Annotated in this window: 43 protein-coding genes, 1 tRNA gene, 1 rRNA gene and 1 riboswitch; of the genes, 33 read left to right on the top strand and 12 right to left on the bottom strand. The window is 36.4% G+C overall.

Features of this window, described 5'->3' with window-relative positions:
• From rrf to tsaD, 6 genes are all read left to right on the top strand, one after another.
• Nucleotides 1-87, top strand: a 5S ribosomal RNA gene (gene rrf, locus AC1RNS_RS22970); the annotation flags it as partial.
• 747 nt (nucleotides 88-834) lie between these two features.
• Nucleotides 835-910, top strand: a tRNA-Asp gene (locus AC1RNS_RS22965).
• 724 nt (nucleotides 911-1634) lie between these two features.
• A complete protein-coding gene (tsaE, locus tag AC1RNS_RS22960) occupies nucleotides 1635-2084 on the top strand; it encodes a tRNA (adenosine(37)-N6)-threonylcarbamoyltransferase complex ATPase subunit type 1 TsaE (RefSeq protein ID WP_492996034.1) in 450 nt (149 codons plus the stop codon).
• A complete protein-coding gene (tsaB, locus tag AC1RNS_RS22955; RefSeq protein WP_492996032.1) occupies nucleotides 2081-2788 on the top strand; it encodes a tRNA (adenosine(37)-N6)-threonylcarbamoyltransferase complex dimerization subunit type 1 TsaB in 708 nt (235 codons plus the stop codon). The genes tsaE and tsaB overlap by 4 nt, the downstream gene beginning before the upstream one ends.
• Nucleotides 2781-3233: a ribosomal protein S18-alanine N-acetyltransferase gene (gene rimI, locus AC1RNS_RS22950; protein ID WP_492996031.1), complete on the top strand. Its 453-nt coding sequence runs from the start codon at nucleotides 2781-2783 to the stop codon at nucleotides 3231-3233. The genes tsaB and rimI overlap by 8 nt, the downstream gene beginning before the upstream one ends.
• Nucleotides 3233-4252 (top strand): tRNA (adenosine(37)-N6)-threonylcarbamoyltransferase complex transferase subunit TsaD, encoded by a 1020-nt coding sequence (tsaD, locus tag AC1RNS_RS22945; protein WP_492996030.1) that lies wholly within the window; start codon nucleotides 3233-3235, stop codon nucleotides 4250-4252. Before rimI ends, tsaD begins: the two co-directional genes overlap by 1 nt.
• A gap of 419 nt (nucleotides 4253-4671) precedes the next feature.
• On the opposite strand, the gene AC1RNS_RS22940 is transcribed toward tsaD, so the two are convergent.
• Nucleotides 4672-6615, bottom strand: coding sequence for an ABC-F family ATP-binding cassette domain-containing protein (locus AC1RNS_RS22940; RefSeq protein WP_492996037.1), 1944 nt, complete (start codon nucleotides 6613-6615; stop codon nucleotides 4672-4674).
• A 245-nt stretch (nucleotides 6616-6860) separates the two neighbouring features.
• Here AC1RNS_RS22940 and AC1RNS_RS22935 point away from each other — a divergent pair, with 245 nt between their 5' ends.
• From AC1RNS_RS22935 to tatC, 3 genes are all read left to right on the top strand, one after another.
• Nucleotides 6861-7496 (top strand): redox-sensing transcriptional repressor Rex, encoded by a 636-nt coding sequence (locus AC1RNS_RS22935; RefSeq protein WP_283869784.1) that lies wholly within the window; start codon nucleotides 6861-6863, stop codon nucleotides 7494-7496.
• A gap of 165 nt (nucleotides 7497-7661) precedes the next feature.
• Nucleotides 7662-7847 (top strand): twin-arginine translocase TatA/TatE family subunit, encoded by a 186-nt coding sequence (locus tag AC1RNS_RS22930; RefSeq protein WP_283869783.1) that lies wholly within the window; start codon nucleotides 7662-7664, stop codon nucleotides 7845-7847.
• Nucleotides 7848-7863: 16 nt separating this feature from the next.
• Entirely contained in the window at nucleotides 7864-8685 is an 822-nt protein-coding gene (gene tatC, locus AC1RNS_RS22925; RefSeq protein WP_492996028.1) for a twin-arginine translocase subunit TatC, read from the top strand.
• Between the two features lie 86 nt (nucleotides 8686-8771).
• Here the strand turns inward: tatC and AC1RNS_RS22920 are convergent, their stop codons facing one another.
• A complete protein-coding gene (locus AC1RNS_RS22920) occupies nucleotides 8772-9536 on the bottom strand; it encodes a CPBP family intramembrane glutamic endopeptidase (protein WP_492996027.1) in 765 nt (254 codons plus the stop codon).
• Between the two features lie 173 nt (nucleotides 9537-9709).
• Here AC1RNS_RS22920 and groES point away from each other — a divergent pair, with 173 nt between their 5' ends.
• From groES to AC1RNS_RS22880, 8 genes are all read left to right on the top strand, one after another.
• Nucleotides 9710-9994 carry a co-chaperone GroES gene (gene groES, locus AC1RNS_RS22915; protein ID WP_054771925.1) on the top strand — a complete coding sequence of 95 codons (285 nt, stop codon included), beginning with the start codon at nucleotides 9710-9712 and terminating at the stop codon, nucleotides 9992-9994.
• 124 nt (nucleotides 9995-10118) lie between these two features.
• The gene (gene groL / locus AC1RNS_RS22910; protein WP_492996025.1) at nucleotides 10119-11750 is read left to right on the top strand and encodes a chaperonin GroEL; all 1632 of its coding nucleotides are present in this window, start codon (nucleotides 10119-10121) and stop codon (nucleotides 11748-11750) included.
• Nucleotides 11751-12025: 275 nt separating this feature from the next.
• Nucleotides 12026-12502 (top strand): hypothetical protein, encoded by a 477-nt coding sequence (locus AC1RNS_RS22905; RefSeq protein ID WP_492996024.1) that lies wholly within the window; start codon nucleotides 12026-12028, stop codon nucleotides 12500-12502.
• Between the two features lie 44 nt (nucleotides 12503-12546).
• Nucleotides 12547-13035, top strand: a complete 489-nt coding sequence (locus AC1RNS_RS22900; RefSeq protein WP_492996022.1) for a PH domain-containing protein — start codon at nucleotides 12547-12549, stop codon at nucleotides 13033-13035.
• The gene (locus AC1RNS_RS22895) at nucleotides 13007-14422 is read left to right on the top strand and encodes a PH domain-containing protein (RefSeq protein WP_492996021.1); all 1416 of its coding nucleotides are present in this window, start codon (nucleotides 13007-13009) and stop codon (nucleotides 14420-14422) included. The genes AC1RNS_RS22900 and AC1RNS_RS22895 overlap by 29 nt, the downstream gene beginning before the upstream one ends.
• A gap of 194 nt (nucleotides 14423-14616) precedes the next feature.
• Nucleotides 14617-15696: a FecCD family ABC transporter permease gene (locus AC1RNS_RS22890; RefSeq protein WP_492996019.1), complete on the top strand. Its 1080-nt coding sequence runs from the start codon at nucleotides 14617-14619 to the stop codon at nucleotides 15694-15696.
• 4 nt (nucleotides 15697-15700) lie between these two features.
• Nucleotides 15701-16462, top strand: coding sequence for an ABC transporter ATP-binding protein (locus AC1RNS_RS22885; RefSeq protein WP_492996018.1), 762 nt, complete (start codon nucleotides 15701-15703; stop codon nucleotides 16460-16462).
• A gap of 11 nt (nucleotides 16463-16473) precedes the next feature.
• Nucleotides 16474-17484: an ABC transporter substrate-binding protein gene (locus tag AC1RNS_RS22880; protein ID WP_492996017.1), complete on the top strand. Its 1011-nt coding sequence runs from the start codon at nucleotides 16474-16476 to the stop codon at nucleotides 17482-17484.
• A 627-nt stretch (nucleotides 17485-18111) separates the two neighbouring features.
• Here AC1RNS_RS22880 and AC1RNS_RS22875 read toward each other — a convergent pair.
• Complete coding sequence (locus tag AC1RNS_RS22875) at nucleotides 18112-21276, bottom strand: non-ribosomal peptide synthetase family protein (RefSeq protein WP_492996016.1); 3165 nt, start codon at nucleotides 21274-21276, stop codon at nucleotides 18112-18114.
• A 135-nt stretch (nucleotides 21277-21411) separates the two neighbouring features.
• Nucleotides 21412-23160 (bottom strand): methyl-accepting chemotaxis protein, encoded by a 1749-nt coding sequence (locus tag AC1RNS_RS22870; protein WP_492996014.1) that lies wholly within the window; start codon nucleotides 23158-23160, stop codon nucleotides 21412-21414.
• 1029 nt (nucleotides 23161-24189) lie between these two features.
• Between AC1RNS_RS22870 and AC1RNS_RS22865 the strand changes: the two genes are divergently transcribed.
• The gene (locus AC1RNS_RS22865) at nucleotides 24190-25527 is read left to right on the top strand and encodes an AAA family ATPase (RefSeq protein WP_492996013.1); all 1338 of its coding nucleotides are present in this window, start codon (nucleotides 24190-24192) and stop codon (nucleotides 25525-25527) included.
• Complete coding sequence (locus AC1RNS_RS22860) at nucleotides 25520-26251, top strand: hypothetical protein (RefSeq protein WP_492996012.1); 732 nt, start codon at nucleotides 25520-25522, stop codon at nucleotides 26249-26251. Before AC1RNS_RS22865 ends, AC1RNS_RS22860 begins: the two co-directional genes overlap by 8 nt.
• A 63-nt stretch (nucleotides 26252-26314) precedes the next feature.
• On the opposite strand, the gene AC1RNS_RS22855 is transcribed toward AC1RNS_RS22860, so the two are convergent.
• On the bottom strand, nucleotides 26315-31405 hold the full coding sequence (locus AC1RNS_RS22855) for a DUF4132 domain-containing protein (RefSeq protein WP_492996011.1): 5091 nt from the start codon (nucleotides 31403-31405) through the stop codon (nucleotides 26315-26317).
• 11 nt (nucleotides 31406-31416) lie between these two features.
• Nucleotides 31417-31836 (bottom strand): hypothetical protein, encoded by a 420-nt coding sequence (locus tag AC1RNS_RS22850; protein ID WP_492996009.1) that lies wholly within the window; start codon nucleotides 31834-31836, stop codon nucleotides 31417-31419.
• A 154-nt stretch (nucleotides 31837-31990) separates the two neighbouring features.
• On the opposite strand from AC1RNS_RS22850, the gene AC1RNS_RS22845 reads away from it, so the two are divergent.
• The 12 genes from AC1RNS_RS22845 to AC1RNS_RS22790 all read left to right on the top strand — a co-directional run bounded on the left by AC1RNS_RS22845 (nucleotide 31991) and on the right by AC1RNS_RS22790 (nucleotide 43547).
• Entirely contained in the window at nucleotides 31991-32500 is a 510-nt protein-coding gene (locus AC1RNS_RS22845; protein ID WP_492996007.1) for an RNA polymerase sigma factor, read from the top strand.
• Nucleotides 32500-33051: a hypothetical protein gene (locus AC1RNS_RS22840; protein ID WP_492996006.1), complete on the top strand. Its 552-nt coding sequence runs from the start codon at nucleotides 32500-32502 to the stop codon at nucleotides 33049-33051. Before AC1RNS_RS22845 ends, AC1RNS_RS22840 begins: the two co-directional genes overlap by 1 nt.
• A complete protein-coding gene (locus AC1RNS_RS22835) occupies nucleotides 33051-33593 on the top strand; it encodes a hypothetical protein (protein ID WP_492996004.1) in 543 nt (180 codons plus the stop codon). Before AC1RNS_RS22840 ends, AC1RNS_RS22835 begins: the two co-directional genes overlap by 1 nt.
• 321 nt (nucleotides 33594-33914) lie before the next feature.
• Complete coding sequence (locus AC1RNS_RS22830; protein ID WP_492996035.1) at nucleotides 33915-35204, top strand: LysM peptidoglycan-binding domain-containing protein; 1290 nt, start codon at nucleotides 33915-33917, stop codon at nucleotides 35202-35204.
• 134 nt (nucleotides 35205-35338) lie between these two features.
• On the top strand, nucleotides 35339-37567 hold the full coding sequence (locus AC1RNS_RS22825) for a YcdB/YcdC domain-containing protein (protein WP_492996003.1): 2229 nt from the start codon (nucleotides 35339-35341) through the stop codon (nucleotides 37565-37567).
• A 99-nt stretch (nucleotides 37568-37666) separates the two neighbouring features.
• A complete protein-coding gene (locus AC1RNS_RS22820) occupies nucleotides 37667-38131 on the top strand; it encodes a YusW family protein (protein WP_492996002.1) in 465 nt (154 codons plus the stop codon).
• A gap of 239 nt (nucleotides 38132-38370) precedes the next feature.
• The gene (locus AC1RNS_RS22815) at nucleotides 38371-38805 is read left to right on the top strand and encodes a MarR family winged helix-turn-helix transcriptional regulator (RefSeq protein ID WP_492996001.1); all 435 of its coding nucleotides are present in this window, start codon (nucleotides 38371-38373) and stop codon (nucleotides 38803-38805) included.
• A gap of 47 nt (nucleotides 38806-38852) precedes the next feature.
• Nucleotides 38853-39836 (top strand): ring-cleaving dioxygenase, encoded by a 984-nt coding sequence (locus AC1RNS_RS22810; RefSeq protein ID WP_492996000.1) that lies wholly within the window; start codon nucleotides 38853-38855, stop codon nucleotides 39834-39836.
• A 72-nt stretch (nucleotides 39837-39908) separates the two neighbouring features.
• Nucleotides 39909-40526, top strand: coding sequence for a nitroreductase family protein (locus AC1RNS_RS22805; RefSeq protein WP_492995999.1), 618 nt, complete (start codon nucleotides 39909-39911; stop codon nucleotides 40524-40526).
• A gap of 67 nt (nucleotides 40527-40593) precedes the next feature.
• Nucleotides 40594-41136 carry an NADPH-dependent FMN reductase gene (locus AC1RNS_RS22800; protein ID WP_492995997.1) on the top strand — a complete coding sequence of 181 codons (543 nt, stop codon included), beginning with the start codon at nucleotides 40594-40596 and terminating at the stop codon, nucleotides 41134-41136.
• A gap of 337 nt (nucleotides 41137-41473) precedes the next feature.
• Entirely contained in the window at nucleotides 41474-42868 is a 1395-nt protein-coding gene (locus tag AC1RNS_RS22795) for a sensor histidine kinase (protein ID WP_492995996.1), read from the top strand.
• Complete coding sequence (locus tag AC1RNS_RS22790; protein ID WP_492995995.1) at nucleotides 42846-43547, top strand: response regulator transcription factor; 702 nt, start codon at nucleotides 42846-42848, stop codon at nucleotides 43545-43547. The genes AC1RNS_RS22795 and AC1RNS_RS22790 overlap by 23 nt, the downstream gene beginning before the upstream one ends.
• A 37-nt stretch (nucleotides 43548-43584) precedes the next feature.
• Here AC1RNS_RS22790 and AC1RNS_RS22785 read toward each other — a convergent pair whose 3' ends face one another.
• On the bottom strand, nucleotides 43585-44160 hold the full coding sequence (locus AC1RNS_RS22785; RefSeq protein WP_492995993.1) for a YdhK family protein: 576 nt from the start codon (nucleotides 44158-44160) through the stop codon (nucleotides 43585-43587).
• Nucleotides 44161-44272: 112 nt separating this feature from the next.
• Entirely contained in the window at nucleotides 44273-44869 is a 597-nt protein-coding gene (locus tag AC1RNS_RS22780) for a biotin transporter BioY (RefSeq protein WP_492995992.1), read from the bottom strand.
• Between the two features lie 170 nt (nucleotides 44870-45039).
• A riboswitch (cobalamin riboswitch) is annotated at nucleotides 45040-45230 on the top strand.
• A gap of 146 nt (nucleotides 45231-45376) precedes the next feature.
• Between AC1RNS_RS22780 and AC1RNS_RS22775 the strand changes: the two genes are divergently transcribed.
• Both AC1RNS_RS22775 and AC1RNS_RS22770 read left to right on the top strand, forming a co-directional pair.
• The gene (locus AC1RNS_RS22775) at nucleotides 45377-46423 is read left to right on the top strand and encodes a FecCD family ABC transporter permease (RefSeq protein WP_492995991.1); all 1047 of its coding nucleotides are present in this window, start codon (nucleotides 45377-45379) and stop codon (nucleotides 46421-46423) included.
• 4 nt (nucleotides 46424-46427) lie between these two features.
• Nucleotides 46428-47219, top strand: coding sequence for a heme ABC transporter ATP-binding protein (locus tag AC1RNS_RS22770; RefSeq protein WP_492995990.1), 792 nt, complete (start codon nucleotides 46428-46430; stop codon nucleotides 47217-47219).
• A gap of 44 nt (nucleotides 47220-47263) precedes the next feature.
• On the opposite strand, the gene AC1RNS_RS22765 is transcribed toward AC1RNS_RS22770, so the two are convergent.
• From AC1RNS_RS22765 to AC1RNS_RS22750, 4 genes are all read right to left on the bottom strand, one after another.
• Nucleotides 47264-47572: a monooxygenase gene (locus tag AC1RNS_RS22765; RefSeq protein WP_492995988.1), complete on the bottom strand. Its 309-nt coding sequence runs from the start codon at nucleotides 47570-47572 to the stop codon at nucleotides 47264-47266.
• 83 nt (nucleotides 47573-47655) lie between these two features.
• Nucleotides 47656-47970: a DMT family transporter gene (locus AC1RNS_RS22760; RefSeq protein WP_492995987.1), complete on the bottom strand. Its 315-nt coding sequence runs from the start codon at nucleotides 47968-47970 to the stop codon at nucleotides 47656-47658.
• Nucleotides 47970-48323, bottom strand: coding sequence for a DMT family transporter (locus AC1RNS_RS22755; RefSeq protein ID WP_492995986.1), 354 nt, complete (start codon nucleotides 48321-48323; stop codon nucleotides 47970-47972). Before AC1RNS_RS22755 ends, AC1RNS_RS22760 begins: the two co-directional genes overlap by 1 nt.
• A 73-nt stretch (nucleotides 48324-48396) precedes the next feature.
• Nucleotides 48397-48975: a TetR/AcrR family transcriptional regulator gene (locus AC1RNS_RS22750; RefSeq protein ID WP_492995985.1), complete on the bottom strand. Its 579-nt coding sequence runs from the start codon at nucleotides 48973-48975 to the stop codon at nucleotides 48397-48399.
• Between the last annotated feature and the right edge of the window lie 167 nt (nucleotides 48976-49142).

Below are 49142 nucleotides of genomic sequence, written 5' to 3'. Positions count from 1 at the left end.
CGTTCCCATACCGAACACGGAAGTTAAGCTCTTTAGCGCCAATGGTAGTTGGGGGCTTCCCCCTGTGAGAGTAGGACGTTGCTAGGCAATTAAAAGTCGAGGATTAATTCCTTGGCTTATTTTTGTTATAGCGGCGTTTTTTCAAAAATGCACAGTCAAGAAAATGTCTTTATTTATCTTGCTTTCAAATGAAAAGTGGATATTTATTTTATGTCAGGAATATTTTTGAGTGTAATTTGAAGAGGACATTTATATTTGAGAGAAGGTTTTCTTTTTACACGCATTCAAAATAAGGATATTAGCTCTTATAGAGATTTAAATGATTTATGGACGTACTTTCTAGTTTTAATTTATCTTGATTTAGCAAATGTTTTTGTACCGAAAGCGAAGCGTCAGGTACAGAGCATTTCTACTTCTATAGTTAACGAAACGAATGCAGTATTTTCTACTCATCGGCGAACAAACACCCGCTGAATTAAGATAAAGTCCTGGCGAATTTTGAAGAGGAGCTTCTCGAACGAACTCGAAAAAATCTAGATTCAATTATGCTAGACATAATTGATTGTCATCAACTAAGAGAATAGCCATTTTAACTGCTAAAGTTGTACTAGATGAAGTGAAATTCCACCAATTAATCGAGAAGTGTTTATTCAAGAACGAGAAAAACGTATAAAACAAAGTGAAAAATTGATTTAAGATATGATGATAAGTGTTGTTTTAAAAGAAATCTAACAAATAACCTGTTTATTATTTAGTAAAATCTATTACAATTAATGAGATAAAAAAGATTGCATGTGGAGGATCTCTATGATATATTTATTAATGTCTTAGAGAGGTCCCGTGGTGTAGCGGTTAACATGCCTGCCTGTCACGCAGGAGATCGCCGGTTCGATCCCGGTCGGGACCGCCATTATAAATAATAACCTATAGTTCTTATGATTTTTAGTAATCATAAGAACTTTTTTTATCTTCATTCAGCAGATGTTTTTTGTATCGAAAGCGAAGCGACAGATACAGAAGACTCCCACCTCTACAGGTAGTGAGATGAATGCGATTTTGATTCCTTTTCAGTGGGTGCTCAAACACCTACTGAAATAGCGGAACTCAGTCTAAGACCACTACATCCTGTGGAAATTTATCTGTGCGAAAGCGAAGCGACAGCAACACGTTTTTATCTGTGCGCAAGCAAAGCGGCAGCTACAATTACGGCAAGGCGAAAATGATTAGCTTTGTATAGCTTGTCTTATTCAAAAGCTATAAAGATGATAGTATGAATGTATGCTTCCATCCTGTGTACAGCATAGCTACAATAACAGAGTCTTCGTGACCAACATCGTGTTGCCTCACTGCCGTTTCTCTTTGTCACTGAAAATATTTGATGTTGCTACTTCATTTTAGTATAAATAATATATAATGCTTAGGCTTCGTTTTTACATAAGAAATATGTATAGAATAACTTGATTTCATTAACATAATAGTTTTTCAACAACATGAACACGACTTCTATAAAGGAGACGTGTTTTTATCTTACTGTGTGTACAAAATTAATTTTTTAAGAACCATTGGATGCTTTGAACATTTACGATTGTTTCGGTAAACTAGAGATAATGGAGCTTGGAAAGGAAAAAGACATGATGTATGAAAAAATAATGAACTCACTGGACGATACTGAGCACTTTGCATTGAAGCTTGCCAACTTACTAGAAGCCCGGGATACAATAACGTTGGAGGGTGATTTGGGTGCAGGAAAAACGACATTTACAAAGGCCTTAGCGAAGGGGTTTGGTATTAAAAAAACAGTAAATAGCCCAACATTTACAATTGTGAAGCAATATGAGGGGCGTTTACCATTTAATCATTTGGATGTTTATCGTTTAGCAGAAAGCGATGAAGATCTTGGATGGGACGAGTTATTTTACGGAGATGCTGTATCAGTTGTAGAGTGGGCACATCTAATTGAACAAGATTTACCGCAGGAGCGTTTAGGAATAGAGATTTACCGGATTGGGGAAAATCAACGACGATTTGTGTTAACACCTCGTGGAAAGCGATATGAGGCATTATGTGAGGAGCTAATGAAATGATTTGGTTAGGGATTGAAACGGCGAATGCACCGCTGTCTATTGCTGTTGTGAGGGATGGACAAGTGATTGCAGAGATTGTACAAAATATAAAATTAACACATTCAGCGGGAGCAATGCCTGCCATTGAGGATGTGCTTGCACGGGTCAATATAAAGCCAAGCGAGTTAGATGCAATTGCGGTATCTGAGGGGCCAGGCTCATATACAGGAGTCCGAATTGGGGTAACACTGGCCAAAACCCTAGCATGGACACTACAAAAGCCTCTAATTGGAATATCAAGCTTAAAAACATTAGCCGCAAATGCTGCATTATATGAGGGATTTATCTGCCCAATTTTTGATGCGCGAAGAAACAATGTGTATACGGCTGTTTATAAGGGTTCAAAGCTAGAGATCATTGTTGATGACTATCACGATCATATTGATGGCTTATTAGCACGTTTAAAAACCCTTGGGGCACCTGTTTTATTTGTTGGGGCTGATGTAGCTGTATTTTGGTCTAAAATTGTAGAAGTACTAGGTGCTGATGCACATCGTGCACCTTTTAGTTATGATTTGCCTCGAGCAAGTGAAACAATTCGATTAGCGTCAACCAAAGAGCTACCTAGTGTGGATGCAGTTCATCACTTTATCCCACAATACAAACGTATTGCAGAGGCAGAGGCGAACTGGCTAAAGGAACAAAAGGAGAAAACGGATGAGTAGTAAGATAACATATCGTAAAATGGTTTCTGATGATGTTCCAGCTGTATATGCAGTCGAGCTTGCTACATTCCCTGCACCGTGGACGCTAGATTCTTTTTATTATGAAGTGCATGAAAATCAATATGCACATTATGTGTTAGCTATAGACGAAGATAATAGCATAATTGGTTTTTGTGGCATGTGGATGGTGGTAGACGCAGCACAAATTACGAATGTAGCTGTTATAGAGTTAGCTCGTGGTCGTGGAATTGGTGAAGGATTAATGCGAGAGGCCATGCGAATTGCACAACAGAATGAGATGGAAATCATGAGCTTAGAGGTGAGAGTAACGAATACTGTTGCTCAAAATCTTTATCGAAAGTTAGATTTCCATGATGGTGGTTTACGAAAAGGTTATTATACAGACAATGGGGAGGATGCCCTTGTTATGTGGGTGAATTTATAATGGAAAATCGAATGATATTAGCAATAGAATCGAGCTGTGATGAAACAGCAGCAGCAATTATTCGAAATGGCTCTGAAATTGTTTCGAATGTTGTTGCCTCACAAATAGAAAGTCATAAGCGGTTTGGCGGGGTTGTACCTGAAATTGCGTCTCGCCATCATGTTGAACAAATTACGGTGGTCATTGAAGAAGCCTTAGCTCAGGCAAATATGCAACCAAGTGATTTAGATGCAGTTGCAGTTACAGAGGGACCAGGTTTAGTTGGCGCATTGCTAATAGGAATTAATGCTGCAAAGGCCTTTGCCTTCGCTAATAATTTACCGATTATAGGTGTTCATCATATAGCAGGACATATTTATGCAAATGCACTTGTCCAGCGAATGGAATTCCCTTTATTGGCATTGGTCGTATCTGGTGGGCATACGGAGCTTGTGTATATGAAGGAACATGGATCTTTTGATGTCATTGGAGAGACACGAGATGATGCGGCGGGTGAAGCTTATGATAAGGTTGCACGTGTTCTAAACTTGCCTTATCCTGGAGGACCACGTATTGATAAGCTTGCACAGGAGGGTGATGAGGCTGTATCCTTCCCAAGAGTGTGGCTAGAGGAAGATTCATATGATTTTAGCTTTAGTGGGTTGAAATCGGCAGTAATTAATTACAAACACAATATGGATCAACGTGGCGAAAAAATTTCTCCTACTGCTGTTGCTAAAGGCTTTCAGGCGAGTGTAGTTGAGGTATTAACAGCAAAAACACTACGTGCCGCACGTGAATATAAAGTGAAACAAGTAATTGCAGCAGGGGGTGTGGCAGCTAATAAGGGTTTGCGTACATCGCTTGAGAAGGTTTTTGCTGAAGAGGGTATTCCATTTTTTGTTCCTCCATTAAAGCTATGCACAGATAACGCTGCGATGATAGGTGCAGCAGCAACACCAATGTTTGAAGCTGGTATACGAGGAAATTTAACGATGAATGGGCGCCCTGGAATGGAGTTGAAATCCTGGGGGAAATAGAGAGAGAGGTGTCTTAGATTAAATTCTATGATACCTCTTTTTTGATATGTGAAATTAATGTAGAAATATTACATGATGAACTTTGACGAATTGACAAATTTTTCAGATAATTATCCACAGGTTAAATGTAAATAAAAACGACGAACATCCGTACTTATGCACAAAATGTTGATAACTTGTGTATAACTTGTGGTTATTCTATATATAGTAGTATGTTTTTCACATATAATTGTGAGTAAAATAAATTAAATCTGTGGATAGTGTGGAAAAGTCTGTTGATATGTTGGTATTACTAGATTTTCTATGTGCATAAAGCTGTGGGCAGTTTTTGTCGAAAAATAGCACTTGACCAATATATATGAAATATAAGCTCAGGTAAAGGAAAAAGCCATGTGTCAGGCACACGGCTTTACATCTAACTATACAATGATATTTTCAAGTTCTTCATTTAGTTCGAGCCATTCTAACTCAAATAGCTCATGGTGTTCCTTAGCAGTGGATAATTCGTCTTGCAGCTGTGAGATTCTCTCGTGGTTTGTGAAAATTTCTGGATCACAAAGTTCAGCCTCTAAATGGGTTATTTCAGCAGTTACCTTCTGCATTTTATCTTCCAGTTCTTCAATCGTACGTCTTATTTGGCGTTCTCGTTTTTTTGCCTCTTTATCAATTTTAGAAGTAGGGGCTTTTTCAGCTACATTTGTTTGACTCTGAGATTGAGTAGCAGCCTTCATTTGCGCCAATTCTAATAGTTCCTGTTTCTTTTCTAAATAGTAATCATAGTCACCTAAGTACTCGAAGGAACCATCACCAGATAGCTCAACTACTTTCGTAGCAATTCGATTAATAAAATATCTGTCATGTGATACAAATAGTAACGTACCAGGATAATCAATCAACGCATTCTCTAAGACCTCTTTACTATCTAAGTCTAGGTGGTTGGTAGGTTCATCTAGAATTAAGAAATTTGCCTTTTGCATCATTAATTTTGCAAGAGCAAGCCTTGCCTTTTCACCACCGGATAAAGAGGACACAGCTTTATCCACGTCTTCACCACTAAATAAGAAGCGGCCTAGAACAGTTCGAATATCCTTTTCATTCATTAACGGCCATTCGTCCCAAAGCTCTTTTAAAACGCTTTTATTGCTTGTGAGCTTTGCCTGCTCCTGATCATAGTAACCAATTTGAACATTTGTTCCATAGCGAATTTCTCCAGAGAGTGGTGATAAATCTTTTACAATGGTTTTTAATAGAGTGGACTTACCTACGCCATTTGGTCCAACAAGCGCAATTCGATCTTCTCTATAGGTGCGCAAATGAATACCACTTGATATTTTTTTAGCACTATAACCTATTGTTAATTCATCAACAGATAAAACATCATTACCACTTTGACGGTCGATTGTGAAACCAAAGCTAGCTGATTTTTCATCGCTATCAGGAGATTCCATCCAATCTGTTCGTTCTAACATTTTACGGCGACTTTGTGCCATCTTTGTGGTAGAAGCACGCGCGATATTTTTTTGAATAAAGTCCTCGAGCTTGGCTTTTTCATCTTGCTGGCGTTCAAACATTTTCATGTCACGCTCATAATTTTTCGCTTTTTCATCTAAATAAGCACTATAATTGCCAGTATATTTTGTTACACGATGACGTGAAACTTCATAGACAATCGATACAACCTGATCTAAGAAATAGCGATCGTGGGAAACAATAAGAATTGCGCCTTCATAGCCCTTTAAATAAGATTCTAACCAGGAGAGCGTTTCGATATCTAAATGGTTGGTAGGCTCGTCTAGTATTAAAAGATCTGGTTTACTTAAGAGAAGCTTAGCAAGTGCTAAACGAGTTCGTTGCCCTCCTGATAATGAACGAATGGATTTTTCGTAATCCTCAGGATAAAACTGCATGCCATGAAGCACTGAACGGATATCAGATTCATATTGATAGCCGCCTGCATCCTTAAAGTTATGCTGCAATTGATCGTACTCAGACATTATTTTTGCATACAAAATAGAGTCTTCATATATTGCTGGATCAGCCATTTGTTGTTCTAGTGAGCGAAGGGTCTTTTCTTGTACCATAAGTGGTTCAAAAATGGTTAACATTTCATCCCAAATCGACAAGGTTGAGTTTAATCCAGCGTGCTGCTCTAAATAGCCGATTTGTATGCCCTTAGGAATAATAATATCACCCGCATCATATGACATTTGACCGGCAATTATTTTTAGTAAAGTTGACTTACCTGCGCCATTTCGTCCTACTAATGCAACACGATCACGATGTTGAACTTCTAACTTAACGCCACTTAATATTTCATCTGCAAGGAAGGATTTATATAGTTGATTGACCTGTAAAACAATCATTCTTGACACCTCAATTCTTCCTTAGTGTAATGGATGAACGATGTGCTTGCAATGTCGATGCTTTACTTATTCCGAGCTGTCATGTAAGATTGAAACGATTTCTCTTTAGTTAGTGGCGTAAATGGCGCCATTAACTAAAGAGAAATCCTCCAATAGAAATAATAAACTTTGTAAGTAGTTCATTAAGCATGTATCATTTAAAATATGTTTAGGCGAATTTGGTACATAAACGAGGAGGAAAAAGTTTGAAACAAGAATTAAAAATTCCACAGGCCACTACTAAAAGACTTCCTCTTTACTATCGATTTATCCAAAACTTTGCGCACGAAGGCATGGAACGAATCTCATCGAAAGAACTAAGTGAAGCGATGAAAATAGATTCAGCAACCATTCGCCGTGACTTTTCTTATTTTGGTGCACTTGGGAAAAAAGGATATGGCTATGATGTTCAACATTTATTAAAATTCTTTAGTCAAACGCTAGATCAACATGAAACGACAAAAGTAGCGTTAATCGGTGTGGGGAATTTAGGTAGTGCTCTATTAAAATATAATTTCCAAAAGAATCATAATACACATATCGTTGTAGCATTCGATTCAAAAGCTCCAAAGGATGGCAAGATGATTAGTAATATTCCTGTTTTTCATCCTGACTTATTGGAGGAAAAATATGCAGAATATGGCGCAGAGCTAGCCATTTTAACTGTCTCACCACGCTCAGCGCAAAAGATGGCTGACCGTCTAGCAGCCATGAATGCAAAGGGTATCTTAAACTTTACCCCAGAGCGCATTACTGTGCCAGATAAAATGCAACTCTTAACAATAGATTTGTCTGTCGAATTACAGGCACTTATCTATTTAATTCGTAATCAGGAAGAGTGAAAATAATACATAATTCCAAGTATAGTTCACAGTTTCTGTCAAATAGAAATATGAATTAAAATAAGAAGTAATCTATAAGAGTGACGAAAAACTTTCACATATAATTAGTTAGCAAAATGGCGAATTATGCGTTAAAATGATGGATATAAAGAGGAGGTGGCTGAAATGGGTCCAATAGGTCCAATGAGCCTCATTATTATCGGAGTTGTCGCGTTACTAATTTTTGGCCCTAAGAAATTACCAGAGCTTGGTAAGGCATTCGGTTCAACACTACGTGAATTCAAAAATGCTACTAAAGGATTAGCTGACGATGAAGATGATGATAAGAAAAAGAAAGAACTAGATAAGTAAGTTAGGATGTTGAGGAATGAATCCAAAAGATCTAACTGTTATTGAACATATAGAAGAATTAAGAAAACGGCTTTTCATAGTTGCCGTTTTCTTTGTTCTTGCTATGATTGCTGGCTTTTTTGTTGCAAAGCCAATTGTTAAATTTCTTCAATCTACTGTGGAGACTTATGATATAGAGCTCCATGCATTTGATGTAGTAACACCGCTTTCAATTTACATTCAAGTCATTTTTATCATTGCATTTATCCTATCATCACCAATATTGATGTATCAATTGTGGGCATTTATAAGCCCTGGGTTAAGGGAAGTAGAACGTAAAGCAACATTAAGTTATATACCTTACTCGTTTTTATTGTTTTTGGCAGGCTTGTCTTTTTCGTACTATTTTTTATTCCCATATGTCATCAAGTTTATGATGAATTTATCCGATGAATTGCAAGTTGAACAAACTCTTGGCATACATGAGTATTTTTCTTTTTTATTTAAGCTTACAATCCCCTTTGGTTTCCTATTCCAATTGCCGATTGTAATCTTGTTCTTTTCACGTATTGGATTACTATCCCCTGAAATACTAGTTCGTTTTAGAAAGTATTCCTATTTTGGTTTGTTTGTGTGTGCTGCCATAATCGCTCCACCTGAGCTGGCTTCACATTTAATGGTTTCAGTACCTTTGTTTGTTCTTTATGAAATTAGTATTATGATTTCGCGTATTGGCTATAAAAAATACCTGAAATCAGAGGAAATGCGATTGAAAGAGGAGCAGGAAGCTGAGCAAAAACGGCAGATTGAAGAGGCACTTGAACAGCAACGACGACAAATAGAAGAATTAAATCAATAACATAAGAAAAGCTCGATGCATGCGTATCGAGCTTTTTATTGTGAAGGATAAAAGAAATCAGTGGGAAAAATGCTCCCACTGATTTTTTATTGCACTTTTTGTAGTTCTTCAAGCAACTTTTGCAATCGTTCTGCATACACTTGTACAAGTGTCACAAAACCATTCAGCATGACGTGGGCGATAATGGACGTCCAAATGCGTTTTGTCTTGTGGTATAAAAAGGCAAAAATCAATCCACAAATTGTATAAAGCAAGATATGTGAGAAGTCCCTATGAATAAGAGCAAAGAAAATAGCACTTACTATAGCCGCTATCCAGAAATTCGTAGTTTGGACAAGCGATCCAAAAATAACACGACGGAAAACAAATTCCTCTAGAATTGGTCCAAATACAACTATAGCCAGTATTGCTATTGGAGCACCTTTTGCAATGGCCACAATATCAGCCGTATTTTGTGAGCCACCTTTGATTCCAAACACAGCCATTTCTATAGCCGCACCAATCATTTGACCAAAAAATACTAGGAAGAAGCCGATAATACCCCACATAATTGTAAGTGGTATAGTCTCCTTTTTACCTTGATAGACATTCCAAAAAGCCTTATCACGAGAGGTAAGAATTAAACTTAAAATTAACGCAATGGCGAAGCTTAGTGCAATATACCAGCCTTGTGTAAGTGGAGCGGCTTGTTCACTAGCTAAACCAGTAGTACTCATAACAAGCTTGTGAAATGGTTCTATTAGCCATTTGCCTGATATTTGCATGAGGATATAAATCAATAAAACATATAGGGCTGTTTTTTTATGTTTATTTACTTTTTGAGAATTAGTCACAGTCAAAATCCTTTCCATTCATTATGCTACCTTTCTATTGTAGAGGAATCTGGAAAGAAAACAAAATTTTTCGAAGTTCTGACTTGCAAAAAAAAGTGTGATTGATTATCATAATAATTGTGTTAGCACTCAACTGGATAGAGTGCTAATAAACTCTCAACAAACATTTAATTAATAGGAGGTTGTTTCACTTGTTAAGACCACTAGGAGATCGTATTGTAATTGAACTAATCGAGGTAGAAGAAAAATCTGCATTCGGTATTGTACTGCCAGACTCTGCAAAAGAAAAGCCACAAGAAGGTAAAGTTGTAGCAGTTGGGACAGGTCGCGTGTTAGAAAACGGACAACGTGTAGAGCTTGACGTTAAAGTTGACGACCGCATTATTTTCTCAAAATACGCTGGTACAGAGGTTAAGTATGAGGGGAATGAATACTTAATCTTACGCGAAAGCGATATTCTTGCAATTATTGAATAATTCAATGCTTTAATAAAGCAATGCCTATAATAATTGTCACATATGACAATAACAGTATGGTGAAATTGATATAAATATATTGATGAAGCTTAACGAATATTCCATTTCAGGAGGGTAAATTCAAATGGCAAAAGATATTAAATTCTCAGAAGAAGCTCGTTCATTAATGTTACAAGGTGTAGATAAATTAGCAAACGCAGTTAAAATTACATTAGGGCCTAAAGGGCGCAATGTCGTTTTAGAAAAAAAATTCGGTTCACCACTTATTACTAATGACGGTGTGACTATTGCAAAAGAAATCGAACTTGAAAATCCATATGAAAACATGGGTGCAAAATTAGTAGCAGAAGTTGCTTCTAAAACAAATGAAATCGCAGGTGATGGTACAACTACAGCAACAGTACTAGCTCAAGCAATTATTCGTGAAGGCTTGAAAAATGTGACAGCTGGTGCAAACCCTGTTGGTATTCGTAAAGGGATTGATAAAGCAGTTGCTGCTGCACTGACAGAATTACACGCTATTTCTCGTCCAGTAAGCCATAAAGATGAAATTGCACAGGTTGCTGCTATCTCTGCGGCTGATGATGAAGTTGGACAACTTATTGCTGAAGCAATGGAGCGCGTTGGTAACGATGGTGTTATCACAATTGAAGAATCTAAAGGCTTCACAACAGAGCTTGATGTAGTAGAAGGAATGCAGTTTGACCGTGGCTATGCTTCACACTACATGGTGACTGATACAGATAAAATGGAAGCGGTTCTTGATAACCCATACATTTTAATTACAGACAAAAAAATTACAAATATTCAAGAAGTATTACCATTATTAGAACAAGTGGTACAACAAGGTCGTCCACTTTTAATCATTGCTGAAGATGTTGAAGGGGAAGCTCTTGCAACACTTGTGGTAAACAAACTTCGCGGTACATTCAATGCTGTAGCAGTTAAAGCACCAGGATTTGGTGACCGTCGTAAAGCGATGTTAGAAGATATCGCCATCCTAACAGGTGGTCAAGTGATTACAGAAGAATTAGGCTTAGACCTTAAATCTGCTGATATTACGTCTCTAGGTCGCGCTGCGAAAGTAGTTGTGACAAAAGACAATACAACAATCGTAGAAGGCGTTGGCGGTGCAGATGCAATTGAAGGTCGTATTGGTCAAATCCGTGCTCAGCTTGCTGAAACAACTTCAGAATTCGACAAAGAAAAATTACAAGAACGCCTTGCAAAATTAGCAGGTGGTGTAGCAGTCATCAAAGTCGGTGCTGCAACAGAAACTGAGTTAAAAGAACGTAAACTTCGTATTGAAGATGCACTTAACTCAACTCGTGCAGCTGTTGAAGAAGGTATCGTATCAGGTGGTGGTACTGCACTTCTTAACGTGTATGCAGCTGTTGAAAAAGTTGCAGATGCAGAAGAGGGCGATGTAGCAACAGGTGTGAAAATCGTTCTACGTGCGTTGGAAGAGCCAGTTCGCCAAATTGCAAACAACGCTGGCCTTGAAGGTTCAATCATCGTGGATCGCCTAAAACGTGAGGAAATCGGTGTAGGCTTCAACGCAGCAACAGGTGAATGGGTGAATATGATTGAAGCGGGCGTTGTAGACCCTGCCAAAGTAACTCGCTCTGCACTACAAAACGCAGCATCTGTAGCAGCTCTATTCTTAACAACAGAAGCAGTTGTAGCAGATATTCCAGAACCAGCAGCGCCAGGAATGCCTGATATGGGTGGCATGGGCATGCCGGGGATGATGTAATTAAATCTAGTAAGGCAACACTTCTTTTAGGAAGTAGTGTTACTCACAATTAATTTGAATACAATTACCACTTCTCATCATTTCTACTATCTGATGAGAGGTGGTTTTTTGCTTTTAAAGTTTACCTTACGAGAATATTCATTATACCAAACCACTTCCTATAATTATAAGAGGTGGTTTTATGTTTAAGATTCCTAAAATTGTAGTTCATTTGATACGGTTTTTACCGAATAATAAATTAAGAAGCTCTTTAAATACTGAAAGGAGGAAAATAGATGCGCATTGAATATAACCAAAATCATCAGTCAGTCATTGATCATAAACTAACGAAGTCGGCAACACAAGTAACAGAAGAGGAAAAACAATTGATGCAGAGACAAAAGAGGGAACAAGAGCTAGAAAGGCAAAAGAAGATGGCAGAGCAACTAAAGAGAGAAACCGAGGCTGCTAAGAAGCAAATGGAGGCAGAGGAAGACACATTAAAAATCTATATAACATGTTTAGAAATTGCGAGACGTATTTCCTCAGGAGATAAAGTTCCAACGAAGGATCATCAATTTTTAGTCAAGCATGACCCAGCTTTATATGGAAAAGCACTGACTATGCGTATACCAAAAGAAGATCCTAAGGAGTACAAGCAATTGTCTGAGGATGAGGAAAACCAAAATAAGCAACAGTCAGGTATATCTGAAGGAATAAGCGAGCTGTCGAGTCAGGATAATTCAAGCTCAATGGTAGATATAAAAATTTAAGTTATGTGTTATACCTTTCAAGAGGACAATGGAGATGAAAAGTTGTGCAAAAAGTAGAAAAAGCATCAATTGTTATATGGCTTTTAAGTGATTTACAATATTGTATAAAAAGATTATTGGTCATTTTAATAGCTTATTATTTATTCCAAGATTATGAGTTTGTACGGAAAATATGTATACTTGCCTCGATGTATTATACAGTGCAATTTCTTTATGAAGGGCTTATGAATATTTTTTATTATAAAAATTTCCGATATGTAGAAGATGAAGAAAGGATTCAAACATTCAAAGGAGGTATCACTATTCGTCATAGTACCATTCCCATTCGACGTATACAGCATGTAAGTATTACCCAAACATTTTATGCTCGTTTATTTAATTTATATAGTGTAGGTATATATACTGCTGGTGATTATCATAGTATCCAATTTGTGAAAAAGGATACGGCAGAGATATTAAAAGAAAATATCACTATGTTCTTGATTGAGAAGGGAATAGACCAAGATGAACAAGAAAAGAGACCATGTTCTTGAAATTATATATATCAATTATGACATCATTAAAGAGAGAATATATCCTATATTTGTGTTGATTCTTGGCTTGATTGGCGTTAATCAATTTTACGAAAAAATATTAAATATAGGATTTTTGTTGCTGTGTGGACTGATTATTATTTCTTCTATATTGCTTTGGCATTATAAAAACTTTTCTTTTGACAAGCAAAAAATTGTTATTGCCGAAGGTGTATTTGCTAAAAAACATCATGAAATTCCTATTAATCGTGTAAAATCTATTCGGATTTCAGATTCATTTCTAAAGCGAATTGTGGGTGTGTCGAATTTTAATATTGAATTAATCGGAGGAGATGAATTTATCTTTGTTTTAACAAATAAAGAAATTGTGAGAATAAAAAATGCTCTTTTTCCTTCATATGAATTAATGCAGCCTAAAAAGTCGGGGCAAGGTATATCATTTTTTCAAAGTTTGTTGCTAGCGACAGCCGACTGGAAACTATTCCTTGCCTCAATGTCCATCACAATGATTTTGCTTAATTTTACTTCCAAGCTAGTAGGTTTTTGGATAGAAGGATGGGATACTAATGCAAGCCGAATAGGGTTTAAAGAAGCATTTCAATTTGTTAAGGAGATATCCTGGCACGACATGCTCTCATTAGTATTGATGTTTTTTATACTTTTCATTGTATCGATTTTGGTGTCAGCAATTTATATAATGATAACATATTGGAGCTTTCATAGTGAGAATGTTGGAAAGTATATACATATATCCTATGGTTCGTTGAATAAAAAATCTGACCAAGTTCCTTTAAATGAAGTGCGGTCTGTGCAAATTTTACAACCTCTATTTTTTCACTTATTTGGCTATGTACAAATCAGAGTTAATGTGATTGGTAGTGATGGGAGTATACTTTTATTTCCTATATTGAAACAGGAGCGCGTGTCAGAATTTATACAACAGCAGTTGCCCATATTTAAAGTTGAACCAATGCAAGAAAAAGTGAAATCATCTGTATTACCTGATTATTTATTGAGCACAACTTGGTTTCCTACATTAGTATGTTGTGCTTTTTCGTATATTCATCCTTATTTTCTGTACGGTTTATTGTCTTTAATATTTTATTTATACATAGGGTATATGCGTTGGAAACATGCAAGCTTAATAGCTGATGAACACTATATTCGCCATTCGGGCTATAATTGGTTCCAGGCATTTCATATGGTTACTTTGTTGCCCTATATTCAGCACACAGCAGTAAGTCAATCCATTTTTACGAAGGGAAGAAATGTTGCGAGCTATGAGTATTCGTTATATGCAGAGGATGGAGATGAATCATATGGTTGTTATGGATTGGACGCACAATATCAAGAGTCCTTTTTAAATATTGCTCAAAATCATAAATAAGACGGTCACTACTATCGATAAATCAATGACCTGTTCTCAGACTTCCAATTTGAGAGCAGGTTTTTTTGTGCTTACTTGTTAAAAGCAATTAAATTAATTTTCTTGTTGTTTTTCAATAAATTATCACTTACAATACATATTGAAAATGATAATCGTTATCATTAAAGAGAAATGTTATAGATAGAGGTGAAATCTTGGATAAACAGGATGCTAAGAGAATAGGCATAGGTAACATGTATTATGTCATGATCTTACTTATCATTGGAGCAATTTTATTATCTGCTGTGTTATCCGTATCAATAGGGCAGGTTAGTATTCCGTTTAGGCAATCTATGGATATTCTTTTACATACGATTACAAATGGAAAGTTAGGGTCACTTGATCATATTCAAAATCAATCGTATTTAAATATTATTTTGCAGGTAAGAATGCCTCGTGTGGTTTTTGCCTTATTGATTGGTATTGGACTTGCCTTGTGTGGGGTGGTCATGCAGGCGATTGTTCAAAATCCGCTTGCTGATCCATATATTTTGGGCATTTCTTCAGGTGCAACATTGGGTGCAACCTTCGCCATTCTAATTGGCTTTGGCGGTAGTGCGTTCCTAGCTCAGTTTGGTGTAGCTTTTGGCGCTTTTGCAGGTGCAATGTTGACATCGATGGCTGTTCTTCTTTTATCAAGTATTGGTGGTAAAGCAACCTCCATTAAACTCGTGTTATCAGGGGTTGTGATAGGTGCGCTATGTAGTTCGTTCTCAAGTCTTATGATATTTTTTGCTAAAAATACGGATGCCATTAAAGCTGTTACATTTTGGTCAATGGGTAGTTTAGCTACTGCTAGCTGGGACAAGACACCAATCTTAGCAATCGTCGTTGTGTTAGGTGCAACATTATTTCTTTTCCAACATCGCATATTAAATACAATGCTATTAGGTGATGAATCTGCTATCACATTAGGAATCAATTTAAGCGTTTACCGAAAGCTATATATGATTCTTACATCATTAGTGGCAGGGACTATGGTTGCCTATGCAGGAATGATTGGCTTTGTTGGTTTAATTATTCCTCATATTACAAGAGGTATTTTTGGTGCAGATCATAAACGATTAATGTTGGGAACGTTACTGTTAGGAGGACTATTTATGATCTGGGCAGATATTTTGTCTAGAACATTAATCCAAAATGTTGAATTACCTATAGGAATCATTACCTCTGTCATTGGTTCACCATTATTTATCTACATGATTGTAAAAAAAGGTTACAACTTTGGAGGGTAGAACAATGGAATTAATCGCTAAGGAAATGGAAGTCAAAATAGGCAAAAAAGAAATTGTTAAAAATGTATCTATTCATGTGAAAAAGCAACAATTTGTGGGCTTAATCGGACCAAACGGATGCGGAAAGTCAACTTTGTTGAAAAGTATTTATAAAAGTATTTCGCCGCAAAAAGGCATGGTTTTTTTAGATGATTTAGATGTTTTAAAAAGTCCTGAGAAAAAAATTTCTCAGCATTTAGGTGTAGTTGGTCAATTTAATGAAATGCATTTTGATTTAACTGTGCATCAGATGGTGCTGTTAGGCAGAACACCTCATAAGAAAATGTTAGAGTCAGATACGAAGCATGATTATGGCATAGTTGAGGAAGCACTAAATCGTACAAATTTGCAAGATTATAAGGATCGTAGCTATTTATCGTTATCAGGTGGGGAAAAACAAAGGGTAATTTTAGCAAGAACTATTGCACAGCAACCTAAATTTATGATACTGGATGAACCTACTAATCATTTAGATATTCGCTATCAAATTGAAATTTTATCCTGTGTGAAAGAGCTAAATATAGGAGTCCTTGCAGCTCTTCATGATTTAGAGATGGCAGCACATTATTGTGATTATCTTTACGCAGTGAAGGGTGGCGAAATTTATGCGCATGGCACACCAGAGGAAGTATTAACACCAGATACTATAGAAGCTCTATATCAAATTAAGTGTCAAACATTTACTAATCCAGTGACGAATGGATTAAGTTTTGCATATGGATTTTAGGAGGAGAATAAATGAAGAAGAGAGTATTAGTAGGAATGGGCTTAGCAGCTATGTTACTGTTAACAGCTTGCGGTGGCACATCAAAAAATACATCTGAGGAATCAGAAACGAAAGAGCATTATCCATTAACAATAGAAAACTATACAAAGGCTGAAGGAGGCTCAACTTGGGAAAAGAAAGAGCAAAAATTCGATAAAGCACCAGAAAGAATTATGGCTAACACACGTCCAGCAGCAGAGCTATTATTACATTTAGGCTTAGGGGATAAAATTGTTGGAGTTGGTGCAAACTTTGGTGCACCTGATACATCTGTAGAGAAGGAATACGAAAAGTTAAATATTTTAAGCGATGAGTACGTTGGCAAAGAGGTTACATTAGGAACTGATCCAGATCTAGTTTTTGGACGAGGTGGATTATTTGATAACGCTGAATGGGGAGTAGGTACTGTAGATTCTCTTAATGATATGGGCGTTAAAACGTATGTTTTAGAATCTTCTATAACAGGTGGAACATATGAATCCATTTATAAGGATATAGAGAATGTTGGGCAAATTTTTAATGTACAAGACAAAGCAGAGAGCTTTATAAAGGAATTAAAAGATAGACAAAAGAATATTTCTACTAAATTAGAGAGCATTAAAGAGCACAAAACATTTGCATACTTGCATACAAATGATCCAAAAGATCTTTTCGTATGGTCAGCACATGGTGAGTCATTCTTTAATAATTCATTTAATATGATTAAACTGGATAATATCTTTAAAGATGAAACAGGTGATATTAGCATGGAAACTTTAATTGCGACAGATCCAGATGTTCTAATTCTACCAAACTGGGATGGATCAGATCTTACAAAAGTACGCGAAGAAATTTATGCCAATCCTAAACTATCAAGTATGAAAGCTATTAAAAATAAACAAATTTATATTGTAGATTATAATTACATGTTCGGCTATAGCTATAATACTATAGATGGTATGGAAGCTTTAGCAAAAGAAATGTACCCAGATTTATTTAAATAAGTGAAGAGATGGGGAGGTTAATCTCTGAACATAAAGGGATAGCAAACTAGGATTGATTCTAGTTTGCTATTGTTATTTTCAATGAGTAAGTAGTTGGTTTCTATTCAATATTATTACAGTTAAATGCGCATACATACTATCCCAACAAATAGAAATGGGATGTTGCTTATCAAGATAGTTTAGTACTTGTATCTATCTAAAGCTTGTAATCAATTGGGATTGACTTTTGAGTAAAATATATCTAAATCAGCCTGTGTCATTGCAGATAATATGACCTCTTCACTCAATGGTATTATTTCTTCCACATCAACTCTGATGTACCCTTTGTAGTTAGTGCCACAACTATCCACTTTCCTGAATGTGACAGATTCACATCGCCTTCCCATTTATTATTTATAATATATGAATGTCCGTTAGCATCTCTTTCTCCTTGAATTCGGTGATTACCGAAAACTGCCTATCGAATAAGAGTGCATCCTAATAATGCTCTTTGCCTGTCCTGCTAATGCTTATATTATAAAATTCTATGCTACTATGGCTGTGATAGTTGATAGAAAAGCATATCCCATTCTGCTTGTACCAATTGTTGACCAAGAGGTAACGCAAATAAGTAAACTTCCTTAATCTTCATATGATTTTTACAGACTTTGGCTTAGGGAAATATTCCATTTTGATGCCGTAATGAATCAACTTGCGAATAAATGCTGGATTGGGTACTGCACATGAAATTTTCGTATGTGCTAAAAACGCTTGTGTTTTATCACAATTAAAGACAAATGGTGAATCACTTGCTCCATCACCTTCTAGCTGTGCAATGGCTAATGATAAATATGCCTGTGCTTCCACTGTATGCTCATTATATAAAAGCCAGTTCGTATATTCCTGTGCAGTCACAGTTTCAAGCTGATAACCAAGGTCCTGAATCATTTCAATAAAGTCTAGATAAGGCAGTGGAGCTGGGTTACATAAATGGAATACTTGTCCGTTTGAATTAGGCTGACATGCAAGAGCTACTAGTGCTTGGCTTGCATAATTAATTGGTGTAAAGTCAACATGCCAATGAGCAATAGGTGTCTTACCTAAATAAAGCATGGATTTTATCATACGATAAAAAGCATTGTCATCGATATTGCGCTGGAATTTACCAGTTTCAGAATGACAGGTTAAATTCCCAACACGATAGATGGATATAGGAATAGCCTGCTTGTTAGCCTGTCGTACAAGATTCTCAGCCTCTAGCTTACTCTGCGTATATACATTATCGAGCTTGTAGTCATAATTAAAGTTACCTTGTGCTTCATCAGGTCCCCAATTATTTGTGGCAAGCTCCTCTGGAATACCTAATGTTGAAACATAGTGGAAATGAATACCCTTTTTACGTCTAGCTAGTTCCAGCAGATATTTAGTGCCTTTGACGTTTACATCATTAAATTGTTCCGCTGCACCAAAATGCCTTACATCCGCTCCACAATGAATGATAGCATCAATTTGATTAATAATTACATGCTCATCTTTGTCAGATAGGCCCAGCCTTTGATGTCCCAAATCGCCTTGGATCACTGTCACTCGATCTTTCAAAAGTGTAGTGATGCTGTCCTTGAAATAAAATTGCATAGTATCATAAAGCTTTTTTTCAATGGATACATGGGCATTTGGTCTAATGAGGCAGTAAACCTGTATATTTGTTGTCATTAACAGCTCATATAATACGTGACTTCCTAAAAAACCAGTAGCGCCAGTTAGCAATACTGTTTTCATTGGTAATGGTTCTACTGCATCAGAAACTGGTAGGCGGTTAGGCTCCTTTAATTCCTTTAATAGGACAGTAGATGTCATCTCTTGGTTTGCGTGATTCTCAAATTGATAATTACAAATATAATAATCTAACTCTGCAATAGTTTGATGTTGGAAGAAGTCTTGTATTTTTAAGAAAGGAATATGCTTTTTCACTTGGACAAGAATCTCTAGAACTTTCAACGAATGTCCACCGATGTGGAAAAAGTTATCGTGAATGCCAACTTGCTCAACACCAAGTACATACTCCCATGCCTTGGCTAGCATTTCCTGTCTATCATTTTTTGGCGCTATATATTTGCTATTTAGAGATACAGTTTCTTCTATCTCCAGTAATTGCTTCCGATCAATTTTACCTGTTGGAGACAGAGGCATCTCTGGTAATTCGAAGAATCGCTCAGGAATCATATATTCTGGTAAATTATTTGATAAGTACTCTCTAATGGCTATTTGTTCTATTTGCATACCACCTGACACAGTATAATAGGCAATTAAACTATTATTGCCGTCTGCATTTTTCTTCGCTATAACTATTGCCTCTTGAATGCTAGAGTAATTGCTTAACACAGCTTCAATTTCCCCAAGTTCAATACGAAATCCTCTTACTTTAATTTGCGAATCTTTCCGTCCAATAAATTCAATGACACCGCTTGGCAATAAACGGACTAAATCGCCTGTTCGATACATCAATTCCTCAGCTTTAAATAGATGTGGAACAAAAACCTCGGCTGTTTTTTCAGGTTGGTGTAAATAACCTGCTGCTAAACCAGCACCTGCAATACATAATTCACCTGTGACATTGATTGGGCAAAGCTGATCATTACTATTAACAATATACATTTCATAGTTGGCAATCGGTCTGCCAATTGGCATGCTTCCTAGACTGTCTGTTATCGGATTCTTTATCTTATAGTAGGAGGATAGCACTGTGCATTCAGTTGGTCCATAAACATTAATAATTTCTGTATATTTACCGAATTTCTCCTGCCATCTTTGAACAACAGCGGGCATTAGAGCTTCACCACCGACTGATAAATATGTAAGAGACGATAATTTTTCTTTGAATTCTACAGGTAGATATGTGGCAAGCTGTGTAAAGAAAGCATTTGGCACAGTCGCAGTAGTAATCTTTTCCCGTGCGATCATATTAGCAAATGCTTCGATGGATAGGCGTTCAATACTTGTTAGCATATGTAGTCTTGCACCTGAAAAAAAAGCTGTAAATGTTTCTGTCACTGAAGGGTCAAAACTGTAGGAGATAAATTGAGAATAGACGTCATCTTTAGTGGATTGGTAAATTCTCTGATTAGCTGTTATTAAGTTAATAACAGCCTTATGTTTGAGCATGACCCCTTTTGGTTTACCTGTGGATCCAGATGTATAAATAATATAGGCTAAATCAGATGGGCGTAGATTGCTGTGGATATTTTCTTTTGAAAAACTTTCCTTCTGATTGATGGTCAACACCACCCGAGGTTGAGCATCATTATGTATAAGTTGGCTCAGTAAGTTCCTATGTTCATCTTTCGTCAAGACAAATAGGGCGCTAGTATCGTTCAATAGGTACTGGCAACGTTCTTGCGGATAGCTTGGGTCAATGGGCACATAGGCACCACCAGCTTTTAGTACTCCTAGAAGACTAATGATTGTTTCCTTACTACGCTCCATTATAATCGCTACAAAATCACCTTTTTGCAGACCATTATCTACTAACATATGGGCAACTTGATTAGATTGTTCATTTAGCTGATGATAGGTCATCGTACCGCCCACGAAGGATAAGGCAATTGCATCAGCAAATTGGTGTGCAACTTGATAAAAGATTTCAGGAATAGTGGTATTTGTATCGTAATAGGCTTTAGTTTGATTTAATGCTTGGTATGCTTGCAAATCCACCTCATTTAACAGTTTTGTGCAATGAGAGACTAGCATTTGCTGTTCCAATAGTTGTGTTTGATGATGTGATAAATATAAATTAAAATCTCGTGTATTATTCAATCATAACAACTCCTATTATCAAAGAGGGAAATCAATAAGCAGAATATTAAAAATTCATTTTAGCGAGTAACTCCCGCAGATGTTCATAAATCTGCGGGATAACAAGCTTCTGCTTATAGAAAGACTCTTTTCATTTTATTTTACGACAAATGAGTTAACAACATTTAATAATTCACTAGACAAATCAGTTAATACTTGAGCTTCTTCAGAAACTCTTTGTACGGTATTCAGTTGAGAAGAAGAAGTTTCAGCGACTGCTCGTGTATTATCTCTTGAACCTACAGAGAAATCTTCCATATCCTTTACAGCTAAGGTTACTTCTTCCATACCAGCGGCCATTTCTTCTATTGTTGCGGATAGTTCTTGTATTTGTCCAGTAACATGGTGGATTGAAGTTAAAATATGACTAAATGATTTTTCAGAATCATTAATCATGACCAGACCATTATCCACTTCCTTCACAGCATGCATCATCACATTTACAGATGCATTTGTATCATGCTGAATATGTGAGATAAGCGTGGAAATTTCACGAGCGGATGCCTCAGATTGCTCTGCAAGCTTGCGAACTTCATCAGCTACAACAGCAAAGCCACTTCCTGCTTCACCAGCACGAGCTGCTTCAATGGCTGCATTCAATGCCAATAAATTCGTTTGAGAGGCGATACCTGTAATAATACCAACGATTTCTTCAATTTTACCTGAATGTTCGCCAAGCATTTTTACGGATGCTGCTGATTGATTCACTGCTTTACTAATCGCATTCATTTGAGCTACAGATTTATTTGTCGAGTCATTTCCTTTTTCAGCTTCCTCAGATGCTAGGATTGAGGATTCTGATATTTGATTGGAGGTCATGGCAATTCGTTGAATACCCATGCTCATTTCCTCAATGGTAATCGAGCTTTCTTTTGCTTTTTGGACTTGTAAATCAGCACCCCCAGCAATCTCTTGCATCGATGAAGCTACACTATTGTATGAATCTGTTGCTTCTTGCATATTGGTAGATAATATATTGGCAGTGTTTGAAACACGTGCGGAAACATTTGTAGTGCTTTTAATAACTGCTTTCAAATTTTCAATCATAGAATTAAAGTTTTCTGTGAGTAGACCCACTTCATCTGTTGATATCACAGGTAAGGGCTCTAGCTCTAAATTGCCCTCTGCCACTTTTCTAGATTGTAGGGAAAGATGCTGAATTGGTGTTATTTTTCTTTTTAAAACTGTATAAACAGCAATGGAAGAACCAATTAAGAAAATCACTGTCACTAAAAGAAACCATAATACCTCTGACATCGCCTTAGCCGTTACCATTGATACATCGTAGTCAATTGCATATGCGGCTAAGATTGTTCCATTTTCATCCAAAATTGGTGTAAGGCCTGTTTTGTAGCTACCATACTCATCTGAATAAATGTTTGTAGCGGTCGCTTCTTTTGTGTCAAAAATTTCTTTAATTCTTGCTAAAAAGTCATCTGATAAGCCCATAGCTATCATATCTTGGTTATACTCCGCCCCAAAATCCAGTATGCTTGAGGATAGAACAGGCGCTTTTATATTGTCTCCATCTACCGTTATAAGGTATAGATTTGTAATAATATCAGAGTGATCGTTTATATCATCCATTTCTTTTGTTAAACGAAGAACATCTGGGTTACTAGCATTAGGCTCCTTTATAATAGATTGCAATGTTTTTAGATCTATAGTCTTTGCTAAGATCATTCCTTTATCAAAAAGAGATTGGTTCATATCTTTTAAATTACTATTCTTTACTATATAATAGGATAGACCTAGATTGACTAATCCAAATAGTAATAAAATACTTATTACAATAGTTGTTAACTTCCTACTGATGGACATGTGCTGTTTCTTACTTTTCTTCATGTTCTTCCTCCTATAATTATATACAAAACATATTTTAAGTAAAAAAATAGACAATCGCAGCTGAGATAGTCAAAAGTAAATAGTAGAGAACATTACATTTGGCAGTCCTGATGTAATTTTCATGGAAGGTATGTATACCTTTTTATTAAAATATTTATGAATGGAAAATAATCCAAACATCCCCGACATTAAACAACTATACTGCCAAAAAAAATGATTCACAACCCAAAAAACTTACTATTTCGACTTATAATCTTTAAAACAAAATTGAATAAAATGGTTTATTAGTATGAAGATTTTTATTTTGGGTTGATAATTTTACTAAAATTTAACATTTTATTAATATTTAATTATAAGAAGTGATATTCTTGAAGTTATTTTAAAGAATTAAATTATTGGTGAAAAACATCTTTTATTTTTAAAATTGGGTCTTTTAAATTACATACATTATTATGATAAAACTGGATGAAGCATATTGCCTATTTTTATCTTCAATAAAAAAGCTTTCCATTAGTTGGTAACATAACTTGTGGGAAGCTTTTACTTTGTTTTATCTTGGATTTCCAAAAATATCAGGAAACATATCTATCATTCCTGGTAAGCTCGGGAAACCAGGATATTGTCCGCCAGGATGCGGCTGTGGCGGATATGGACGTGGTGGATAGGGCTGAGGTGTGGATACGGTGGTGGATTATATGGAGGATAGGAGCTGCCTGGAGGTGTCCCTGTCCCTGCTGCAGTATAATGATTGACATCTATTGTCACTATTTGACCGTTATCTAGCTGGATTTCGGCAGTTCTGCCAGTAGGGAGAGTAACCCAAATTTTCATGCCAGGTCGGAACTGTTGATTAAAATCATCAGGAGCTAATCTAGGATATACCAATGAAACACACCTTTCATTATTCTTTTCTAACATATACCTATATTCAAAACGCTTATGGTCTTAAACTAGAGGTTACTTAAATTTGAAATTGTTATAAAATATACTGATTTTCATTATAATGAGAGAAAAAAGGATGTTTGCATAATGGCAATTATAAAAATTAAGAAAATAACATTGCATAATTTACGAAATGTTCGTCATGGTGAGATATCCATAGCAGTAAATTTTGAGTCATTTTTACAGGCTAATGTTGTAGGTTTATATGGACAAAATGGTTCAGGTAAAACAACGATTGTCGATGCCTTTAGTATATTGAAAGCACTAATTTCAGGCTGGATAGCAGAAGTGAAATTACCTGTACAAGAAAAACGCTTAGTTATGGCGGGAGAGGGTAAAGCTAGCATAGATTTTGAATTTCTTGTGGAAAATCAGTTTGGTACATTTTTTATTAACTATTATGTAGAGCTAAAAGAGGATGAGCATCGACTATACACAGTTCATGAAAGGCTTACGTATCGAGAAAATGACAAGGGCAAACGTACCAAGATATTAATTGCTATTACAGAAGACGATGTACAGATTCGTAACGCCAAACTTTCGGATTTGAATGAAAAAGCACGTATTCAATTGCTGGTTGTTCAGCAATTAGCCAAAAAGCAATATATGTCCTTTATTTTTCATAAAGATTTAAAGCTTTTATTACAAGAAAGGCTTTCGGAGCTTGAGATGCAGCTCCTTCAAAATGTAGCGATTGATTTTAATCAAGATTTACATGTTGTGAATAATCAAAATATCGCACCTTTGTTTGAAGAGCGAATCATGCCTTTTAGTATCCATTTAGAGAAAACTAGAGGCTTAATACCATATGATTTAAAGGGACCAGCTGTCTTGCCAGAAGAGACCTTCTCTGTGTTATGTGAGGTTGTCGAACAAAGTAATCAAGTATTGTCAGCAATTATCCCTGGTCTGACTATAAAGATTAATGTTATTACGAAACAAACGATGGATAGTGGAGCAAAAGGGGTTCGTTTTGAATTTTTATCAAAGCGAGGAGAACGTGAATTACCTCTTCGGACAGAGTCAGAGGGGATATTAAAAATCATTGCTGTTCTTAGCTTGCTTATTGCGGTATACAACAATCCTAATGCATGTGTTGTCATTGATGAATTAGATTCTGGTGTTTTTGAATATTTGTTAGGTGAGTTGTTAACAGTGATAGATGAGGATGGAAAAGGTCAGCTTATCTTTACATCCCATAATCTACGTGTGTTAGAGGTGCTAGCCATTAAAAATTTATGGTTTACAACAACAAATGAAGATCATCGCTATATGCAGCTAAAAGGAATAAAAGAAGTAAATAATGCTAGGGATGTCTACCTGCGTGCTATCCAACTTGGTGGTCAGGATGAGGAAGTTTATAAGGAAACAAAATCATTTAAAATGAAGCGTGCATTTAGAAAAGCAGGTGTGCAGCATGACTAAAAAAGTTCTCCTAATCATTGTTGAGGGACAGACAGAACAGATTATCCTAGAGGATTATTTAGAAGAATATTTTGCAAATTCGATGATTCGCTTTGACGTTCAGCGTGAGGATATTTTGACAAAGTGGGATGCCAATAAGCGCATTCCCAATATTAAAAATAGCGTTTTTAAAGTAATCCAGAGCTATTTAACTAAATATAAATTTTTAGCAAAGGATTTAACTGCAGTTGTTCATATCACAGATGCAGATGGATGCTTTATTGCACCCGAATTTGTTAAGGTGAAAGAGGATATTGAGCAAAATTTGTTTTATACAGAGGATGCAATCTTAGTGAATTCGGATAAACGCAAGGAGCAAATTGAGCAACGTAATGAAATGAAGGCGAATAATGCTAGGATATTAGTGGCGAATGATCACTTCAGCATTAATCGTTTAAAAGTGCCCTATCAATTATTTTATTTTTCTACAAACTTAGAGCATGTATTATGGGATGAGCGCAATGAGATTCCAACAGAAAAAGTGCAAAAGGCGGATGATTTTATGGATAATCTCACCGGCAATATTGAGGAGTATTTAAGAGGATTTCTACCAGTTAGTCCAGAGCTGCCATATAGAGAAAAAATGAAAAAAAGCTGGGCATTTTTAATGGATGGCTGTCATTCTTTGCAAAGAGGCACCAATGTCCCGTTGTTATTTGAAATGATTAAATCTGATGTACAATAAAATGTGCCCTCCAATGTGGAAGGAGGGCACTTTATAATGTTAACAGCCTATTGTGTGCACAAGTTAACGCTGTTGTTCGTAGCTACGGATATGCCCTAAAATGGCAGGATCCTTAATTTTAGTATCTTCACTTAGTAGTAATAACTTCGACATGATTTCTGCTGTACGAGGGTCATCATCCACCATTGGTAAGAAAATGCGTCCACGGTGCTGCGCTTGTACAGCGATTATTGGAATCATTGAGCCGCCCATTTGATGGACAACACCACTGCCTAAATGCAGTGAATAGCTAGCAAGTTTACCTTCTATAAGTGCATGCTGTTTTTTTACTTCTACATTTGTAAGCTTTAATAGCTTTGTTAATTCTTCTACAATCACAGCACGCATTTCAACGGTAGAATGACTTGCCTCGGGATCTACGCCACCAACATGCGCAACACTGACAACGAGATCGATATCTCGCATAATCTCAGAGAAAATCGCTGCAGGTATATCATCTAGTACTATGCTTTTGCCGGTTAAACGATTATAGAAATAAACACCCTCAATTGCTGGCGCTTCAATTTCTGCTGGCGTAAACCAATCTGCCTGCGCATATAACGAGGCCACAATATTTTCCTTATAATACACTTTACGTGGTCCTTCATCATAACTAATTTGCCAGCCTCTTGTTTTTAAGAGGGCTACCGTTTGAGATGGATTTACTTGATGTCCTGCATAGCGTAATGATCTCTTTTGCCCTTTTTCATCTTCGTTTATTACATATAGCTCACGGAAAACTTGCTTAAACGGCTGCTTTATTTTGTGCTCAAACATATAAGCCTGCCATTGACGCCATTGACCACTTTCTAGTAGGTGATATGGATGAGCAATCTTTAATGCTGTCATTGGTGCAAGTGAAATGATGTCACCTGATAGTAGCCTTATGCCCTCTGAAGTGAGCATTCCTATATATACATCGCTTTTAAAGACAAGCTTTTGTAAAAGAGGGACTAGAATCGGGTGCTTTAATAAATTGATAAGCTCTTCAGCATGGAAGACTGTTTCTAATTCCATCGCCTGTTCAAGCGCAGGGCGTGCTCGCTTGTATTGCTCCTTCAGCTCTTTTCGTGCCTCTTGTAATGCAATGACCTGTGCATTTTTCTTCAATGCTGTAGGAATATTTTTAAGACGTTTCCCATCCTTAGTCACGATAATTTCCACATCAGCGTCATCTTCAATTTGCAAATGTGCCGTAATATGCTCGATTGGCTGTGCTTTAAATAAATGCTTCATTTCATGAAATGCGGATAGCTCCATTCGCCATGTAAATCTTGTTGTTTCTCCATCACCAGCATTGCGTGCTAGATTTTCGAGTGCAATACTTGCTGCTCGTGCTTCGCTTGCACGGCGCTGTGCTCCAAATTGCTTACTTTCCTTTAAAAATTGTTGGATAAACTGATAGCGTGTTAGAGCGTCCTTTTCATCCGATTTTTTTAATGGGATAAGGCCAAGTGCACGAAGCTTGTCTTTATTACGTTTGTCTTGGATTTCCTTCATTAATGGTTTTGGGCTTAGTTTGCCAATTGCAGTATCAGCATAAAGCTGGGCACGACGATGATTTGCTCCTTCTGATGCATATTTTGCTGCATCATAAACAAGCTTGAAATTTTTTGCGCCAATTGTTTGATAGGCACTTTGGAACCAGCTTAAATCAAATGCGCCATCTCGGAAGTCGTCAGCAGTGATACTTGTGAAGAGCGCAATTTGATCTTTAGCAAAATCCGATAAATAGTCAGTTGTATGAGCGATAAAGTACCATGCAGATTCTTTTAAGCCTTCCCAGCCAATTACTTCACTAACTAGATCTATCCAATGCTGATTATACATCATTGCTTCAATTAAACGTTCTTTTGAAATGTTTGTTTTTTCCCAGGCATCTTTTAAATGCTGTGCGGTTTCATCTTTTTTAGGATAGCAGTTTGCAAGAAGACGTGAGAAAACATCCTTTTTTGTTTCTGCCTGCCAAATATAGCCTCGCGCAAGCTTTTCTCCATCAAGTGCCTGTAAAATTTTAAAGAAATACTCAATACCCTCTATATAGGATATACTACTCGCTAGCTTCGTTACTACCGTAGGAATATCGCCGCGCATAAGCTCAATCTCTAAAATTCGATTGATGGCCTGCTCACGTATAGCAAGAAGATTCGATAGATCCTCAAATGACTTTTGATAGTTTTCGATTAATTTGTTAGGTGCAATCAATATATCGGAGGCTAATGTATTCGTGAAAATGGCCTCAAATAAATGATCCTGTGTGAATAAACCTGCCTGAATAGCATCCAAATAACGGAATAAACTTAAATTGTATATACTAGGGCTGTATTGTTCCTTCTGCATACGCTTTGTTAATTCTTCGTTAATAGCAAGGATTTTAACATACTCGCTGTAGGTCGTATAATCTGAGAAGCATCGATCAACAAAGGCGTCGATCACATCTAAATCTACTATAGTGGAAGTAGAACGATAATAATAATACCCCTTGTCTCTTACTTCTAACTTCCACTGTTTAGATGGTATTTGAGATAAAAGCTGAAGCATTATACCGATTGCTTGCTCAAAAGCATTAAATCCCTGTGAATGTTGTTCTAAAAGTGTGACAGCTTGTTTATGAAGGTCCTGCTCCCCAGATAATTTGTCTAAATCCTGTGAAAGTACAGTGAAAATTTCCTCCAGTGTTTGCTCATGCTTTAACGCATTGAACTTAGCAATATATTCTTTTATTTGTGCATAGTTAAGGATTGGCGCTAAAAGAGCGTGTGCTGCTTCGCTAATTTCATGTGCCGCAGGGTATTCAGATAGATTACTGTAAAAGTTGAAATAAGCTAAATCCTCAGCGCTGAATTTTTCTGTTTTTATCCATTGAATGATTTCCTCAGGTATTGGATAGACGTCAAGACTTGCGTTTTTGTTATTCCCTTTTTTGGAAGCTATAACGCTGTAGTCTTGTCCTAACGTTGTTGTAATTGTCGTATCATTCCATTGATATGTCTCATACTCATAATGGGCATGAGCATCAATTAATTGAATCAGCTGCTCAAGCTTTGCTAAAAGTTTATCAACATCATAGTCAAAAAACCTCTCAAGTGGCATTTGCCCCTGCAAATAGAATGGAATTAGCTGCTTCCAAGCATCCTCAGCGTCCATCTTAATATCAATATTTGCAACGTTCTGGTATTGAATAGGAGGGTGTGGTGTATATAAGCCGAAGCCGTTTTCCTCATTATATTCTGGAACATCGTCTGTTAATAATTGATCTAAAAGCACTTGCTCAGTTGCAGTAACTTTCGGTAGTGTTTCGCATAAAGCCGTAATTTGATCATTCGATAAGTGATATTCTTTTGAGGCTTCTAATAACAACTCAAGTCCTCCAAGTCGCTTTAATTGCTTCTTGTCTTGTATAAGTCGTTCGGCACTTTGCAATATTTTCTCCTGTGACTGTAGCTTTAAGAGAGAAATTGCCTCTTTACGAAGTGAGCCTGACTTATTTGCTAAAAGATCCTCTATTTTTAAAGTTTCATGATCTGTTGGTGTTAATAGCTGTATCTTTTTTAGTGCGAGGGACCGATTTATGGAGCTTCGATCTCGTAAAGAGCTAAAAAGAAAATCACGCTTTCCTTGTGTAGAATTATCAAGGCAATAAATATTAAGAAGCCCAATTCTGCTAGTAGGTGAATAGGCATCTGCACTCGCAATAATACGTTGAAATAACTCTTCCTCTTGTAAATGATGGGCCAAAATAATTTGTGTTGAAATAATGTCCTCTAAAGATAAATGCGCATATACGAAGGATAGAGGTTTTCCTGCAATTGTTAGACCATCCTTTGAAACCTCACTCTTTGCCCATTCAAGCTGATCAAATAGCAGATATTCAATGTTTTGAAGCTGCGCATTTTCTTGCATGTACGTTTGTAAATCTTTAACCCAATCGTTATCCCTAGCATATTCACTATTAATATAGTTATTTACATGGATGAAATTTCCCCAAGCAAAAGTAAAGAGCTCAATATCCTTTGTTGTTAAAATGATATCTTTGACAAACTGTGCAGTAAAGGAAGTTTTCCCTAGATTTTTTAAGAATGCAAGCGTTGTAAGCTGGACATGCTTTTCACGTCCTAGTAGATCTGGTAAAACCGTATCAAGCTGCGTGTAATCTTTTGTAGAGATTGCCCATAGAGCCACATATATATCTATTGTTCGCTCGCTTTGCAGTAGTTCCTTTGTGAAATTATCGTCTTCAATTGCTTGAATCGCTAGTGATAGTACTTCCTCAGTAATTTTTTGATTTTCAAAGCTATTATAGCCAAGTCCCATCCATGTATCGACAGCACGAATAACTGAAGAGAAGCGAGTTAGCTGGTGCTCTTGAATAAGCTTCATAATTGTAAGCTGTGCATCCAGGGTACCATGATCAATATTTTCAACAATAGCTTGACGTAGCCCCTCTTGACGTGCTGCCGCAACTAATAGTTTACCAAGTGCCTCATGCAGACGACTATTGGTTGATTTAAAAATCCCTCTTATCAGTGGGTAGCCAAAAAAGCTACTTTGATGTTCATCAAATAGTATATTTTCAATCACTTCCTCAATCGCTGAGTTTTGTGATGATAGTTCTTCAGCAAGCAATTGCTCAAAAACATTAAATGGCATTACCTTTACATTCTCTTGTTTAATCACATAGGAGCTATAGTTAGGGTATGTACCATGTTCATATTGATTGTGATTCATCAATAATTCCTGTAAATTGATTTCTTCAAATGTTAGCATTTCTTCAATTAATTGTAGGCATTGATAAAGGTGATCTTGTACTGGTTGTGCTGAACGAAATGATCTACGCAAAATACCAGTCTGAAACATTGCTGTATCATACCGTAATGCTAGCTTCTTAATATTTTGTGCACGCTCTTGTGAAGAAAAAAGTATTAGTACATCAAATAGTGGACCTGTAAAAAGCTCCTCTAGTGTTGTGATATTCAAATCAGCAATTTGCTGCTCAATATTGTAATCACGTGTATCCATATATTGAAGCAATGCTGTAGCTATTGGTTGAATAGTTTTTGGTGCAGTATCAATTTTACTTTGAAATTGTAGTTTTTGTTCATGAGAAAGTGTCATGGGATTCCTCCTTACCAAGTTCGTCCTGCGAGCATCGTTAATTTTATAAACGTAAAAACATCATCATCTTGAATTGTTAGTGGTGTTGTAAGTGTATTCAATTGCTCCTCATTATGGATTACTAAAAACAGCTCGTCCTCAAAAGCTTGAATCACTGTAGATTTAGCTTGTTCTAATGACTGTACAGTGGTATTTTTTTTCTCACCAAAATGTATCTTGCCATGATGTACAGCATCCTCTAATTGCTCCTCAGTTAGATAAATATAGAGCGGTGTATCTAGCGCCTTTTCGTTATAATTTTCAACTTCTTGTGTGACAAGCTGCATTAACAAATCTTTCAAGGTATAGACAGGCTCTTCAATCGTAAATGCAATTTTTTGAAGTTTACGCGATTTTTTTCCAATTGTTTTTTGCTGGTAAAATAAACGCAAACTAACACCTCCTTACAGTAATTTCATTATACAAGAGAGTAAATCATGAAAAGAATAAGGCATTTTACGCTAGTTGTATAAAAATAAGTGGGAAAAGTGTAACAAATAATTTGTTGTAACGACTTATTTCTGAGTGTAGAAAGTGGGTGAGGCTTTGCATAAGAATATAACAAAAATAGAACATTTGTACGACTCTTATCACCGAGATGTGTATCATTTTGCGCTTTATTATACAAATAGTAGGGAAGAGGCGGAGGATATTACACAGGAGACATTTTTCAAGGTGATGAGGCAGTTAGATAAATTAAAGGATATGGATAAAGTAAAAACTTGGATTTTGTCAATTGCACGAAATACAGCAGTAGATATACATAGAAGGCAGAAAATAAAGCGACTTTTGATAGAAAAGCTTAGCTGGCAGCCAGTACTGAAAGAAGTGCCAATGCCTCTGGAAATTATAGAGGAAAATGAGCAATGGCAAACGGTACAAGAGGCATTAATGACATTAAAATCACATGATCGAACAATTATTATTTGCAGAATGCTAAAAGATTACACGATTCAAGAAATTGCTGAGATTTTGGGTATTTCAGAAGTGAAGGTACGGGTTGATTTTCACCGGGCAATGACAAGGCTTCGGAAAAAGGTAGGGAGGGATGATTGATGGAAGAACGTGATTATAAGTTATTTGATACGCTAAAAAAACGCCCTGATAAAGATCCAGATATAGATTTCTCAAAGCAATTACGTCAGAGCCTCCAAAAAACGCCTATAAAGAAGACAAAACGATTTTCTATAGCGACAATAGTAACCATTCCGGTGACACTGACCGTTCTGCTATTTGTATTCAGAATGGGTACCGGGCAGTCATTCAAATTGAAAAACGCTGCATTGTTAACCATCAATCAAGAGAAAACCCTTACTACCATATTATGTGTTTTCCTAATGCTTGTCCTCTTGTTGCTTATACTGTTTGTGTATTATAAGGGGCTTACAAAAGGAAGACTTGTTTATTTGACGTTTTCATTGTCCTTCTTAGCATGGGTCGGGAACCTAGCATATGCAGAGTATCAAAATATTAAAGAACCAAGCTATAGCGAACTTTATGATGATAACGAAATAATTGGACCATTTATGAACAAAGAACGTTTAGATGAGATTCTAAAGGAACAGGATAACTACTTTATGAAAACAATTGAAGGAGATGCAAAATAATGAAAAAGCCTTACGAATATATAGTGAATGGTGTGTCTTTTGTTTTTATGGATTTAAGCTCTTTTGGATTACCTGATATATTCCCAGATTTCATTGGCTATCTTTCTTTTGTATATGGTATTCACCTGTTGCCGTCCTTTCATAACTTAAAGCGTTGGACGAAAACTTTCGCAATTATTTTGGCAGTCTTGTCATTTTTTGTGGAGCTGGATCAATGGCTAGGTTATAAGATACTAGGAGACATTGGAATACAGCTTATGCAATTTTTATTTATTATTTTGATGTATTTTGTTTTTCAATTATTATTACACATTCATAATAATAAGCCTCTTGAAGCTAAAACATTTAAAACCTATCAGAAATATATAGCATTTATGCTTTGCGGCTTCGTCATACAAGCATTTTCAATGAATTTTGATGAAGGTATGCGAGAAAATGTTCATTTTATAGGTTCCTTGCTCCAGTTGATTGCATATTTCTTATTTGTATTCTATTTTCGAGCGTGTCATAAATATTATAAAAACAACATGCCTTCACTATAATCAGTGAAGGACTTTTTTTACTTCTTTCAGCAAATATTTTTTGTATCGAAAGCATAGCGACAGCAACATGGTTTTAACTGTGCGAAAGTGAAGCGACAGCAACACGGTTTTATCTGTGCGAAAGCGAAACAACAACAACACACGACTGAAAGACCAACATCATGTTGCTGCCGCTGCGTTAGCATAAAAAATCATCTGTTGGCCCAAAGCCCAAAGCCTTTGGCGGATAGAAACCTGTTCCGAAAGAGCAATGACATCTTTTCCTACCTGATTTCATAAGCTTTATAGGTATGATTCATCACGCTTGAAGGAGGCAATATCATTCAAATACATGTTGTACGAGCTGGGGAGTCTTTATGGGGAATTGCACAGGCGTATGGGACAACGGTTCAAAGTATAGTAGATGCCAATCAAATTCCAGAGCCAAATCGATTAGTCGTAGGGCAAGCTCTTGTTATTCCGATTATCGGAAGTTTTTATTATGTACAGCCTGGAGACAGTTTATGGTCCATTGGTCAGCGCTTCGGCATTAATTATGTAACACTTGCACAGGTCAACTACATTAATCCAAATCAACCACTATCTATTGGGATGCGGCTGTATATCCCATCTCCACCAAAAACAAGGGCTGAAACTTTGGCATATTTAGAGCCGAGGGGGACAACTGTTAGCGAGGCATTATTGAGTCAGGCAAGAGAAGCAGGGCCATTTTTAACATATCTTGCTTTATTTAGTTATGAAGCAAGGCGAGATGGGACGCTTAAAAAACCACCAAGTCAGGGAGTGACGCAAGTTGCTAATGATACAGGTGCCTCTTTAGCAATGGTTATCTCAAATTTAGAGAATTTTAGCTTTAGCGGTGATTTAGCACGAGATATTTTTCAAAGTACAGCCGTACAGGATTTGCTTTTCGATAATATTCTTGCAGAGGCAAGGCGTTTAGGAAGCATTAAAGATATCCATTTTGATTTTGAAAATTTGCCGGGGGATCAACGTGAGGCGTATAACAATTTTTTAAGAAGAGCTGTAAACAGATTCCATCCACAAGGGTACACAGTATCCACAGCGCTTGCACCAAAAACTAGTGCAACTGAGCGTGGTCCTTGGACGGCAGCTCATGATTATAGAGCACATGGCGAAATTGTGGACTTTGTGATGTTAATGACCTATGAATGGGGATATTCTGCTGGTCCCCCTATGGCAGTATCTCCACTTCCTGAGGTGGAGGCAGTAGTTAAATATGCTGTTAGTGAAATACCTCGAAATAAAATAATTCTTGGACAAAATTTATATGGCTATGACTGGACACTGCCTTTTGTACAAGGAGGTCCCATTGCTGAAGCAGTTAGTCCACAAAGAGCTATTGAAATTGCTAAAAAATACAATGCAGCTATTCAGTATGATATGAGAGCCCAAGCCCCTTTCTTTGAATACTATGATGAGCAGGGCAGGGCACATGTTGTTTGGTTTGAGGATGCAAGATCCATTCAAGCAAAATTCGATTTAATTAAGCGCTATAAACTTCGAGGAGTAGGTTATTGGAAGCTTGGTTTGCCATTCCCACAAAATTGGTTATTAATAGGTTCGAATTTTGATGTGGTCAAAAAATAATTAACTTTATTAGATAAAAAATATCATAATATCTATTCTATTTTCTTTTAAGCGGAAATACTCTGTAAATAACATTCCCAAATTTGGAAATGTATATTATAATAGATGGTAAATAGTTTTCTAGGAGGGATATTTTGGGTAAGTTTAAAAAGTTAGGTATTATACTAACATCTACAGCATTTACTGTCGGAGTACTTTCACCAATTTCACAAGCTTCTGCCAATGTAAAGGAATCTTCAGAGAGAATTGAAATTCAAGTTGCTTCAACGGAGACAAAAGTTACGAAGAGTATGCTTATCAATAAATTGCATGCAATATTCCCAGATAAGTTTAATTTCTTAACAGAAAAAGATTTAAATGTAGGAAGCGGACACTACTATAGAGATGATACAACAATTCGTTACGATTTAAACTTCCATAAAACTGTAAATGGGAAAGATATTTATGGCGGCTTCACCTTTAAAGGAGACGATTTAGAGCTAGAAAATTTCTATTATCAACCTTCTGATATTTCAGATGCAATGTATCCGGCAAAGTATTCTGAAGCTGATGCACAAAAAATAGCAAAGGATTTCTTAAAAAATTTCCCGAGTACTGAAAACTACAAACTTCAGGAAAATGGTATTGGCACTGACTACTATTTCAATATGAGCAGACCATTATCACAGCCAATTTCTTATTCGTTTGTCTATTCACCAACTCAGAATGGTGTAGCAATCAGCGATCAATACATTTCTATTGAGGTCCTTGCAAATGGTGAAGTTACAAATATGTATAGCAATACAGTATCCCTTAGTAAGGCAACATTTGATAGTGTAGAGCAGAAAAAGAATGAAGCAGATATTCTTGCACAAATTCGTGATAATCTAGCAGTAGAATTGCGTTACGCGGTTGATTATGATTATCAAACAGATCAGCGTAAGGTGAAGCTTGTCTATGCACCCGCAACAGGCTTCAATGGGGTACATGCCTTAAATGGTCAGTGGCAAACAGTGAACGGCTTCTCGGCACAGGTACCAAAAGCAAAACGCGTAGAAAAGCTATCCTCACAACCACTTGAACCTAGAAAAAAGGACATGACATTAGCTGAGGCAGAAGAATTTGCGAAGTCCTTCTTAAAGGTTGATCCTGATAAAGCTAAGCTGCAGCTTGATCTGATTGATGAAAGAGAAAATCAAAATGGGGAAACGATTTACACTGTAAATTATTCGTATATGTATGATAATGGTAGCACAGGTTCGCAATTGGAAATAAATAAGGCGACAGGTGAAATTACTCAATACTATGATTCAAGTAGAGATTTTGTAAAGACTAGCGATAAGACTACAGCCATTTCTAAGGAAGCGGCATTAAATAAGGCAATTGAATACTTAAAGCAATGGGCTCCTTCCTACGTGCATAATTATGCAAAACCATTGGAGGAAGCTGTATTAGAAGATTATAGTAAAGAATATTACTTCTCATTCCCACGTGTTGTAAATGGCATTGCGGTTGTTGGAGATGAAATATCTGTCAACATTGGTTCTGATGGTTCCTTACGTTCATTGTATATTTCTAACCAAAAAATTGATAATTGGCCATCTGTAGATCAGGTGATTTCTGCTGATAAAGCAAAAGAGTCTTATAGTGAGGCACTTAAATTACAACTACAGTATGCTAAACAAAATGGTGAAGATAAACATCACTATGATTTAGTATATTCACCAACTTATGGTGGTAACTTATTTAATCAAATTGATGCAACTACTGGTGAGTGGTTAATAAATATTGAGGATAAAAAAGAGCAACCATTGATTTCGCATCCTACTGCGGCCAAAGAGTTAAACTATTTAGTCAGCCAAAATGTGTTAGAGATTAAAGACCCAGCTACTTTCAATGCTGATACAGGCGTGACTAAGGGAGAAGCACTAAAAATTATGCTTAAATCTCTCACATACGGCTATTTTGGTGGATATGGAGAAGGTGATGAAAAGCAATCCTTCACGAATATTGATAAAAAGCATCCATTATATGGAGTTGTTGAAGAAGCTGTAAGAATGGGCATTTTAAAGCCAGCAGATCGATTTGATGTTGATGCAACAATGACTCGTCAAGAGCTTGCAGAATGGTATATCCGTGTACTAGGCTTAGAGAAAGCTGCGAAACATGGCGATATTTACAAATTAAACTTTGCTGATGCAGGCGCAATTGATCCAGCATATTCTGGCTATGTGGCTTTAGTAAGTGCAATGGGATTAATCGATGCACAGCAAAATAACTTTAATGCTACTGAGAAAGTAACATATGCAGATTTAGCTGTATCAACAATGCGATTAGCTAAAGCTATTGCTGAAGGTAACAACACTCGTAATTACTTTTATTAATTCATAATGAAAAGGGTATCTCCTAATTTTGGGAGATACCTTTTTTGGGTTAGTTTTTAGACAAAGGGGGAAATAATAACAGAAGAAAGGAGTGTAAAGATGAGAATGAAATTTTTAATAGCTATTCTGTTAACGACTGTCATGCTCTATGGCTGTACAAAGGAAAAGGCACAAGATATGCCAACAAATGCTCCAGTTCAACAAAATACGAATCAACAGGTTGGTGATACTACGACAGATCAAGTACCGTTCAATTTTCTAGAGTTTTCGCTGGATGTTGATTATTCTGCGACAGATTCCTATGAAGCCGAATACGAAAACAAAAAATCTGGCATAGCAGCGAAATTACAGGATTCGCGAAATAATGAAAATCTCCAGGGGGATGCAGCCTATACGAAATTGGAACCTCTTTTCAAGCAGCTGACGTTTGATTCCACAACACCAAATGATGAGGTAATAGATCAGGTTATCTCTGTATTTCATATTGCAGAGGACTTTCAATCAATTGAGATTGAAGTAGAATTTGTTGATGGGAATGAAAAAGAATTTAAACGTCTAAAGTAAATGATGCAGACTGAATTCATCAATATAAAATCCAGCTACACTTTAATTTTTTTAACGGCTGGATTTTATTTTCGTGCAGTATTTAGAAAGTAATAGGGTACAAAATATGTGAAATAAAAACAATTTTTTTGAGTTGATTTTAGAGTAAAACAAATTGATTGTCGTATAGAGAAATATATGTTATTATTATCTCGAATTAAAGATAATTAAATTCGAGGTAAATAGAAAGAGGGAGTCGTATGAGGGGAGACAGTCGTAATTTAAAGGCATTTACGGTCTTGTTCCGTGCATATCAAACGATTCAGGAAGCAACTAGGAGAGATTTGCTGCAGTATGATTTAAATCAAACTGAATTTTCAGTGCTTGAATTCTTATATCATCGTGGGGAACAGCCGATTCAAGTGATTGGTAAGAGAATATTAATTGCAAGTAGCAGCATTACTTATGTTATTGATAAGCTTGAACAAAAGGGCTATGTCTATCGATTTGCCTGTGCAAAGGATCGCCGTGTGACTTATATTTTTTTAACCAATGAGGGACGGGCATTATTAGAAGAGATTTTCCCAAAGCATGAACAAAAAATTAATGAGATTTTTGAAGTATTAGACCATGAAGAGCTGGAAACAATGATTCTGTCTCTAAAGAAGGTTGGTTTTAATGCGATTAATAAATGAACAAATTCACATCAATATCTCGAAATCGAGACAATGGAGGGTTTTAAATGAATCATTTAAAAGGCATTCACCACGTTACAGCAATTACTAGTAGTGCAGAAGAAAATTATAAATTTTTCACTTTTGTGTTAGGAATGCGTTTAGTGAAAAAAACAGTTAATCAGGACGATATTCAAACATATCATCTATTCTTCGCAGATGATAAGGGAAGCGCTGGTACGGACATGACGTTCTTTGATTTTCCAAACATTCCAAAAGGCGAGCATGGAACAAATGAGATTTCAAAAACCTCCTTCCGTGTGCCAACAGATGCAGCTTTGGACTATTGGCTAAAACGTTTTGACCGTTTGCAGGTTAATCATACAGGTATTAAAGAACAATTTGGTAAGAAAACTTTATCTTTCGTTGATTTTGACGATCAGCAATATCAGCTTATTTCTGATGAGCATAATAAGGGTGTAGCATCTGGAACTCCATGGCAAGATGGGCCAATCCCTTTGGAATATGCAATAACAGGATTAGGGCCAGTATTCATTCGAGTAGCTAATTTTAAATATTTTAAAGATGTGCTAGAAAAAGTGATGCTTTTTACTGAAATTGCTGAGGAAGGAGATTTCCATTTATTTGAGGTAGGCGAGGGAGGAAACGGCGCTCAACTTGTTGTGGAATACAACAGTGTTTTACCCGTAGCACGTCAAGGCTTTGGTACAGTTCATCATGCAGCCTTCCGAGTAGAGGATCGCGCTGTATTGAATGAATGGACTGAACGATTTGAAAGCTTCGGCTTCCATACTTCTGGTTATGTCAATCGTCACTTCTTTGAATCTCTTTATGCACGAGTAGCACCACAGATTTTATTTGAACTTGCCACTGATGGACCAGGATTTATGGGGGATGAGCCTTATGAAACTTTAGGTGAAAAACTTTCATTGCCGCCATTTTTAGAGCCAAAGCGTGCTCAAATTGAAGAACTTGTTCGTCCTATTGATACTGTAAGAAGTACGATAAAGTTCGATAAAGAATATGAGTAATACTAATTCATCCAGTAGCTAAAATATATTGCTTACTGGATGGATTTACATAACTGCATTGGGGGTTTAAAAATGGAATTTTCCAAACTAATTGATAAGCGTCGTTCAGCCAATAATTTTATGAAGGATGTTAAGATGACTGAAGAAGACATACGCCCTATTTTAGAGGACGTTAAACTTGCTCCATCGGCTTTTAACTTACAACACGCTAACTATATCGTTGTGTTGGATGAAGAGATGAAGGAAAAAGTAAGAGAGGCGGCATTTGGTCAATATAAGGTACATTCAGCATCTGGAGTGATTCTAGTACTAGGTGATAAAGAGGCTTATAAATATACGGCTAACCTCACTCAGGGGATGGTGGATTTAGGAATAATTACAACTAGTGAATTAGAGGAGATTGTAGCAGAGAATACTAAATTTTATGAAGACCGTGGCGAGGATTTTATGAAGGAAGAAGCGATTCGTAATGCTTCATTATCAGCAATGTTATTTATGCTTGCTGCAAAAAATCGCGGTTGGGACACTTGCCCAATGATTGGGTTCGATAATCAGAAAATGCGTGCGCTTTTTAATGTGCCAGAAACACATGAAATTGCACTTATGATTACAATAGGTAAGGAAAAAGAAAGCAGCCGTCGCTTACGTGGTTATCGTAAGCCGGTTGAAGAATTTGCCATTTATTATTAATGTGGTATAAAATAGAATTGCTATACAAATACTAAGAATAATAGACATTTTAGGAGGAAACAACATCGTGAAAGTAGTAGCCATCGTAGGTAGTATCCGAAAAGAATCTTATAATATGCAGTTAGCAAAATTTATTCAAAAACAGTATACAGAGAAATTTGAGCTTGAGGTATTAAGCTTAAACGAGTTACCAATGTATAATCAAGATATTGAGAATGATGCACCACAAGCCGTGCTTGATTTTAAAGCAAAAGTAAAAGCGGCAGATGCAGTGCTTTGGGTGACACCAGAATATAATGGGACTGTACCAGGTGTTATGGTTAATGCAATTGACTGGTTATCTCGTGTAGACAAAGTAATGATTGGAAAACCATCTATTATTATGGGTGCATCGATGGGGAACCTTGGTACTGTTAAGGCACAATTACATTTGAGAGATATTTTATTCTCCCCAGGTATTAATTCACCATTACTTAGTGGAAATGATGTTTATATTGGTGCGGTGCACACGAAATTTGATGCAGAAGGTAATCTGACAGATGAAGGTACTGTAAAATTCCTTGACGCAGTTGTCGACAACTTCCTAAACTGGGTAAAAAAATACGTATAATATAATTTAAGTCCTGTAAGTATGAGGTATACTTGCAGGACTTTTTTTACCTATCTGAAACGAATAAAGCTCTGGAACAGCGGATAGTACGTTAAAAGAAATGTTCAATTAAAAATGCTATTCTTCTGCATGAAATCTTCATACTTTAACGTTATACTGTTAACTTAATTCAGCAGATTTTTTCTGTGCGAAAGCGCCAACAAATATTTCTGTATTGAAAGTGAAGCGTCAGATACAGAATACTTCAAAGGGTGGAGAGATGATGTATTTTTCCTATTCAGCGAATATATAAACGCATGATAGGATTTTTTGGAAATCTCAAAATGGTGGTTAGCGAATGAAAAAACTTTCACTAAAGCTTGGAATCATTTTTTTTATTACATTATTTTGCATTGAAACATTTATGATGCTTTTTTTACATACTTCTTTAACCAATTCAAGGGTGGAGGAGGAACTAACCAGTCTGCAGGCAAGGGGAAACTCTCATAGAACAATATTAGAGCAAAATTTTGACAAGGAAACCCTAGCCCATATTGTGCTAATGGAGTCGGTAGAAGATACAGAGGTGGTTATTGCAAATATAACTGGAACAGTACTAGCGTCTTCACACCCACATCCTGAAATCAAAGATTATATAAGTAAATTAGAGAACACTGTTCCATATAATGGGGAAATACTTCAGCGTAATTGGCAAAAAGAAAGATATATTGCAACCATTAGTCCGATTCAAAAACAGCAGACAACAATTGGTTACGTTTTTATGTTTCAAAATACAGATTCTATCCATGCATTAATGGAGCGCCTAAATAAGCATTTTTTAATTGTTGGATTTGTTTCTGGTCTGGTAACCATTGCAGTCATTATTGTTTTATCTAGAAAGCTGGCTCGTCCATTAATTCAGATGAAAGAAGCTACTTTGAAAATGAGTAATGGTGACTTTACCGTTGTACTTTCTACAAATGGTAGGGATGAATTAAGCGATCTTGCCATTGCAATCCAGCATTTATCGGAAGATTTAAATCATTTAAGACAAGATCGAAAAGATTTTTTATCAAACATTGCCCATGAGCTTAGAACACCCTTAACTTTTATAAAAGGCTATGCAGATGTTCTCTATAAACGTAGTTTGACGGAGCAAGATCGACAAAAATACTTAGGTATTATTATAGAAGAAACTAATCGACTCTCTCTTTTAATAAAGGACTTATTTGATTTAGCTAAAATGGACGAAAACTCTTTTATGATTGAAAAGGAGTGTCTTCAATTGAATACGTTTTTAGCAAATATTGAGGAAAAGTTGAGTCCTGCCTTTCAAGAAAAACACCTGTACTTTAATGTTCATTGTGAAGAAGAGTTAACCTTAATGGCCGATGCAGCAAGGCTCGAACAAATATTAATGAATCTCCTCAATAATGCTTTATCATATTGTGCATCAGGTGATGCTATCTCCGTTTTGGGAATGAGACAGGATGATTTAGTAACTATAATCGTTAAAGATACTGGAAAGGGAATTCCCAAAAAGGATTTACCCCATATTTTTGAACGATTTTATCGTGTTGAAAAATCCCGTAGTCGTGCATTAGGGGGTGTTGGACTTGGGCTTTCAATTGTAAAAGAACTTGTTCAGGCACATGGAGGAGAAATAACAGCCCAGAGTAAAGAGAATAAAGGGACAACTTTTATTTTAACGTTTAAAGGAGTCGAAACGTATGAAAACAATACTGCTCATTGATGATGAACCCAGGATGTTAGACTTGCTTAAGCTTTATTTAGAGCCTGTCTTTATATGTAAGGCAATGGTATCCGTTCAAGAGGCTCTGATCTATTTAGAAGAAAATCATGTAGATTTGGTACTTTTAGATATTATGATGCCAGGGATGGATGGCTGGCAGGCTTGTAATGAAATAAGGAAGTTTTGGGATGTTCCTATCATTATGCTAACAGCAAAAGGGGAGCATACTGATATGGTAAAAGGTCTAAATCTTGGGGCAGATGATTACATTCTGAAGCCCTTCGATGAAGACGTGTTACTTGCACGTATTAATGCTGTCCTAAGAAGGGCAAAAATTGATGAAAATATTGTGTTGTTTGAGGGATTACGTTTAGATAAGGAATCCTTTGAAGTGTGTTTTCGACAGATGGAAATATCTTTAACACCTAAAGAATTTGGGATGCTAGCCTTATTTTTAGCGCATCAAAATAAGGTGTTTACTAGAGAGCATCTTATTAGTACTGTTTGGGGATATAATGATTCGATTGAAGATCGAACAGTTGATTCCCATGTACGTAATTTACGAGAGAAACTGCGGAAAAGCGGTTTTCCTGCTGATAATTATTTACAAACTGTTTGGGGGATTGGCTATAAATGGCTCAAGCCAGTAGGAAAAAATGCTTTAGATATCAGGAGCTAGAAGAACCTCTGCTAGAACTCTACAGAGGTTCAAAAGTCTATTCTGCTTTCAATTCATCCTCAGTTACCCATTTATGATTTTTTACAGACTCTCCATTTGTAGTAGCGGTGTAATCAATCATATAAACAGTCGTTTGGATAGCCTTATCAATGCGAACAGTCGCATTTTCCATGCCCTTCATATGAGATGCATTCGTCTTGACCTCAGTGCCAGGAGCTAATGGCGCCAAGTCTGAATCTATCAATTCCTCATGAATAATCCACTTATGATTTTCGACACGCTCGCCACCTGTAACTGGCTCATAGGAGACAATATATGCTGTGGTATCATATGCGCCTACAATTGTCGCCTTTGCTCTTTCCATACCTTCCATATGTCCATCGGTAATAATAGCTGAGCTTCCTACTGGAAATTTAGGATTTACTGCAGTTTTCAACGCTACTGGCACATCACCAGAGCTAGAGTGGTCCATTGTGGAATGATCCATCTTTGTATTCTGCCTATCGTCATTTTTCGTTCCTGATTCTGTTTCTGTCTTGTCAGAGCATGCTGATAACGCTAGTAAAGCAATTACTGTTAGGAAACTATTTAACCATCTTCTTTTTATCTTCATATTTATTCCTCCTTACTATTTACGCTTAATGTAGCAAATAAATATGCAGAAATAATGGACTCGTTATAAGAAAAAACGCCATTTTTTTAGATTGGCGTTTTTCAGGATTCAACTATTTTACTGGTATTATTTTTAATATCTTTTGTAGACGATGCGCAAAAATACCCGCAAAGACCGCTAAAATAATATCCTTTGGCAAAGGTGGCATCATCCAAAGCCAGGCCATCTTATAATTGAAAGCATCTGGAGCGCTAGCCCATAGTTTATAAGCAAAATACATCCAATTTGTCCCTAGTAAATAATTAATAGCTGTAGCAATTACGGCTGCAACAATATAGCTTTTCCTTGTTCCACTGCGCTCAACAATCAGTCCTGCGATAAATGCAGCTAAAATAAATGTGACAATAAAGCCAAAAGTAGGGCTTAAGATTTGTCCAAAGCCGCCGCCAAAACGTGCAAATACAGGTGCACCAGCTAAACCAATACACATATATACCGTACAAGCAAGTGCTCCCTTTCTACTGCCAAGAACTAGTCCAGCTAAAATAGCAAAGAAAGTTTGCAATGTGATTGGGACTCCTCCCACAGACATGAAAGGGACAATGGAAGTAATATTTGCACCAATCATCATTAATGTTGAAAATAATCCAATATAAGCAATATCTACTGTTCTTAATCTATGATGAGAGTGTTCTGCAACTGTTGCCATAATTTCACCTCTATCTATTAAAGTTATTAATAGTGTATGAAAATAAATTATTTGTGTCAACTTTATATTTATGTTAAGTTAACACAATTTTGTTTTCACAGCTAAAGTTTATAATTTCCGGTTATTTATAGACTAACTATTAAAATGTATGATAGAATCGTCATAATTTTAATAGTTTGGATACTAATGGTGTGACATCAAATACAAAGTGTCACTTAAAAGGGAAGTTGGTGAAAGTCCGACGCTGTCCCGCAACTGTAACGAGGAGTTTTATGATGATTTTGCCACTGTTTTAGGATGGGAAGGCAATCATAAAACGGTGATTCGAAGCCAGGAGACCTGCCATTTAGTGATATTTGTAATGCCCACGAGGATGAACGCATTTACGGACAATAGAAGGAAATCTTTCTACTTTGTTGAATCTAGGGTATTTCTATGCATATTATGCATGAAATACTCTTTTTTATTGCTTCATGTCTACTATGATTGATTAGGAGTTTTATACATATGAATAAAAAATTTATACTATTATCACTGACTCTTCTTCTGGTACTAATCATTTCTATGACTTTGGCTGTTATGGTTGGATCTGTTTCTATTACACCTCTTTATGTGTGGCAGGTTATCCTGTCCAAAATTCCAATCGTCCAAAATTTAATAGAGCAGGATTGGAGTCGCTCGCAAGAAATTATCATTTGGCAAATACGTGTTCCTCGTGTCTTGCTGGCTGCTATCGTAGGAGCAGGCCTAGCCATCGCTGGGGCAGCTATACAGGCTCTTGTGCGAAACTCCATAGCTGAACCATACATATTAGGAATATCTTCAGGTGCAACAGTTGGTGCTACAGCAGTTATTATTTTAGGTGCATTTTCATTTCTAGGTATTTTCGCTCTTTCTGTATCTGCATTTTTAGGCTCACTTCTTGCCATATTGTTAGTGTTCTTCCTTGCACGTGTCGGAGGAAGAATCTCTGTTTTTAGACTTTTACTTGCGGGAATGGCAGTATCGTTTATTTTATCTGCTGTATCGAATTTCATGTTAATGATGGCAAAGCAAGATAATGGAATTAAGGCAGTTATGTATTGGATGCTTGGTAGTCTAGCAGGTGCAAAATGGAGCAATATAATCATTCCAGCAGCTATATTTATCTTCGTGTTTGCCTTATTGTGGCTCCATTATCGTAATTTAAATTTATTATTGCTTGGAGAAGAGGCTGCAGTTACATTAGGTGTCAATATCCAACAATTTCGTTTGCAGCTTATCCTGCTAGTATCTTTATTAACGGGCGTACTTGTTGCAGTAAGTGGCTCCATTGGATTTGTCGGCTTAATTATTCCGCATATTGTCCGCATAATTGTAGGTTCCAACTATAAATATGTAATACCAATTAGTGCTCTATTGGGAGGGATTTTTTTAGTTTGGGCAGATGCATTTGCTCGAATTTTAATAGCCCCTGAAGAAATGCCGATTGGGATTATTACTGCCTTTTGTGGAGGACCATTTTTCATTTGGCTACTACGCCGTAATAATTATTCTTTCGGTGAAGGAGATTAAATCTATGACATTAGAAGCGAAGCAGGTATCCTATTCTATTCATGATCAACGTATATTACATGAAGTTAGTATTCAGATAAAGGAAAAGCAATTTGTTGGGCTAATTGGTCCTAACGGTAGCGGGAAGTCAACCTTATTAAAGAATATGTATCGTCTATTAAAACCCGAAAATGGTACAGTCTTGTTAAATGAGCAGGATATTTTTAAGCAATCAAGTAAAACCATTGCTCGAAATTTGGCGGTAGTAAGTCAAGAAACACCGGTTTTATTTGACTTTACGGTACATGATTTAGTAAGTATGGGAAGAACACCTCACAAAAAACTATTGGAGCTTGATCAAGAACGAGATTTTCAAATTGTGAAGGCTGCATTAAATCAAACAGGTATCGCACATTTGGAAAAACGTAACTTCAGCTCTCTATCAGGTGGAGAAAAAAAACGAGTGATGGTTGCACGTGCACTTGCTCAGCAAGCAAAGATACTTATTTTAGATGAGCCAACAAATCATTTAGATATACAGCATCAATTACAGTTAATGGATTTAATTCAAACCCTACATTTAACAGTAGTTGCTGCTTTGCATGACTTAAACATTGCAGCTATGTATTGCGATCAAATTTATGTTTTACAAAAAGGTCAGATTGTTTGCTCTGGTACACCTGAAGTAGTACTTACACCAACGCTATTACAAGATGTATTTGGTGTTTATGCTGATATACAAACTCATCCTCTTACAGGTAAGCCTTATTTAACGTATGTATCTGAGCAATATACGAAGAAAATATTCAAATATTGATAGTTTGAAAAAGGCGTATCTTTTTTGCGGATACGCCATGTTATTTATCGAAGGATAGGACCATTGTTAATGGATGACAGTGCTTCATTTACTGCAAAAATTTTACCGCGAATATTTGTTATTCCAAAGCTTGTTAGGCGGGCAGAGTGCATGGCTAAATATTTTTCAGCACTTTCTTGCGTTTCGAATAAATACACCCCGCCAGCTTCTTTAGCTAACTCGTCCTCAGTCCAAATTTTCCATATAACGCCTTCTTCATCATTAATACTATGTGCTAGATCTTTGAATCCTTCAGACATCTCTGTACCAAAAGGGCCTTCCATAGTAAAGTCAACCTGTAACAAATACACCATTCTTAAATCCTCCTTTTCACTAAGCTGTTTATTTTAAATCATTATATAAAAAATCTACCGAAGAAGTACAGGAGCATAACAAATTAAGATACAGCTTTTAAGCCTGCTACACCAATGATAATGGCAACGATACTAATCAGACGAGTAAGGTTTTTGGATTCACCGAAAAATATAATATTTACAAGGACAGCACCAACAGTTCCAATACCAATCCACACAACATAGGCGATGCTTAACTGTAAATAGTTGAAGGAGGCATATAATAGTGCAAAGGACGACCCAAACCCACCCACATATATAAATAAATTACGAAGCGTTTTTTTCTGACTATAGAAGCGTAAGCCTACCACACCGATAATTTCTGATATTGAAGCTAATAAAACAAGTAACCAGCCCATTAGGCATTCGCTCCTTTCTTGTTATCACTATCTCTAGCAGGGTTATCGGCTAATTTAAGCCCAATGACCCCTAATACTAAAATAAATATAAAAATCGCTTTAATAGTGTTAAACTCTCCTTCAAAAATGAAAATGTCCATTAATGTGGTACCAATTGTTCCTGCCCCGGCAAAAATCGCATAAACTGTGCCAGTAGGCAGGTTTTCACATGCTTTCGATAAGAAATGGAAGTCCATAGCGATTAAGGCTACGATAATAATCCAATGCCACCATGAATGTGCAACATTAAAGCCAAAAATCCAAAATAATTCAAATAAACTTGTTAGTCCAACATACAGCCAATCTTTTTTCATAGTTACGTTTCCTTTCGTTTAATAATATTTATGACTGACATTCAGTCATTTTTAGTGTGAAAAAGAACGCCACTTATGTGTGACGTAAGCCGAGTGCATGATGCAAAAAGTCGAGGAGTTCATGTTTTTGTAGTCTGATGGTTTCTTCTTCACTGTCATCATACAAGTAAATTTGCTCAGCTGCTGATTCTACTAACCCAATAATAAGTTTTGAAGATCGTGTAGTATTTAAAGAAGGGCGAATTATTTCTTGCTGTTGAGCTTTATATAAGAAATCATTCATCCATTCGTAATAGGGTGCATAAATATTTTCCCATTCTTTCATATGTTCAGTTTGAGTAATACCAGCGTAGATAAGGGCAAATACATCTCGATAATCTTCAGTTAGTGAAAAAACAATATCGACAACTTTTTCAAGCTGCTTTGCAAAAGGTTCCTGTATGGAAATACCTTCATTAATGGCAGCAATTATTTTTTCAACCATAACTTTCGCAATAGCTGGCATAACTGAAAGTCGTGATGGGAAATAAAGATAAAATGTTCCTTGTGCGATACCTGCAGCCTTGACGATATCGGAAACTTTGGTTTTTTCAATTCCCTTTTCTCGAAAAACTTCAATTGCAGCTTGAATAATTTTCTCTTCCTTTGACATGTAATCCCTCGCTTTTGACCTGCTTAATTAATATGTTACAAAATAACTGAAGTAAAGTCAAAAGAGAAATGACTGATAATCAGTCATTTTATAGTGTTGAAAAATTAAATAGTCAAGGGACTCTTTGTGAATATTTAGTCAAAATGAAGGTGATTTCCGTTCCAGGC

Source organism: Lysinibacillus sp. GW821-FHT14F06 (assembly GCF_058803665.1).
Note: the sequence above shows the minus strand (reverse complement) of the source record. Positions and strands in the feature narration are given on the sequence as shown.

Excerpts from the sequence above, each read along its gene's own strand:
- AC1RNS_RS22870 (WP_492996014.1), bottom strand. The coding sequence starts at position 23,160 with ATGAAGAAAAGTAAGAAACAGCACATGTCCATCAGTAGGAAGTTAACA.
- AC1RNS_RS22780 (WP_492995992.1), bottom strand. The coding sequence starts at position 44,869 with ATGGCAACAGTTGCAGAACACTCTCATCATAGATTAAGAACAGTAGAT.
- AC1RNS_RS22905 (WP_492996024.1), top strand. The coding sequence starts at position 12,026 with ATGCGCATTGAATATAACCAAAATCATCAGTCAGTCATTGATCATAAA.
- tsaB (WP_492996032.1), top strand. The coding sequence starts at position 2,081 with ATGATTTGGTTAGGGATTGAAACGGCGAATGCACCGCTGTCTATTGCT.
- AC1RNS_RS22835 (WP_492996004.1), top strand. The coding sequence starts at position 33,051 with ATGAAAAAGCCTTACGAATATATAGTGAATGGTGTGTCTTTTGTTTTT.
- AC1RNS_RS22940 (WP_492996037.1), bottom strand. The coding sequence starts at position 6,615 with ATGATTGTTTTACAGGTCAATCAACTATATAAATCCTTCCTTGCAGAT.
- AC1RNS_RS22760 (WP_492995987.1), bottom strand. The coding sequence starts at position 47,970 with ATGGGCTGGTTACTTGTTTTATTAGCTTCAATATCAGAAATTATCGGT.
- AC1RNS_RS22920 (WP_492996027.1), bottom strand. The coding sequence starts at position 9,536 with ATGGAAAGGATTTTGACTGTGACTAATTCTCAAAAAGTAAATAAACAT.
- AC1RNS_RS22865 (WP_492996013.1), top strand. The coding sequence starts at position 24,190 with ATGGCAATTATAAAAATTAAGAAAATAACATTGCATAATTTACGAAAT.
- AC1RNS_RS22855 (WP_492996011.1), bottom strand. The coding sequence starts at position 31,405 with ATGACACTTTCTCATGAACAAAAACTACAATTTCAAAGTAAAATTGAT.
- rimI (WP_492996031.1), top strand. The coding sequence starts at position 2,781 with ATGAGTAGTAAGATAACATATCGTAAAATGGTTTCTGATGATGTTCCA.
- tatC (WP_492996028.1), top strand. The coding sequence starts at position 7,864 with ATGAATCCAAAAGATCTAACTGTTATTGAACATATAGAAGAATTAAGA.
- AC1RNS_RS22885 (WP_492996018.1), top strand. The coding sequence starts at position 15,701 with ATGGAATTAATCGCTAAGGAAATGGAAGTCAAAATAGGCAAAAAAGAA.
- tsaD (WP_492996030.1), top strand. The coding sequence starts at position 3,233 with ATGGAAAATCGAATGATATTAGCAATAGAATCGAGCTGTGATGAAACA.
- AC1RNS_RS22815 (WP_492996001.1), top strand. The coding sequence starts at position 38,371 with ATGAGGGGAGACAGTCGTAATTTAAAGGCATTTACGGTCTTGTTCCGT.
- AC1RNS_RS22785 (WP_492995993.1), bottom strand. The coding sequence starts at position 44,160 with ATGAAGATAAAAAGAAGATGGTTAAATAGTTTCCTAACAGTAATTGCT.
- AC1RNS_RS22770 (WP_492995990.1), top strand. The coding sequence starts at position 46,428 with ATGACATTAGAAGCGAAGCAGGTATCCTATTCTATTCATGATCAACGT.
- AC1RNS_RS22795 (WP_492995996.1), top strand. The coding sequence starts at position 41,474 with ATGAAAAAACTTTCACTAAAGCTTGGAATCATTTTTTTTATTACATTA.
- AC1RNS_RS22790 (WP_492995995.1), top strand. The coding sequence starts at position 42,846 with ATGAAAACAATACTGCTCATTGATGATGAACCCAGGATGTTAGACTTG.
- tsaE (WP_492996034.1), top strand. The coding sequence starts at position 1,635 with ATGTATGAAAAAATAATGAACTCACTGGACGATACTGAGCACTTTGCA.
- AC1RNS_RS22840 (WP_492996006.1), top strand. The coding sequence starts at position 32,500 with ATGGAAGAACGTGATTATAAGTTATTTGATACGCTAAAAAAACGCCCT.
- groL (WP_492996025.1), top strand. The coding sequence starts at position 10,119 with ATGGCAAAAGATATTAAATTCTCAGAAGAAGCTCGTTCATTAATGTTA.
- AC1RNS_RS22765 (WP_492995988.1), bottom strand. The coding sequence starts at position 47,572 with ATGGTGTATTTGTTACAGGTTGACTTTACTATGGAAGGCCCTTTTGGT.
- AC1RNS_RS22895 (WP_492996021.1), top strand. The coding sequence starts at position 13,007 with ATGAACAAGAAAAGAGACCATGTTCTTGAAATTATATATATCAATTAT.
- AC1RNS_RS22750 (WP_492995985.1), bottom strand. The coding sequence starts at position 48,975 with ATGTCAAAGGAAGAGAAAATTATTCAAGCTGCAATTGAAGTTTTTCGA.
- AC1RNS_RS22805 (WP_492995999.1), top strand. The coding sequence starts at position 39,909 with ATGGAATTTTCCAAACTAATTGATAAGCGTCGTTCAGCCAATAATTTT.
- AC1RNS_RS22820 (WP_492996002.1), top strand. The coding sequence starts at position 37,667 with ATGAGAATGAAATTTTTAATAGCTATTCTGTTAACGACTGTCATGCTC.
- AC1RNS_RS22775 (WP_492995991.1), top strand. The coding sequence starts at position 45,377 with ATGAATAAAAAATTTATACTATTATCACTGACTCTTCTTCTGGTACTA.
- AC1RNS_RS22930 (WP_283869783.1), top strand. The coding sequence starts at position 7,662 with ATGGGTCCAATAGGTCCAATGAGCCTCATTATTATCGGAGTTGTCGCG.
- AC1RNS_RS22755 (WP_492995986.1), bottom strand. The coding sequence starts at position 48,323 with ATGAAAAAAGATTGGCTGTATGTTGGACTAACAAGTTTATTTGAATTA.
- AC1RNS_RS22810 (WP_492996000.1), top strand. The coding sequence starts at position 38,853 with ATGAATCATTTAAAAGGCATTCACCACGTTACAGCAATTACTAGTAGT.
- AC1RNS_RS22880 (WP_492996017.1), top strand. The coding sequence starts at position 16,474 with ATGAAGAAGAGAGTATTAGTAGGAATGGGCTTAGCAGCTATGTTACTG.
- AC1RNS_RS22860 (WP_492996012.1), top strand. The coding sequence starts at position 25,520 with ATGACTAAAAAAGTTCTCCTAATCATTGTTGAGGGACAGACAGAACAG.